The organism is Variovorax sp. GW821-FHT10B04 (genome assembly GCF_059415645.1).
The window spans coordinates 1-55,721 of record NZ_JBWKNQ010000015.1; the positions used below are offsets into that span (position 1 = coordinate 1).

Consider the following 55,721-nt stretch of genomic DNA (forward strand, 5'->3'; position numbering starts at 1 on the left):
TTGAAAATTTCTTTTCAAACAACTTCCAGAATCTCCAATCAATTCGACTACCGAATCAACCAGCAACCCCTTCCGCTTAGCCTCGAATTATGACACAGTTTTTAAACCGCAGTCAAACTATTTTCTCGACCCCCACACCCAACAAATCTACCCAGCTCTCTCAGCACAACACCAGTTCCACCAGCATCGCACCAACACCAAGCAACCCGTTCAGCGCAGCCTTCGATTATGACACGGAAATCTCAAACGAACAGCCAAGCGGCTAACTTCTTCATGCAATACCTTGCATATCCCCCGCCGCAAGCGTCCCGTGACCATCTGCGGTGATTCACCGCTCCTTTGGACCGCTCGGAGCTGCAAGCAATCTCAATCCGTTCGCCACCACGAGCAGGCTTGCCCCCATGTCTGCAAACACAGCCATCCACATGGTCGCGCTGCCGAACACAGCGAGCAGCAGAAAGACCGCCTTGATGCCGAGTGCCAACACGATGTTCTCCCAGAGAACGGCGTATGTTTTCCTGGACAGGCGAATCGTGCTGGCGATCCGGCCCAAGTCGTCGTTCATGATCACCACATCCGCAGCCTCCATCGCCACGTCGGTGCCGGCTGCACCCATGGCGATACCGATGTCCGCCTGCGCAAGGGCCGGCGCGTCGTTGATGCCGTCCCCAGCCATGGCCGTCATACCGTGAGTGTTGCGCAGCGCTTCAATCTCCACGCGCTTGTCTTCAGGCAGCAGGTCACCCTTGGCTTCGTCGAACGACGACTCGGCAGCGATGGCACGCACCGTGCGGGCGTTGTCACCAGAAAGCATGACCGTGACCAGGCCCAGCGCCTTGAGATCGGCCATGGCCGCCCGAGCGCCTGGCTTGACCGTGTCGGCCACAGCAAAGAGCGCCAATGCCTCACCGCCTGCGACAAGCAGCGTGACCGTCTGGCCCGCTTCCTCATGCAGGCAAACTTTCTTGGTCAGTGCATCAGACATGCCAGCCCCCAGAAGGCGCGGACTTCCCAACATGTAGCGTTGGCCATCGATATGACCTTCCGTCCCCAATCCTGGAATGGCCTTGAAATCATCAACGCCCAGTTCGCCCGCTCCCAGACTTTCGGCGATGGCGCGTGAAACAGGATGGTCCGAACGCCCGGCAAGGCTGCCTGCCACTTGCCGCAAACCATCGGCATCCAACGATGTTCCCAGCCATGCGGCTTCGACCAGCTTCGGTTTGCCGCTGGTCACGGTGCCCGTCTTGTCGAACGCGATCGCCTTGAGCTTGCGTGCATCCTCCAGATAGCTGCCGCCCTTGATCAGGATGCCTTGCCGCGCGGCGCTCGCCAGCGCGCTCACCACAGTCACGGGCGTCGAGATCACCAGCGCACACGGACAGGCGATCACCAACAGGACCAACGCCTTGTAGATGGCGTCCAGCCAAGTCCACCCCATGACCAACGGCATCAGCAACACCATGGCGACCGCAATAGCAAAGACAGCAGGCGTGTACACGGCCGCAAAGCGATCCACCAGACGCTGCGTGTGCGCGCGAGTCCCCTGCGCCCGTTCGACGGACTGGACGATGCGCGCCAGGGTCGTGTCCGACGCCGCGGCTGACACACGGAATTCAAGCGAGCCGTTCTCGTTGATCGTTCCGGCAAAAACCCTGTCACCGACGACCTTGTCGATGGGAAGGCTCTCACCTGTGACGGGCGCCTGATTGATGGCGCTCTGTCCAGCGGTGACGACGCCGTCCATTGGCACGCGTTCGCCCGGTCTGATCCGGACGGTGGCGCCAACCGATATGTCGTCGCATGGCACCACGCGCCAGCCGCCATCGGGCTGTTTCACCTCGGCGCTGTCCGGCGCCAATGCCATGAGCTTCTGGATCGCGTTGCGGGCCCGATCGACCGATCGAGCCTCGATCAGTTCCGCAATGGCATACAGCGTCATCACCATCGCCGCCTCGGGCCACTGACCGATCAGAAAAGCCCCCGTCACCGCAACGCTCATCAAGGCATTGATGTTCAGCTGGCCACGACTGAGCGCACCGACGCCCTTCCGATAGGTATCGATGCCTGCCAATGCGATCGCCGCAAGAGCCAGAACCATTTCAGCGCCTTGTGCGAACGTGCCGCTGCCACCATAAAAACCCAGAAGCTCGGCCAGGATCGCGAGAACCAACGCGCCGCCCAGTTTCCACATGCCGACAGCCATACCGTCGTGCGCATGCGTGTCATGCGTGCCGCTCGCTTCGGCCGAAGCGTCGACAGGCTTCGGATCGAATCCGATCTTGCGCATCGCCGAAAGCGCTTCGGCCAGAACCGGCGCGGGTGCATCGATGGCGAGCGTACGAGCGCCAAGTTGAAAGCCCAGACTGCGAATTCCCGGCAGGGGCTCCAGCGCACGCCGGATCTGCGACTCCTCGGCGGCGCAATCCATGTCGGCGATGCGAAACAGCGACGCCGTCGCAGGGATCGCGGTTCGCGGACGCGCGATGGGTGCTGCCGGTGCGGCACAGCAATCATCGCCATGGTGGTGGGTGTGCTTCATTCGGCTTCCTTTGCGAACGTCCATTGGAAACCCTGTAGCAGGTTTAGAGTCAAGACGTTTACGCCTGTCCACATCCAAGGAGCGCCAATGAAGATTGGAGAACTTGCCGCAGCAACCCAGACGCCGATTGAAACCATCCGGTTCTACGAGCGGGAATTGCTGCTGCCCACACCAGAACGCAGCGCGGCAAACTACCGCGTCTATACAGATGCACACATCGAGCGACTGGCGTTCGTGCGCCATTGCCGCTCTCTCGACATGACGCTCGATGAGATCCGCGTGTTACTTCGATTCAAGGACCATCCGACGGACAACTGCGCGGAGGTGAACGACTTGCTGGATGCCCACATAGGTCATGTCGCGCATCGGATCCAGGAGCTCAAGTTGCTCGAAAGGCATCTCAAGGCGCTCCGGCAGCAATGCCAGAACGGGAGCGATGCAGCGCATTGCGGCATCCTGGCAGAGCTTGCTCATGCATCGTCCAGCCCTGCGGCGGTCCCGCAGGCCCAGATCGGACATGTGCACGGCACACACGCACGCGGCATGCGACGGCCGGCCTGAGGTTCAGGATGCCCCGGCGCCAGACGTCGGGCGGCTACCCGCCAGATCGTCGGTCTGCACGACCGCACCGACGGCTCGCGCGATCAGTGGGCGTGGTCGTGATCGTGTTGATGCGTATGTGCATGCGGATGCTCGTGCACATGCCCCGCACCATGCGGCTCCGCATGCGCGTGCCGATGCCCCCACATCATGAAAACGTCGCGCCCGTCCGCGGCCATTTCGACCTTGGCCCCGACCGGCAGAAGAACCTTGGTCGGAACGTGACCAAACGGAAGCCCCGTGAGCACCGGCACCTTGAGTGACGCACGCAGCCGCTCGATCACCGTCTTCAGGCTGAAGCCACGATCGTGCGGCACCTTCTTGAAGCTGGTGAACTGACCTAGCACGATGGCGCGCTGCCGCGCCAGCACACCGGCGTGGCGCAGTTGATCCAGCATGCGTTCGAGCCGGTACGGATGCTCATGCACGTCCTCGAGGAACAGCACGCCCTTCTCGATGGCGGGGAAATAAGGTGTGCCGAGCAGCCCCGTCAGCACCGACAGGTTGCCGCCCCAGAGCACGGCTTCACGCACGCTGCGCAGAACGGGCATGTCGCCGTCGCGCGCCGGCACGCGCCAACCGGTGCCCTCGCCCTGGCCGCACACCAGATCGTCGAAGCAGGCTTCCATGATGTCGTCCGGACCGGCCTCCGCGCCGAAGTCCTCGCCCACGGAAGGCCCCGCCCACGTCACCGCACCGGTCTTGGCGAGCAACGCCTGCTGGAAGGCCGTGAAATCGCTCAGCCCGACGAATTCCGTTCCCCGAGCGATCGACTTGGCGATCGCCTTGTAGGGCAACGCGTCCAGGATGCGTGTCAGGCCGTAGCCGCCACGGGAAATCAGCGCGATATCCGCCTGGCTCGCCGCAGCACGGCCGATGGCGGCGATGCGCGTTGCATCGTCGCCCGCAAAACGTTGATGGCTGCGCAGCGCATCGGGGTCGATCTCGACCTCGTAGCCGAGCGTCTTGAGGCGCGCGACACCGCGCCGGAATGCCGCCTTGTCGCGCACGGCACCGGCGGGGGAATAGATATAGATGTGTTTGGTCACAGGCCGAAGTATCCCATTGCCTCTTGCGCCAGCCGGGCCGCTCCCGCACGGTCTGGCCCGGACGCGCAGGGCCGCACATGCCCCAATGCGCGCAGCGCCGCCTCGTGGCCTCGGTCAGGAAAAGGTGCGCGCCACGCATCCGCGGCGTCCTCATCGCCATCGGGCGACACGAGCATGCCGAGAACGCAACTGCCGACCAACGCGCGCACCAGCGTCGCCAACTCGGCAGCCGATGCGCTGTGGATCAGGACAAACGGCTCCGGTTGCAACGCGGCGATCCAGTCGGCCACGACGCGCGCGTGCCACTCGAGCTGGTGGATGGTTTCGCGCTTGGGTTTGTCGCTCTTGCCGAATCCAATGAGGTCTGGCGCCAGCACGCGCCAGGCCGCGGCCCCGGGCAGATGACGGAAGGCGTAGCTCCATTCGCCCGGACCATGGAGACAGACACAGGTCAGGTGCGCATCGGGCGGCGACTCGTCGATGTGATGCAGGCGCCAGCCCTGAAGCACAGGCAGATCCTGCACGTAGTGCGGTGCAAAGTCGTAGTCGGCCAGCGCACGGAAACGCTTGTCCGGCGTCCTCAGCGCATCGTCGCGCAGGGGCTCGGCGAGCACACGCGCAAGGTCGCGTCGTTGCGCGAAGAAACCTTGCAGAACGGCGCGGCATTCATCCGCCAGGACGCCGCCTTCCACGACCGTGCGATGGTTGAGCTGCGGCTGCGCAAACAGGTCAACCACCGAACCCGCCGCGCCAGTCTTCGGGTCGGTCGCGCCGAAAACCACCCGAGCCAACCGGGCGTGCAGCATCGCCCCCGCACACATGGCGCATGGCTCGAGCGTGACGAAGAGCTCGCAGCCATCGAGCCGGTAGTTGCCGAGCGCTGCCGCGCCGGCCCGCAGCGCGTTGATCTCGGCGTGCGCGCTCGGGTCATGCGTCGCGACCGGCGTGTTGCGCCCTGTCGCGATGCGCTGCCCATCCTTCACCAGGACGGCGCCGACAGGCACTTCACCCGCCTCGGCAGCCAGCCGCGCCTCGGCAAGCGCGAGGGCCATCCACTCCGCATCGCGCCCGGAGGAAAGGCCCGCGCCGACGACGTTCCGAAGCAGGTCAGTCATGTGGCGCTGCGACTGCCGACTCGCCGGTCAGGATCAGGCTGGCAAGCGGATGCCCGCGCCCCGGCACAAGAGCGAGCGCCCGATCTTTGGCATTGAACTGAGGCGGCATGTGCATGGGGGTGGCGGCCTTGGAAAGTCGAATGTCCGATTGTCCCCGAGTCATGGCGGGTCGCAGACAATGCAGGCAGACAGGCGATACCGGATGGCGACACAAGACTCACTTTTCGACGACCCCGAGGCGCCGGAGCCGCCTGAAGATGCGCCCGCCGACGGGACGAACGCCGCGCCGGCCAGGCCGCCACGGCCAGCCCGGGTGGCCAAGGTGACACGGGTTCAACCGCTGGCCCCGAACCCTGCGCATCGTGCGCTGATCGAGGAGCTGCCGCGGCAACTGCGGCTTGGCACGTCGTCCTGGTACTTCCCGGGCTGGGCGGGGCTGGTCTGGGAGGGCGACTACGAGCAGTCAGTGCTCTCGAAGCACGGCTTGCCGGCATACGTGCAGCACCCGCTGTTTCGCACCGTGAGCATCGACCGCACCTTTTATCGTCCTCTCACGGCCAGCCAGTTCGCGGCTTACGCGGCACAGGTGCCCGATGACTTCCGCTTCGTCGTGAAGGCGCCCAGCCTGATCGCCGATGCGATGGTCCGGGGCGACGATGGCCGCGGCATGCAGCCGAACCCCGCCTTTCTCGATCCGCGACTGGCCATCGAGCAGTTCGTGCAGCCAGCGCTCGATGGGCTGGGCCACAAGATCGGCGCGCTGGTCTTCCAACTCAGTCCCTTGCCCGGCACGCGACTCGCCCGGATACCGCAGGTTCTGGATCAACTGCGGACGATGCTCGCCGCCCTGCCCTCGCTCGCGCCCGTCGCGCCGGATGGCGTGGTCGCCGTGGAAGTCCGCAATCCCGAATTCCTGATCTCGGCCTTCACGGACGTCCTCCGGGAAACGGGTTCGACCTACTGCCTGGGCTTGCATCCCAAGTTGCCGCCGATCAAGGAGCAGCTCCCGCTGCTGCGCGCACTCTGGCCCGGACCGCTGGTGTGCCGATGGAGCCTGAACCGCTTGCACGGCGCTTACGGCTACGAGGAAGCCCGCGAGCTGTATCTGCCTTTCGACACGATCGTCGACCCGGATCCAGAGACCCACGCGGCGCTGGCGCGCGTGATCGCCGGAACGACCGGCGCGGGGTACCCGGCGTATGTGACGATCAGCAACAAGGCCGAAGGATCGGCGCCGCTGACGGTGCTGGCGTTGGCGGAAGAGGTGCGGCGGCAGACGAGGTGAGCATCGAGATGTCGATCATGGGCAAACCGCCGGAACCGGTATGGTCGGGGCACCTGGCTGCGATCGACCTCAGTTCCTGGACATGCGTTGCTCTGGGAGAGTCGCCTGCGGCGGGTGATCGGTCCGGTCTTTTCTTCACGTTGAACTCATGCATGCCGTAGAAACCGTCCTCCTGGTCCTGATGCTGGGAGCGTTGACCGGCATCGCCGCCCGCTATGTCCGTGCCATTCCCCTCCCCTTGATACAGATCGGCCTTGGCGCCGTGCTCTCCTGGCCGCAGCAGGGGCTGCACATCACCTTCGATCCCGAGTTGTTCCTTCTGCTGTTCATTCCGCCGCTGCTCTTTGCCGATGGCTGGCGTATACCGAAGCGGGAATTCTTCGCGCTGTATCGGCCGATCCTGAAGCTCGCGCTCGGGCTGGTGCTGTTCACGGTGATCGGCCTGGGCTACCTCATCCACTGGATGATTCCCGAGATGCCGCTGACCGTCGCCTTTGCATTGGCCGCAGTGATTTCGCCCACCGACGCCGTGGCCGTTTCGGCCATCACGCGCAAGCTCGGCATGCCTGCCCAGACCATGCACGTGCTGGAGGGCGAATCGCTCCTGAATGACGCATCGGGCCTGGTGGCACTGAAGTTCGCCGTGGCGGCCACGCTCACGGGCCTGTTCTCGTGGACCGACGTGGTGAAGGACTTCATGTGGATGGCACTGGGCGGGCTCGGCGTCGGTGCACTCATCGGCTGGGGCTTCGCGGTTGCGCGCGACACCGTGACGCGGCGCGTGGGCGATGTCGCCGCCACCCAGATGGTGGTTCTGCTCGTCCTCATGCCCTTTGCCGCCTACATCCTGGGCGAACGCATCGGTGTCTCGGGAATCCTGGCGGCGGTGGCCGCTGGCATCACGACGAACTTCGCCGATCTCAGCCGCAGCGAATTCATCGCCGAGCGCATGCAGACGGAAGGCACCTGGGCATTGGTGGAGTCGGCTTTCAACGGCGCGATCTTTCTTCTGCTCGGCCTGCAGCTGCCATCGATCATCGGCGTGACGCTGCATGAAGCCGGGCACCGCTGGTGGATCCTTGCCGGCTACGCCGTGGCCATTTCGTCGGCGCTGCTCGTTCTCCGCTGGATCTGGCTCACGCTGGGGGTGCGAGGCAGCCTGCGGAAGGCGCACCGGGAAGGCAAGATGACGGAGACGCCCTCCCGACTTCTCACGCTGGCGAGCACGCTCGCCGGCATTCGAGGGGCGGTCACTCTGGCCGGCGCCCTGTCGGTCCCCTTGACGCTCAACAACGGCGATCCGTTTCCGGGTCGCGACCTGCTGGTCTTCCTGGCGACCGGCACCATCCTGTTCACGCTGATCGTCGGCAGCATCGGCTTGCCGCTGGTGCTCCGCCGCATCCCGCCGAGCGGCGAACCCGCGTCGGTACGTGAGGAACGCCGAGCCCGTCTGGCAGCGTGCCAGGCAGCGATCGCGAGCATGGTGCTGAGCAAGGACCAGGCTGAATCGGCCGATCCGCAATGGGTCGCGCAATACCAGGAGTCCGCGGGCCGCCTGACGCAGGAATACCGGATGCGCATCGATCTCCTCGAAGACCCGGCCACGCCCCCGACGCCGGAAGCGCAAGCCGAGGCACCCGATGCGATCCAGCAGCGCCGCCGGCGCTATGTGGTCGAACTGGAGTTGCGCCTGAAGTCCCTGCACGTGGAACGCGATGCGCTGTACGCGGAGCGCCACGTTCACCACATCAACGACGAATCGCTGCGCAGCCTGGTCGCCGAACTCGACCTGGCGGAAGTCTCGCTGCGCAAGCGGCTTGACGTCGCCCGGCATGCGGCAGGCGTGGGCAGCCAGCCAAACGGTCCCGGGGATTGACGGTATTTCATGTCCACGGCGACCACTGTGAACAACCGAGAAGTGCCCCCGGATCAAGCAGTTCGACCCGGTCGATCAACGTCACGGTCGTGCTGACCGAGGCCGGCTTCTCATCCACATCGGTTGCGTCCATCAATCGTTCATCCGACGCAGAGGCCATGGAACCGTGTTTCACGGTGAGTCAGTGCAACGCGCACACTCGCGTCGCCCCTGCACGGCACTTCACGGTCTCACGCGGCGCTGACGTGCTCATTTCTTCCGGCCAGGACCCCGATGATCGCCGCGGTAAACGCAAGCCCCGCGCAGAGCATGAGCACGACGCTCCAGCCGCCCAGTACATCGTGCAGCAAGCCCATCGCCATCGGACCTGCGGCAGCAAGCACATAACCCACGCCCTGCGCCATGCCGGACAGCGACGCCGTCTCCTGAGCGTGCCGTGTGCGCAAGCCGATGAACGCGAGGCCCAGGATGAAATGCGCGCCGGCACCCAGGCCGAACAGCGTGGCCCAGGCGAACGCATATTGCGGCGCAGTCAGGATGCCGATCAGCGCCACACCGGAGAGCCCTGCAACGGTGGCCGCCGCGAGACGCTGATCGCGCAACTGGCGCAGAACCGGCCCCAGCAGAAGCCCCGGAACTGCACTTGCCAGCTGCATCACACCGTGCAGCGAGCCCGCTTGCTCGGGAGATACACCGGCATCGGCGAGGATGGTGGGTAACCAGCCGATGACCACGTAGTAGATCGTCGAGTTGAGCCCCAGGTACAGCGTGACCTGCCAAGCCAGCGCAGAACGCCATACCGCGCCGCCGTGAGGTGGCGTCGCGGTGCCCGACGCTGGCCGGGTGCGGCTCGCAAGCTGTGGCAACCAGACTGCCAGCGCCGCCAGCGGCAGCGTGAGGAAGACGAGCAATGCCGACTTCCAGCCCCATGCAACCGCAAGCGGCGTGACCACCGCAGATGCCATCGCCGCGACCACGCCCATGGCCATTGCGAATGCGCCAGTGACAGCGGCAATGCTGTGCGGGAAATCGCGTTTGACCAGGCTGGGCAACAGGACGTTGCCGACGGCAATGCCCATGCCGATGACCCACGTCCCGACATAGAGGGTCCAAACCGCCCCGCCGGATCTGATGGCAATGCCGATGGCGACGACGGCCATGGCGCCGAACAGGGCGCGCTCCAGGCCGTATTCCCGCGCGAACCATGCGCTCAAGGGAGACAGCAAGGCGAAGGCCAGCAGAGGCAGCGTGGTCAAAGCGCCGGCGGCGGCAGTGCTCAGGCCGTAGTCGGTGCGGATGAAGCTCAGGATCGGCGGCAGGCCGGTCACCGGCGCCCGCAAGTTCGCGGCGATCAGCAGAATGCCCATCAGGAGCGCGGCCCGCGTCGCTGTACGGCGGTTGGTCAGGGTAGTCATGGAGTTCCTCAGGTGTGACCAAGGAATCTACGGTCTGCCATCAAAGACCTGATAGAGAAGGAAGGACAATAGATCGCTCAAACATGCCACACATAAGCCCTCTCTCGGAAGCGCTGTACAGCCGCGACCCGGACGCCGACACGCGGCCCGCCACCGCACTGCACATCGCGCTCGATCAGCGCGACACGGAGCAGCCCGTGCACTTCCACCGCAAGGGTCAACTGGTGCTGGCTTTGCACGGCAGCGTGACCTGTGAAGTTCCCAAGACGATGTGGATGGTTCCACCCCACCACGCGGTATGGATCCCGGGTGGCGTACCGCACAGCAACCAGGCTACGCAGAACGCGGAGATCTATTTCCTTTTCGTGGAACCCGGCGCTGCGCAGATGCCGCCGGCGTGCTGCACGCTGGCGATCAGCCCGCTGGTGCGGGAGCTCATCAAGCACCTGGCGGCGCAAGGACTGGACTACCCGGAAAGTGGTCCTACCGGCCGCCTGGTGGCGGTTCTGCTGGAACACCTGGCAGTCGCCCCCATCGAGCAGCTTCACCTGCCCGTATCAGGACACCCGAAGCTGCGCCGCATGGCTGACGCATTGGCAGAAGACCCGTCCGACAGAAGCACCCTGGCCGAGTGGGCGAGCCGCCTGGCGATGAGCGACAGAACGCTCGCCCGCCTGGTGCCGCGCGAAACGGGACTGAGCTTCGGTCGATGGCGGCAGCAGCTGCACCTCATCGTGGCCCTGCGGCAGCTCTCGGAGGGGGCGAGCGTGCAGAACGTGGCCGGAAACCTCGGCTACGAGTCGGTGACGGCGTTCATCACCATGTTCAGAAAAGCGTTGGGCAAACCGCCGGCTCAGTATTTCTCCGGCCTTCGCTAGCTGGCCGATCGATCTCGTTGATTCCACTTCATACATCAATATCTAGTCATTTATTGACAATCAACTAGATATTGCAACAGACTCGGGGCATGACGTTGCGCCCTGGCTCCACGCTGGAACAAGCCGTTCTGACGCTCGCCGAGCAGCAGCCCTTGCTGCGTGCGCGTGAACTGGCTGCGCGCGGCCTGCCGACAGCGGTACTCAGCCGGCTGGTTTCAGCAGGCAAGCTCGAGCGCGTCGCTCGCGGCATCTACAGCCTGCCGGAACGAGCGCTCAGCGAGCACAGATCCCTGGCCGAGGCAGCTCTTCGTATTCCCCGGGGCGTGGTATGCCTGCTGTCAGCGATGCGCATTCACGGCATCGGAACGCAAGCCCCCTTTGAGGTCTGGATGGCCATTCCTCCGAACACGCCAACGCCACGCCTGGATCAACCTCCTGTGCGCGTGGTACGGATGTCAGGGGCAGCCCTGACGGAGGGCGTCGATCTCGTGGAAATCGATGGCAGGCAGGTGCCGGTATTCAATCCCGCCAAGACGGTGGCGGACTGCTTCAAGTACCGCAACAAGATCGGCCTGGACGTAGCGCTGGAAGCACTGCGTGACGGATGGTCGCAGCGCAAACTGACCATGGATGCACTCTGGCATTACGCCACGGTGGATCGCGTGGCCAATGTCATGCGCCCTTATCTGGAAAGCGTCACGGCATGAGCCGCAATCTCGCCGCATCCATCCGCGCCCGCTTGAAGCAACATGCCGATGCCGCGAAGCAGGATTTCAACCTGACGCTCACCCATTACGGCTTGGAGCGGCTGCTTTACCGGCTGTCTGTCTCGCCGCATGCCGCCAACTATTTGCTCAAGGGCGCGCTGCTGTTTTCGCTGTGGTACGACCAGCCGCATCGACCGACGCGCGATGCGGACCTGCTGGGGTTTGGGCCGGACGACATCGACACCGCGGTGTCGGCGTTCCGCGAGATTTGCCGGATCGCGGTGGAAGATGGCATCGCGTTTGATCCCGCCTCGGTCAAGGGCTCGGTGATCCGCAGGGAGGCGGGCTATGGCGGTGTACGGATCGATCTACAAGCGAAGCTGGATGGTGCACGCATCGTGCTGCAGGTGGACATCGGCTTTGGCGATGCCGTCACACCGGCGCCAGAATCAGTGAGCTACCCGATCCTGCTCGAGGACCTTCCCGCTCCGCAATTGCGCACCTATCCGAAATACACGGTGGTGGCCGAGAAGCTCCATGCGGTGTGTCTACTGGGCATGGCCAATACCCGCATGAAAGATTATTTCGACCTCTGGATGTTGCTCACTGAGGGCACCCTGGAATCAGCGGAACTGCGTCGCGCGGTCGAGGCCACTTTCGTGCGGCGGCAACTGGCGGTACCCAGTACCCTCCCCTCAGGTTTAAGCGACGCATTCGCGAAGGATGCTGCGAAACAAAGGCAGTGGGCGGCTTTCCTGAAAAAGAACCAGCTGGAGGCCCTGGACCTGGCTCAGGTCGTCGCCCTGTTGCGCAGAGAGTTTCAAAAACTAAAGGCCACCTGAAGCGCATTGGTTGATACCGAATGAGGACATGCCCTGCGGTTCGTTGACAAATGCTCCTTAAAAATGTTGCAAAATGTTTTTTTGGCTGCTGATCAGCGATTTCGGAGGGAATCAATGGCGAGACGGCGCAAGTCCAGCGCGGCGGAAGATCTCATCGACCTGGTGGCCTTGCTGCCCTGGTGGGCGGGCGTGGCGTTGGCGCTCGCCAGCTACTGGGTGCTGCATGCCGTTGCCACGCAGCCACTGCCTGAGGCGAAATCCGCGCATCAGATCGGCCAATTGGCCACGAAGGCCATCTGGCAGGGCCTCGCCACGGGAGGCCAGTATCTGCTGCCAATGATCTGTCTCTTTGCCGCCGTCATCTCGGCGGTGCGCAGGCGGCAGCGATGCGCCTTGTTCGAAACGGCCTCCACAAGCAGCAGTGCCGATGCGCTGCAGGACATGTCCTGGCCACAGTTCGAACTGCTGGTCGGCGAAGGATTCCGGCGACGCGGGTATGCGGTCAAGGAGGTTGGCGGTGGCGGTGCCGATGGCGGTGTGGACTTGGTGCTCGCCAAGGCCGGCGAGAAGACCTTTGTGCAATGCAAGCAGTGGAAGGCCTTCAAGGTCGGTGTCTCCACCGTGCGAGAACTGTATGGCGTGATGGCTGCGCATGGTGCTGCGGTCGGCTTCGTCGTGACCTCCGGGCGCTTCACGCAGGATGCCGCCGCGTTCGCCAGCGGCCGCAACATCCAGCTGATCGATGGTCCGGCGCTCATGCAGTTGCTACGCGAAGCGCGCGGTAAGCGCGAGGCAGGTCCATCATTTTCCAATACGGCTGTGTCGCCTGGCACGGCAACGTCCGCGAGGTCCTCCGAATCGGCTGGCATTGTGCAGACCATGGAGCCAACGGTGTCCGCCGACCCATCGTGTCCCAAGTGTGGCAACTCGATGGTGCGGCGAGTGGCGAAGCGGGGCACCGCGGCCGGCAAGGCATTCTGGGGGTGCTCGGAGTTTTCCGCGGGATGCCGGGGCACGCGCGAGATCCAGGGCACCTGATCGCAACGCCAATTACAAGAAGGGAAAGAAATGGGGCGAAGAAGCGGATTTGAGGGATTCCTGCGCGCCACGGCGCGGGCAGTGGCCGCCGCGGAGCGTGAGCGTCAGCGCGGCGTCCGTGCGCAACTGACCCAGGCGCGGCAGATCGAGCGTCATCAGCGCATGACGTTGATCCAGCAGAACCGCGACGACCGTGCCGCGCAGAAACTCGCCAAGGCGCAGTACCTGGCTGACCGGCAAGGCGAAACCGATGACCTGAACGCCGAACTGCAGGATCGGCTGGAAGAACTGCAAGGCATCCTGGCGCATACCCTGTCGCTGGATGACCGGATCGACTTTGATGCACTGCGGCCAGCCGCGGATTTCGAGGCCTTCAAGCCACCACCGGAACTCGCGCCGGGCCGCGCTCCATGCCCGCCGCAGATCTCGCCCCCCTCTGGCATACGCAAATTGATTCCAGGAGCAGCCAAGAAGCATGCTGCCGCGCTGGCCAGAGCAGCCAGCGACCATCAATCGGACGTCGCGCGCTTCAACCAGACCGAGGCTACCAAGCGCGAGCAGTTTGCCAAGCTCAAGGCGGACTACGATCAGCGCAAGAGCCAGTTCGAGATGGAGGTCAAGCGCCGCAACGCCGAGGTTGATGAGTTCCAGACCGCCTACCGCGCGAAGGAACCAGATGGTGTGGTGGCATACAACGAGATGGTGCTGGCCCGATCGGAGTACCCCACGGAAGGGTTTCCGCAGAAATTCCGTATCGCCTACACCCCGGACTCGTCGGAACTGATCGTGGAATACGACCTGCCGGAAGTACAGGCGATCCCCAAGGAAGCAGAGTACCGCTACCAAGGACGCCGTGGAGTCCAAGGCCAGGAAGCCGGCAGAGATCAAGCAGCTCTACAAAGACATCGCCGCCTCGATCGCGCTGCGTACCCTTCACGAGCTTTTTGAAGCCGATCAGGCCGATGCGCTGGCGCTGGTGACGTTCAATGGCATGGTGGACACTCATGATCCGGCCAGTGGGCGCGAAGTGCGCGTGCCGGTCGTGTCGGTGCGAGCGCCGAAAATGGAATTCTTGGGTCTGCGACTGGAGAAAGTCGACAAGGTGGCCTGCCTGCGAAATCTCGGAGCCCAGGTGTCCAACCGCCCGGACGAGTTGCAGGCGGTCAAGCCGATCGTCGAATTCGACATGGTCGACAAGCGCTTCATCGAGCAGGGAGACGCCCTGTCAGGGCTCGAAACACGCCCGAACCTGATGGACCTGACGCCGGCGGACTTCGAAGTACTCGTCTCCAATCTCTTCAGCAAGATGGGGCTGGACACCAAGCTCACGCGCAGTTCACGGGATGGTGGCGTGGATGCGGTTGCCTTCGACACCCGCCCGGTGCTCGGCGGAAAAGTGGTGATCCAAGCCAAGCGCTATCGCGACACGGTGGGCGTGAGCGCCGTTCGCGATCTGTACGGGACCATGCTCAACGAAGGAGCAAACAAGGGCATCCTGGTGTGTACCAGTGGCTATGGGCTCGATGCGTATAACTTTTCCAAAGACAAGCCGATTGAACTGATTGATGGCGGCGGACTGCTGTATCTCTTGCGCGAGCATGCGGGGACTGCGGCTCGGATTGTCGTTTGAGTGTTTCAATCGGACTGGTCGCCCAGATCAAATCGATTCTCAGAATGTCTGTCCCGTCCTATGCATGCTGTTGCAACAACGAGGCATTGACGTTGCAGACATCCCGACCTTAGAGAAGGAAGAATACGACTTCCTCGTGACTGTCGGGGACTGATTCGAGACTACCGACTCTCCGAACTAGTAGCGAAGGCCGCGAGCCAACCGCACAATTTTCAACTCGTGTGGTTCACAGCCATTGGCCCCAGGCCGAAGCGAAGTACTACCAGTTCGTCGCGACGCCGTACGGAACGACGAAGATTCTGGAAATGAGTGCTTCCAACTACCGCTACTGCTACTTCTTTGACACAGCGATTTCTGTTGCCACGCGCAGATTCTGGACTGCGTAGTCGTGGCATATGGTTCGAGGCCTTCGATCACAGTGAGGCTCTGCCTCAACCCCTGTCGTCCAGCTATGCTGCACTCAAGGCCCTTGAGGTTGTTGCAGCACTTGGTGCCGGCATCGAAGCAAAGAGAAAAACTAAATCCCTACTCCCACTCGATCGTCGCCGGCGGCTTGCTGCTCACGTCGTACGTCACCCGATTGATGCCACGCACCTCATTGATGATCCGCCCCGACACCTTCTTCAACAGCGCATACGGCAGTTCGGCCCAGTCGGCCGTCATGAAGTCGCTCGTCTGCACGGCACGCAGCGCCACGACGTAGTCGTAGGTGCGGCCGTCGCCCATCACGCCCACACTCTTCACCGGCAGAAACACGGTGAAGGCCTGGCTGGTCAGGTCGTACCAGGTCTTGCCGCTTTCCGGGTCGACGAAATTGCGCAGTTCCTCGATGAAGATCGCATCGGCACGGCGCAGCAGGTCGGCGTATTCCTTCTTCACCTCGCCCAGGATGCGCACGCCCAGGCCTGGGCCGGGGAACGGATGGCGGTACACCATCTCCGGCGGCAGTCCCAGCGCGACGCCGAGCTCGCGGACTTCGTCCTTGAACAGATCGCGCAACGGCTCGAGCAGCTTCAGGCCGAGTTGCTCAGGCAGGCCGCCGACGTTGTGGTGGCTCTTGATCGTGACTGCCTTCTTGCTCTTGGCGCCGCCCGACTCGATCACGTCGGGGTAGATGGTGCCCTGTGCGAGGAAGGTCGCGCCCTTGTGTCCGCCATCACCGGCCTTGAGCTTGGCGGCCTCCTGCTTGAACACGGTGACGAACTCGCCGCCGATGATCTTGCGTTTGGCTTCGGGGTCGCTCACGCCGGCCAGCTTGCCGAGAAACAGGTCGCTCGCGTCCACGCGGATCACCTTCGCGTTCAGCTTGCCCTCGAACATCTCCATGACCATGTCGCCCTCGTTCAGGCGCAGCAGGCCGTGGTCGACGAACACGCACGTCAATTGATCGCCGATCGCGCGGTGGATCAGCGCGGCCGCCACCGACGAATCCACGCCACCGGACAGGCCGAGGATCACTTCCTCGTCGCCGACCTGCTCGCGAATCTTCGCGACGGCTTCATCAATGTGATTGCCCATCACCCAGTCGGGCTTCGCGCCGCAGATGCCGTGCACGAAGCGCTCGAGGATCGCCTTGCCCTGCACGGTGTGCGTGACTTCCGGGTGGAACTGAACGGCGTAGAACCCGCGCGCTTCATCCGCCATGCCGGCGATCGGGCAGCTGTCGGTGCTGGCCATCAGCTTGAAGCCGGGCGGCAGCGCGGTCACCTTGTCGCCGTGGCTCATCCACACGTTGAGCATGCCGTAGCCCTCGGGCGTCGTGAAGTCCGCGATGTCCTTCAGCAGCGCCGTGTGGCCATGCGCGCGCACCGGCGCAAAGCCGAATTCGCGCTTGTGGCCGCCTTCGACCTTGCCGCCCAGCTGGTGCGCCATGGTCTGCATGCCGTAGCAGATGCCCAGCACGGGCACGCCGAGCTCGAAGACGGCCTGCGGCGCCTTGTCGGTCGTGTCCTCATAGACGCTGGCATGGCTGCCGGACAGGATCACGCCCTTGAGCGACCCGTCCTTGGCGTAGTCGCGCACCCACTCGTCGGTGACGTCGCAGGGATGGACTTCGCTCAGCACATGCGCCTCGCGCACGCGGCGCGCGATCAGCTGGGTGACTTGCGAACCGAAATCGAGGATGAGGATCTTGTCGTGTTGCATGAGAAGGTCTCAGAGCGTGGAAATGTCGAACAGCTTGACGCCCGCCTTGGGCGCCGCCTGGATGAGTTGGGCGTCGAAGGTCGCCAGAGGGAGATTGAGCGAGCGCGCGAGCCAGAGGTAGCCGGCGCCGTATTGCGAGACACCTGCGTCGATCGCGACCGCGAGCACCGCCTTGTGCTGTGCCGGCGCCAGCTCATGCAGCTCGACGCGATGGCGAATGGCATCGAGCACGCTCCAGAGCCCTTCGACCGCCGTCTGCGGAATGCGCCCGCTGCGCACGCCATTGGCCAGGATATTGGCGCATTCCCATTGCCAGCCATTCGGCGCCTGCGGCTCGACTTCGTCGCGGCGGATGGCTGCGTAGAGCTTGCGGGTGTGTGGGCTCGCCTGCTCCGGCAGCAGCCATGCGGCGGTGACGGTCGCGTCCATCACGAAAGCGCTCATGACGCGAGCCCTCCGCTGCGCAGCACGTCGACGGCAACGCCGGGCCGGATGGCAGCATGCAACGCATCGATCTGGCCGAGCTCGCGCTCGATCTGCTCATCGGTGATCACAGGCTTGCGCCGAACCGGCAGCATGCGCACCACTTCCTTGCCGTGGCGGGTGATGCGAACCTCCTCCCCGTTCTCGACCGATTCGATCAAGGCGGAGAAGTTGTTCTTGGCTTCAGCGATACCGATGGATTGCATTGGGGCCAGATATTGATAATCTGGCCCGAATTCTAAAGCAATCTGGCCCGACCTTCAAGATCAGGCCAGATTGCCTGCGCCTGGCCTTACTCGGCGCGGTAGTTCGGCGCTTCCTTCGTGATCTGCACGTCGTGGACGTGGCTCTCACGAATGCCCGCGGAGGTGATCTCGACGAACTCGGCCTGGTCCTGCATGTCCTGGATGGTCGCGCAGCCGCAGTAGCCCATGCTGGCGCGCACGCCGCCAGCCATCTGGTAGACGATCGAGACGATCGAGCCCTTGTAAGGCACCCGGCCTTCGATGCCCTCGGGCACCAGCTTGTCGGTGTTCGGGTTGCCGGTGGTCGATTCCTGGAAGTAGCGGTCGGCGCTGCCCTGCTGCATCGCGCCGATGCTGCCCATGCCGCGGTAGCTCTTGTAGCTGCGGCCCTGGTACAGAACGATCTCGCCCGGCGCCTCTTCGGTACCGGCGAACATGCTGCCCATCATCACGGTGCTCGCGCCGGCGGCGATCGCCTTGGCGATGTCACCGGAATAGCGCACGCCGCCGTCCGAGATCAGCGGCACGCCCGTGCCCTTGAGTGCGGTGGCCACGCTGTCGACCGCCATGATCTGCGGCACGCCAACACCCGCGACGATCCGCGTGGTGCAGATCGAGCCCGGGCCGATACCGACCTTCACGGCGTCCGCGCCGGCTTCGACCAGCGCGAGCGCTGCGGCACCGGTGGCGATGTTGCCGCCGATCACGTCGATCTGCGGGTAGTTCTGCTTGACCCAGCGCACGCGCTCGATCACGCCCTTGCTGTGGCCATGCGCCGTGTCGACCACGATCGCATCAACGCCGGCCTTGACCAGCGCCTCGACGCGCTCTTCGGTGCCCTCGCCCACACCGACCGCTGCGCCCACACGCAGACGACCATTGGCGTCGCGTGCTGCATTCGGGAAGCTCGTCTGCTTGGTGATGTCCTTGACGGTGATCAAGCCCTTGAGCTCCCAGTCGCCGTTGATGACGAGCAGGCGTTCGAGCTTGTACTTGTTCAGCAGCGCCTTGGCCTCTGCCAGCGTCGTGCCGTCCGGCACGGTGATCAGCTTGTCGCGCGGCGTCATGATCTCGCTCACGGGCACGTCGTAACGGCTCTCGAAGCGCAGGTCACGCCCGGTCACGATGCCGACGACCTTGCCGGCATCGACGACCGGAAAACCGGAAATGCCGAGTTGGTCCGACAGCGCCATCACCTGCCGCACCGAATGCGTCGGGGTGATGACCACGGGGTCTCGCAGCACACCGGATTCGTACCGTTTCACCCGGGCGACCTGGGCGGCCTGCTCCTGGGCGGTGAGGTTCTTGTGCACGATGCCGATGCCGCCTTCCTGTGCGATCGCGATCGCCAGACGTGCTTCGGTGACCGTGTCCATCGCGGCCGAAACCAGGGGAAGGTTCAGCGTGATGTTGCGGGAGAACTTGGTCGCAAGAGAAGTGTCCTTGGGAAGGACCTGGGAGAACGCAGGCACCAGCAACACGTCGTCGAAGGTGAGCGCTTTGCCAAGAAGGCGCATGGGTGAAGCTCCAAAAGACGGATTGTAACGAGGCCGCCATTCTTGGCGCGTGACAACGGGATTGCAGGGCCGCCAATCCGCTCGACGGCTGCAGCGTGTGCTCAGTAGCCGGCTTTGGCGCCGGCGCGTTGCCGCGCGAAGAGCCCGGTCGTGCGTGCGCCCTGCCGCTGGAAGCGCTCGCGCCGCGCGACCTTGGGGTCGACTGCGAGCGCCCGGCACAACTCGACGCGATCGAGGTGCTTCAGCGGGCGATCCCACTCCGCAGCGCGCCCCCAGATGCCGGGCGTGAGCGCTGCGACGTCCAGATCCGGAAATCGGTCGAGCAGATCGCTGGCATCGACCGCGCGTCGCAAGGTCGCACCATCGGCCAGCACGAGCGTCTGCTCGAACACGTCGCGCGCCGCTGGAGCGCAGACGAGCGTGATCTCGATCATCAGGTCTTGCCGTACACCTGCTCGGCGCGCTTGACGAACGCCTCGACGAGCGTGGAAGCGATCTTGTCGAATACCGGACCGACCAGCGCCTGCAGTGCGAAGTTGCTGAAGCCGTAGCTCAGGTCGAGCTCGACACGGCAGGCACGCTCGCCGTCCTCGCCGACCGGGTTGAACTTCCAGGTGCCGTCGAGATTGGAGAACGGCCCGTCGACCAGCTTGAGCTGGACCTCACGGCCCGGCACATGGGTGTTGCGGGTGGTGAAGCTTTGCCGCAAACCGCCGAAGGAAAGGCCGACTTCGGCGGTCATCCCGGTGTCGTCCTGCGCGATGACGCGCGCCTTGTCGCACCACGGCAGGAACTCGGGATAACGGGCAACGTCGGTGACCAGCGCATACATCTCTTCGGCGCTGTACCAGATCAGAACGGACTTGTGAACAGTTTTCATAGAATCGGCACAGCGTGCGCGACCGATTGTATTGAAGCCATGCAGCCTCAACTGAGAATCCATGGCCACCAAAAAACAAGACACCTCTACCCAGCAGAAGCGAATCGCCGACAACAAGAAGGCTGCGTTCAACTATTTCTTCGAAGAACGCTTCGAAGCCGGCCTCGTCCTGGAGGGCTGGGAAGTCAAATCGCTGCGCGAAGGCAAGGTGCAGTTGACCGATGGCTACGTCATCATTCGTGATGGCGAAGTGTTCATCGTCGGCCTGCAGATCAACCCGCTGCGCAGTGCCTCCACGCACATCAGCCCGGATTCGATCCGCACGAAGAAACTGCTGCTGCACAAGGAGCAGATCCGCCGCCTGACCGGCAAGATCGAGCAGAAGGGCTACACGCTCGTGCCGCTCAACCTGCACTGGAAGGCCGGAAAGGTGAAGTGCGAGATCGCCTTGGCCAAGGGCAAGGCCGAGCACGACAAGCGCGACACCATCAAGGACCGCGAAGGCAAGCGCGAGGTCGAACGCGCGATGAAGAGCCGCAACCGCTGAACGTGCATCTTTTTCCGGGTCAATGGAATAAGGCCGCCACAACCGGTGTTCATGCGGCATGGACACGCATCTCCTGATCGACCAGATTCCGGGCTTGCGCCGTTATGCGCGCGTCCTGACAGGCGATGCGTGGGCCGCAGACGACCTCGTGCAGGACACGCTCGAACGCGCCTGCAGCAAATGGCGCCTCTGGGCGGCCGACACCGACTTGCGTGCCTGGCTGTTCACATTGATGCACAACGTGTTTGCCAACCAGGCACGGCGCGCGCCTCCGCGTGCGACCGTCGACGTGGAGGACGTGGCGCACGAGTTGCGTGGCTCGGACGGCGGCCGCGATCAGCACATCGACCTGCAGCGCTGCGTACTGCTGCTGCCGGACGAACAGCGCGAGGTCCTGCTGCTGATCGCGCTGGAAGATCTGTCCTATGCGCAGGTGGCGAAGATTCTCGACATCCCGATCGGCACGGTGATGTCGCGCCTCTCGCGGGCGCGCAGCAGATTGCACGAATTGATGGAAGGCACGACGCCGATGGTGAACCGAAGTGGGCTACGCCGACTCAAATGACACCCGCCGCATGTCCATGAACACTCCGCCCGCCAATCCCCCCGCGCCGCTCGACGACGGCGACGATGCCCGCACCTGGCATGCGCAACGTGAAGCGCTGCGCGCGCTGCACCAGAACGTGCTCGACGAACCCGTGCCCGAATCGCTGCTCGCCGCCGCGGGTCTGGTCGCGCGGCAGCAAGCGCAAAAAGCGCGCTGGATGCGTTGGGGCGGCATGGCTGCCGGCGTGCTGATCGCCTTTGGTGCCGGCTGGCTCGCAAACGGCCAATGGGCTGCGCAGCGTTCGGGCGGACGGCTCGCACGGGCACCACAGGCTGGCGAGTTCGTGCATGCCGCGTCGGTGGCGCATGCGGTGTACGCGCCCGAAAAGCGCCACCCGGTGGAAGTCGCCGCCGCGGAGCAGCAACACCTCGTCCAGTGGCTTTCTCGCCGGCTCGACAAGCCGCTCAAGGTTCCGGATCTGAGTGCCGATGGCTACACGCTCGTCGGAGGCCGGCTGCTGCCCGGCGACGCGGGCGCGCGCGCTCAATTCATGTTCGAAGACGGCGCGGGTCAGCGCGTCACGCTATACATCGGCAGCATCGCTGGCACTGCCGGTTCGGCACGTGCAACCGAATCCGCATTCCGCTTTTCGACGGATGGCCCGGTCCCGAGCTTCTACTGGGTCGACCAGGGATTCGGCTATGCCATCGCCGGCAAATTGCCTCGGGAAACCCTGATGAATCTAGCGATGCTGACCTACCGCCAACTGCCCTGAACGCACCCTACACTGCCGCGCGATGCCCGACTTCCACCACCTGCATCTGCGCATCCGCCCCAACCACCGGGACACCGATCCCACCGTTTTTTAACCCGAAGGAGAAACTTCATGAAATTGCTCAGCGCCTCGATCCTTGCCGCTGCCGTTCTGGCCGGCTGCGGTGGCATGCAAACCGCTCAGGCACCCGACACGCCGACCCGCACGGTCGACGGCGTGCTGATCGGCCCGAGCGGCATGACGCTGTACACCTTCACGCGCGACACCGCGAACAGCGGCAAGTCGGTCTGCAACGCACAGTGCGCCACCAACTGGCCCGCACTGGTCGCGCCGGACGCAGCCAAGCCGATGGGCGGCTACACCGTCGTGGTGCGCGATGACGGCAAGAAGCAATGGGCCTACAACGGCTGGCCGCTCTACTACTGGTCGAAGGACGCGAAACCGGGCGACAAGACCGGTGACGGCTTCGCCAACGGCGCATGGAAGATCGCCCGGCCCTGATCTGGACTTTCAGACCTGAAGAAAACCGGCCCTGTGCCGGTTTTTTCTTGGGCGCTCGCTACGCCGCTGGAGCGAGCCGCGCGACCAGATGGTCGATCAGCACACGCACCTTGGGTGGCAGAAAGCGATTGGGCGGATACAGGAGCCAGATCGTGCCGATATAGGCCCGTGCGTCCAGCGTCCATTCGGGCAGCACGCGCACGACGTCTCCGCGCTGCAGTGCGGCCAAGGCGGCGAATTCGGGCAAGTTCGCAATGCCGAGACCGGCGACGGCCGCCTCGAGCCGGGCGCCCGCATGATTGACGACGTAGCGTCCGTGCACGCCCACCGAAACAGACTCGGCACCCCGGCGAAAACGCCAGCGACTGTCGTCGGGGTTCTCGCCCAAATACAAACAGTCGTGCTCAGCCAGGTCTCGCGGGGTGTCTGGCATCCCGCGGGCCGCCAGGTATCCGGGAGACGCGCACAGAACCCATCGAACGACACCCAGGGGCCGCCCTGCGAGTCCTGCGGGCGGGTCGTCGGTCAGCCGTATCACCAGGTCGACGTCATCGGCCACGGGATCCACATCCCGGTCCGTGAACACCAGCTGCAAATCCACGTCCGGGTGCATATCGAGAAAACCGTGCACCAGCGGATGCAGTACCGCCTTGGCAAACGCAGTCGGCGCGCTCAGGCTGACACGGCCACGTGCACGGCTTGCCGATTCGCCTGCGGCGTCGGCCGCACCGGATGCCGCGTCCATCATGTCGCGGCAATGCCGGTGCACCTGCGCCCCCGAATCCGTCACCCGCAGCCGACGCGTCGACCGCTCCAGCAGGCGCACGCCGAGCCGTTCTTCGAGCCGCTTGATTTGCCGGCTCACCGTGGACGGGGTACTGCCGAGTTGCTGGGCTGCCGCCGAGAAGCTGCCCGCGTCGACGACGCGAGCGAATACGGCGAGGTCGGGCAGCAAGCCAAGCAGTTCGGCTGGATTCATCGAGCTGCCTCGCCTGCCTTCAATGATCTGTGCACTTGGGACATGAATGTTGTTCCGATGCGAGGCATTATCTTTCCGGCTGCATGAACGAACAATGCGTGCTCCCTTCGGAGCCATTGATGACCTTACGCACCGCACTCCCCGACCTGATGTTGCTCGCCGTGGCAGCCGTCTGGGGCAGCAGCTATGGAATCGCCAAATCCGCGCTCGTCGTGTATCCGGTGCTCGGCCTGCTCGCGCTCCGGTTCAGTGTCACATTCGCTTTGCTGCTACCTGCGCTACGGCCTTTATGCCAAGCGGGTTGGCGAACGTGGTGGCGACTGACCGGCACCGGAGCGCTGCTGCTCGGCGTCTTCATCTGCGAAACCTTCGGACTGCTGCTCACGCAGGCGACCCATGCTGCATTGCTGATCAGCCTGTGCGTGGTGTTCACGCCCTGCGTCGAATGGCTGCTCCTCGGCCGCCGTCCGGCAGGTGCCGAATGGACGGCAGTACTGCTGTCGCTCGTCGGTGCCTTGCTGCTTTCAGGCGCGCAAGGATTCATGCCGAATCGAGGTGACGCGCTCATCGTGGCTGCCGCACTGCTGCGGGCACTGAACGTCTGTGCCACGAAACGTGCCGTGCGCAAGACACCCAGTCTGCCCGCGCTGTCGGTCACGGCCGTGCAATCGGGTGTGGTGGCCATTGGCAGCCTGATCATTGCCATGGCATTCGCGCCGAGCCAATGGCAACCGCTGCCGTCGCTCGAAGGCCAACCCGGATTCTGGGCCTGCGTGCTCTATCTCGTGCTGGCCTGCACCTTGTTCGCCTTCTTCGCGCAGAACCATGCGATCCAACGCCGCAGCCCGACCCGGGTCGCCCTGTTGATGGGCAGCGAACCGATCTTCGGTGCGCTGTTCGCGATGGTGTGGCTGGGTGAATCGATGTCCATGGCCGGATGGGCTGGCGGCGGCCTGATCGTCGCGTCTGCATGGATCGCCTCGGTGGCCTCCGGCCGCGAAGCGTTGGGTCTCAACCGGCCGAAGGGGCCAGACGCCGCGCTCGCATGTTCAGAGCCTCGTTGACCGACAACGCACCGATGACGAGCGCGCCGCCCAGCAGCACCGCGGGTGCGGGCTCTTCGCCTGCGCCCAGCCAAGCGAAGGCGATGCCGAAAATCACCTCGAGCAGCGCCAGCAGTGCGACTTCCGGCGCCGCAAGCACACGGGCGCAGACCACCGCCATCAAGCAAGGGATTGCGAGCTGAAAGACGCCGAGAAAGGCCAGCAGGCCGAGGTCGTGCGCGTTGGCCTGGAACGGCCGTGCAAAAGGCAGGCTCGCAAGCGCTGAAAGCGCAGCGCCGATCAGCACGGCCGGCAGCAGATCGACATCGCGCCCCAGGTGTCGGGCATGCTGGGAAACCGTCCAATTGCAGGCGAGCGCCATGGGAATGCAAAGCGCGACGGCGGTACCGAGCACGGAACCCTCGGCGAACTGGCGTCCGTACATCCAGCCGATACCCGCGCCGGCGACCGCGATCGCCCCCCACGTGCGTCCGGACAAGCGATGGCCGATGAAAAGGCGCGCGGCCAATGCAGTGAAAAGCGGGCCGACCGCCATCGTGACCAGCACATTGGCTGTGGAAGTCAGCGTCAACGCCACCATGAACGCGGTGAACATCACGGCCCAGCACAGGCCGGACACCCAGAGCGTCACGCCGCCGGTACGCAACGACGTGAATACCGCCCGGCCGCGCCAGAGCGGCAACACAACCAGCAGCGCCAGCGCCGTGAACAGGCTGCGCCAGAAGGTCACCTCGAAGCTGCGGGCAACCTCGAGATGGCGGGTGATCATGCCGGCCGTGCCCCACATCAGGGTCACGGCCACCATGAGCCCGACCGCGCGGCCATGCGTCATGGCACTCACTCGGTCAGCCCGGCGACAACCGCTTATTCGCGGCTGGCGCGCTTGCGGTCGCTTTCCTTGAGGTGGCGCTTGCGCAGGCGCACGCTCTTCGGCGTGATCTCGACCAGTTCGTCGTCTTCGATGAACTCGACGCCGTATTCCAGCGTGAGGTCGATCGGCGGCGTGATCTTGATCGCGTCTTCCTTGCCGCTCACGCGGAAGTTGGTCAGCTGCTTGGTGCGGGTGGCGTTGACCACCAGGTCGTTGTCGCGGCTGTGGATGCCGACGATCATGCCTTCGTACACCGGATCGTTCGCCTTCACGAACATGCGGCCGCGGTCGTCCAGCTTGCCCAGCGCGTAGGTGAAGATTTCACCGTCGTCCATCGAGATCAGCACGCCGTTCTTGCGGCCACCGATGTCGCCCTTGTGCGGCTCGTAGCTGTCGAAGATGTTGCTGATCAGGCCCGAACCGCGCGTCAGGTTCAGGAATTCGTTGGTGAAACCGATCAAGCCGCGTGCCGGAATGCGGTATTCCAGGCGGACGCGGCCACGGCCGTCCGATTCCATGTTGATCAGCTCGCCCTTGCGCTCACCCATGGCTTGCATCACGCCGCCCTGATGGGTTTCCTCGATGTCGGCCGTGACCATTTCGATCGGCTCGTTCTTGACGCCGTCGATGTCGCGGAACACTACGCGCGGCTTCGAAACCGCCATCTCGAAACCTTCGCGACGCATGTTTTCCAGCAGGATGGTCAGGTGCAGTTCGCCGCGGCCCATGACTTCGAAGATGCCTTCTTCGTCGGTCTCGTTCACGCGCAGTGCCACGTTGTGCTGCAGTTCCTTCTGCAGGCGGTCCCAGATCTGGCGGCTGGTGACGAACTTGCCTTCGCGACCGGCCAGCGGGCTGGTGTTCACGCAGAAGTTCATGGTCAGCGTCGGCTCGTCGACCTTCAGCATCGGCAGCGGTGCCGGGTTGGCCGTCTCGGTGATCGTGACGCCGATGCCGATGTCGGCAATGCCGTTGATCAGCACGATCTCACCCGGGCCGGCCTCGGTCGACTGCACGCGGTCCAGGCCCTGGAACGTCAGCACCTGGTTGACGCGGCCCTTGAAGGACTTGCCGTCCGGACCTTCCATGACCAGCACGTCGGTCATGGGCTTGAGCGTGCCCTGGCTGATGCGGCCCACGCCGATACGGCCGACGAAGGTCGAGAAATCGAGCGCGGAAATCTGCAGTTGCAGCGGCGCAGCGGGATCACCCTTCTGCGACGGCACGTGCTTCAGGATCGTGTTGAAGAGCGCCGACATGTCGGGGCCCCACTGCTCGCCAGGAGCACCTTCTTCCAGCGACGACCAGCCGTTGATGCCGGAGGCGTAGACGACCGGGAAGTCGAGTTGTTCGTCGGTCGCGCCGAGCTTGTCGAACAGGTCGAATGCGGCGTTGACCACCTTGTCCGGGTTCGCACCCGGCTTGTCGACCTTGTTCACGACCAGGATCGGCTTCAGGCCAAGGGCCAGGGCCTTCTTGGTCACGAAGCGCGTCTGCGGCATCGGGCCTTCCTGCGCGTCGATCAACAGAACCACACCGTCGACCATCGACAGCGCACGTTCGACTTCACCGCCGAAGTCCGCGTGGCCGGGGGTGTCGACGATGTTGATGTGCGTGCCTTCCCAGGTCACGGCACAGTTCTTCGCCAGGATCGTGATGCCGCGTTCCTTTTCGATGGCGTTGTTGTCCATCACCGTGTCCACCACTTTTTCGTGCTCGGCGAAGGTGCCGGACTGGCGCAGCAGCTGGTCAACCATCGTGGTCTTGCCATGGTCCACGTGGGCAATGATGGCGATATTGCGAATTTGCTTGGTACTCATGGTGTGGTCTCGCAAGAAGATGCGTTCAGGGATGCATTCAAAAGGATTTGCTGGATTTCGATGGGGTTCAGCAAACGCCCCGGTATCAGTTCGTTGGCGGTCACATGGGCCGTGCCCAGGAAAGCCGCCGGCTCCTGGCCGAACACGGCGACCGCCTCGGCGTCGGCCCACTGGCCCCGACGGCGCAGGCCGGACAGGAAACGCGCCGCATCTTCCGTGCCCAGCGTGACGCGGCCGTGGCCGGCCACCAGGGACTCAGCCGGCAGGAGTTGCGCCAGCCGCTCGTCCTCGCTCATCGCCTCCAGGGCCTCCAGCGTCACGCACTGCGCTTCGCCGAAGCCACCGGTCGCCACACGGCGCAACGAAGTCAGGTGTGCGCCGCAACCGAGCGCTTCGCCGATGTCCTCGCCGAGCGTGCGGATGTAGGTGCCCTTGCTGACCATCGCAACGATGCGGATGTTCTCGGCATCGATCGCGCGAACGGACAGCTGGTGGATCACGACGTCGCGCGCGGCACGCTCGACTTCGATGCCTTCGCGAGCATATTCATACAACGCCTTGCCGTCCTTCTTGAGCGCACTGTGCATGGGCGGCACTTGTCGGATCGGACCGGTGAAGCGCGCCTCGGCACGCGCCAGATCATCTGGCGTGACCTGCACGGCGCGTTCGGCGATCACCTCGCCCTCGGCATCGCCCGTGGATGTCTTCACACCCAGGCGCGCCGTGGCTTCGTACGTCTTGTCGGCGTCCAGGTGCAATTGGCTGAACTTGGTTGCAGCACCGAAGCACAACGGCAGTACACCGGTCGCGAGCGGATCGAGCGTGCCCGTATGACCCGCTTTTTCGGCGCGCAGCAACCACTTGGCCTTTTGCAAGGCCTGATTGCTGGAAAGACCCAGCGGCTTGTCGAGCAACAACACCCCATGCACAGGGCGCCGCTGCACCCTTGTGCGTGGCGCGTTCATGCCTACTCTTCTTTCGAGCGGGAGGCGACGGCCTGTGCGATGAGCGCGTTCATGTCGGCCGCACGCTCGGTGGTGCGGTCGAACAGGAAATGCAGCGTCGGCACGGTGTGGATCTGCAGGCGCTTGAACAGGCCGTTGCGCAGAAAACCTGCAGCCTGGTTCAGCGCCTCGGTCGTCTCGACCGGGTCGCCGACCAGCAGACTGAAGAAGATCTTGGCGTGCGCATAGTCGGGGGTGACCTCGACCGCCTGGATCGTGACCATGCCCACGCGCGGGTCCTTCAACTCGCGCGCGATCAGCTCCGTCAGATCCCGCTGGATCTGATCGGCAACCTTGAACGCGCGATTGGGGGCAGCAGCTTTTCTTTTGGGCATGGGCAGCGTTGCAGTCGACGCTTACAGCGTCCGTGCGATTTCCTTGATCTCGAAGAATTCGAGCTGATCGCCTTCTTTGATGTCGTTGTAGTTCTTGAGCTTGATACCGCACTCGAAGCCTTCGCGCACTTCTCGGACATCGTCCTTGAGGCGCTTCAGCGAGTCGATTTCGCCCGTGTAGACCACCACGTTGTCGCGCAGCAGGCGGAAATGCGCACTGCGGTTGACAGACCCCGAGGTGATGTACGAACCCGCGACCGTACCGATCTTGGAAGCCACGAACACCGTGCGGATCTCGGCCGAACCGATGATCTCTTCACGCCGCTCGGGTGCCAGCATGCCGGACATCGCCACCTTCACTTCATCCACGGCGTCGTAGATGATGCTGTAGTAGTTCAGCTGAACGCCATTGCTCTCGGCCAGCTTGCGCGCACCCGCATCGGCACGGACATTGAAGCCGATCACGATGGCCTTGGAGGCGATCGCGAGGTTGATGTCGCTTTCGCTGATGCCGCCGACACCGGCGTACACCATCTGCACCTTGACTTCTTCGGTCGCCAGCTTGAGCAGCGACTGCGCCAGTGCTTCCTGCGAACCCTGCACGTCGGCCTTGATGATGAGCCGCAGCGTCTGCACTTCGCCCGCCGACAGGTCGGTGAACATGTTCTGCAGGTTGGCTGCCTGTTGCTTGGCCAGCTTGGTGTTGCGGAACTTGCCGGCACGGTAAGTCGCGATTTCGCGCGCCCGACGTTCGTCGGCCATCACCATGAACTCGTCGCCCGCTTGCGGCACTTCGGTCAGACCCTGGATTTCCACCGGAATCGACGGACCGGCCGACTTGATCGCCTTGCCGTTCTCGTCGAGCATGGCGCGCACGCGGCCATAGGTCGAACCAGCCAGGACCACGTCGCCGGTCTTGAGCGTACCGGACTGAACGAGCACGGTTGCGACAGGACCACGGCCCTTGTCGAGCTGCGCTTCGATGACCAGACCCTTGGCAGCGGCATCGACCGGCGCCTTGAGTTCCAGCACTTCGGCTTGCAGCAGCACCTGTTCGAGCAGTTCATCGATGCCCTGGCCGGTCTTGGCCGACACCGGAACGAACGGCACGTCGCCGCCGTACTCTTCAGGCACGACTTCTTCGGCCACCAGTTCCTGCTTCACGCGGTCCAGGTTGGCATCGGGCTTGTCGACTTTGTTGATCGCAACCACGATCGGCACACCTGCCGCCTTCGCGTGCTTGATGGCTTCCTTGGTCTGCGGCATCACGCCGTCGTCGGCCGCCACCACGAGGATGACGATGTCGGTAGCCTGCGCACCGCGGGCACGCATGGCGGTGAACGCCTCGTGACCCGGGGTGTCGAGGAAGGACACCATGCCGCGTTCGGTTTGCACGTGGTACGCACCGATGTGCTGGGTGATGCCCCCTGCTTCGCCCGCAGCCACTTTGGCACGGCGGATGTAGTCCAGCAGCGAGGTCTTGCCGTGGTCGACGTGGCCCATCACGGTCACGACCGGCGCACGCGGCAGGGCTTCAGCCACCTGGGCGCTGACGTCCTCGTCCGTGAAGGCTTCCGGATCGTCGAGCGCCGCAACCACCGCGTTGTGGCCCATTTCTTCCACGATGATCATCGCGGTGTCCTGGTCGAGCGACTGGTTGATGGTCGCCATCATGCCCAGCTTCATGAGCTGCTTGATGACTTCCTGCGCCTTGACGGCCATCTTGTGGGCCAGTTCGGCCACGGTGATGGTTTCAGGCACATGCACTTCGAGCACGCGGGCTTCGACCGGCGCTGCCTGGACATGCTCCTCCGGACCTCCGCGGTCGTTGCCGCGGCGACCGCGCGGGCCTCCGCGCCAGTTGCCGCGCCCGACGCCACCGCTGGCGTCACCGCGCGTCTTGATTTCCTTCTTCTTGGCCGGATCACCCGCCCAGCTGGACGAAAGCTTGGCAGACTTGACTTCCTTGCCTGCACCGGGCGCCGCGGCAGCAGCTGCCGCAGGAGCGGCAGGCGCCCCTGGACGTGCAGCCGGCGTGGCTGGCTTGTGCAGCGTGCCCTTGACACTGGCCGTCTTGGCCGCGGGCGCCGGCTTCTCGGGCGCCTTGTGCGGCACCAGCACGCGTGCCGGCGCATTCATCATCGCGCGGATGGCTTCGGCTTCCGCCAAGGCTTTGCGACGACGCTCGTCCAGATCCTTGGCGCGCGCAGCTTCTTCGTCGGCACGCGCCTTCGATTCGGCTTCGACCTTGGCCCGTGCATCTTCCTTGGCCTGCGCAACAGCAGCTGCCTTGCTTTCGGCCGCAGCGGTCGCGGCGACGGCAGACGCCGTCGGGGCCGCCGGAGGGGCTGCATTGCGCTTTTGTGCAGCAGCCGCTTCGGCCGCTGCTGCAGCGGCGCGCCGTTCGGCTTCGGCCTTGGCCTGCTGTTCCGCGCGCTCGACACGCTCGCGCTCACGCGCCTCGGCCTCTTCGCGCTGGCGGCGCTTTTCGTTCAGCTCTTCTTCCTGGCGCCGGATGAGCTCCGCCTGGCGGCGCGCCTCTTCCTCGCGACGCGTCAGTTCCGCCGTGTCGACCTTGGGCTCGGCCGGCGGCGCAGCGGGCGCTTCGGCTTCCGCGCTCTCAGGCACGCCGGGGCTGTCGTCGCGCTGGATGAAGGTGCGCTTCTTGCGCACTTCCACCTGGATCGTGCGGGCACGGCCAGTGGCGTCGGCCTGCTTGATTTCGCTGGTCGACTTCTTGACGAGCGTGATCTTCTTGCGCTCGGGCTCGGCGGTGCCGTGGCTGGCCTTCAGGAAACCGAGCAGGCGCTGCTTGTCGGACTCCGTGAGCGCATCAGTCGGCGCGGCCTTGGGCACGCCCGCGCTCTTGAGCTGGTCAAGCAGGGTTTCGGGGGTCTTCTTGAGCTCGTTAGCGAACTCGGCGACAGTGGTGCTGGACATATGTGGTTCGTGCCTCCATGACCATCACGCTTGGCCAGCGAACCAATGTTCGCGGGCTTTCAAGATGAGGGCTTTGGCGTCATCGGCACTGTGGCCGGTGATCTCGGTGAGTTCATCGACCGCGAGGTCGGCCAGGTCGTCACGGGTGTGGACACCCGCCTCGGCCAATTTCGGAATGAGTTCGGGATCGAGTCCTTCGAGGTCGCGCAGATTCTGCGAAACGCCCTCCGCGCTCTCTTCCTTGGCGATTTCCATCGTGAGCAACGCGTCCTTTGCACGCGAGCGCAGCTCATTGATCGTGTCCTCATCGAAGCTTTCGATCTCGAGCAGCTCGGAGATGGGCACATAGGCCACTTCCTCGAGGCTGGTGAAACCTTCGTTGATCAGGATGTCGGCGATTTCCTCGTCCACATCGAGCTTTTCCATGAAGAGCTTGCGGCTGGAGTCGGTCTCAGCGGCCTGCTTCTGCGCCGATTCGCTGGCGTCCATGATGTTGATCTTCCAACCGGTCAGGTCGGAGGCCAGGCGAACGTTCTGCCCGCCACGGCCGATCGCGATCGCGAGGTTTTCCTCGTCGACCACCACGTCCATGGCATGCTTTTCTTCGTCGACCACGATCGAAGACACATTGGCAGGCGCCAAGGCGCCGATCACGAACTGCGCAGGGTCCTCGGACCACAGCACGATATCGACGCGCTCGCCAGCAAGTTCGTTGGTCACGGCATTGACACGCGTACCGCGCACGCCGACGCAGGTGCCGATCGGGTCGACCCGCTTGTCGTGCGAGAGCACGGCGATCTTGGCGCGCGAACCCGGGTCACGGGCGCAGCTCTTGATCTCGAGCAGGCCCTGCTCGATCTCAGGCACTTCCTGGCGGAACAGCTCGATCATGAATTCCGGCGCCGAGCGCGAGAGGATGATCGGCGCACCGCGCAGCGTCAGATCCACTTCCATGATCATGGCGCGAACCCGGTCGCCGTTGCGCAGGTTTTCCTTGGCGATCATCTCGCTGCGGCGCAGGCGTCCTTCGACGCGGCCGGCTTCGACGATGATGTCGCCCTTGTCCAGGCGCTTGACGGTGCCGACAAAGATCTTGTCACCACGCGACATGAAGTCGTTGAGCAGCATTTCGCGCTCGGCGTCACGGATCTTCTGCAGGATGACCTGCTTGGCAGCCATCGCGCCGATACGGCCGATCGGCACCGAGTCCACCGCTTCTTCGATGTACTCGCCGACCTCGATGTCCGACATCTCTTCCTTGGCTTCGAACAGAAGGATTTCCTGCTCGGGCAACTGCAGGCCCGCTTCATCGGGAACGACGTGCCAACGGCGGAAGGTTTCGTAGTCGCCGCTGTCGCGATCGACGGCGACGCGAATGTCCACATCGCCCGGATAGAGCTTCTTGGTCGCTTGCGCCAGCGCTGATTCGACCGCGCCAAAGACCACGTCGCGCTCGACGTTCTTTTCGCGCGAGATCGCATCCACCAACATCAACATTTCGCGATTCATGCCACTACGCTCCTCTTTCAGTCCGACACTTCCGTGCCGCCAATATCCGAAAAACCCGTTGGGGTTTTGTCTGCAGAACCCTCGGGGGCTCTAGCCTTGCGGCCCTTGAAATCCACGATCGGGGCGAGCCGGGCCTCGCGCAATTCGCCCAATACAAAACCAAGCGCCTGCAACGGTGCAGGCGCGCGCTTCTTGCTGACTTTTTGCCCGGGCTTCGGCGCCGGCTTGCCTTCGGGCTCCTGGCTCCAGACGATCTGCCAGCCACTCCCGCCTTCGGCACGCTCCAGCGTGCCGCGAAACTTCTTGCGGGAGGCCGACACCAGCCCCCCTGCTGCGGCACCCATCGGCGCCTTGAGCGTGATATCGATCACCTCGCCGACAAAACGCTCGAAATCCTGCTCGTTGCGCAGCGGCCGATCGATGCCCGGCGAGGAAACCTCGAGCCGCTTGTATTCGGCACCATCCACCTCCAGCGCGAACTGGAGCTGGCGCGTGACCTTTTCGCAGTCCTCGACCGTCACGAACGGCTCGGGCAAACCAGCCGCTGCAGCCTCCGAAGTGGGGGCATGCCAGGGCAAATCAATCGTGACACGCAGCAATCCGCCCGCCGAGCGTTCGATCTCGACCAGGTCGTAACCGAGACCGGCCACGGTTTGTTCCACTGTCTGCTGCAATGCCACGTGTATTTGTTCGCCTTTGGTGTTGCCCGATATCCGCCCGCCTGCGTCATCGAGAATGCGTCGACCCATAAAAAAACGGGCGGTAAGTACCCGCCCGTTTGGTCGTGAGCCTCGAATTATATGCCAATTGCGTTTAAATACGGCGGCCTCTAAATGGAAGCCACTTTGAGCGCGTTCGCGGAACGGCGCCAGACCCAGATGAACAGCAGGGCGCCGACCGCCAACGCACCCGCCGCGGCGAGCAACGGAACATTGAACGAGCCCGTGCGGTGCACCAGCGGCGCAGCGAACAAGGGGCCGACGATCTGCCCGACCCCGTACGACGCCGTGGCATAGCCGATCAGCCCGGCAGCGGCATTGCCGTGCAGTCGACGCGCTTCCCGCACTGCGAACAGGGTGATCGCGGTGAAAGGCAGGCCCAGGAGCAGGCTACCGACCGCGAACCCCGCGATCGTAGGCCACACGACCGACAACACCACGCCGACCGCCTGCATCAGGAAACCGGCGGCCAGCAAGAGGCGGTTGTCCCAATGCAGGGGCGCACGCGCACCGATGAGCACGCCCGGCACCACCGCCACGCCGAACAGCGGCCAGAACAGATCGGGCCAGCTCGAGCCGGGCAGCGCCTGCCGGGCGATCACCGGCAGAAAAGTCGCGGTGATGATGTAGCCGAAGCCGGCCAGACCGTAGAGCCCGACCAGCCAACGCGCGTCCGACCGCGCCGCGGCTGCATTGCCGACGGCAACAGGAGCGGCCGAGGCTCCAGCCGTCGATTTTCCAGTGGTGGTCGTTGCGCCGTCGTTGAACACGCGCCAGATCACGGCGGTCAGTGCCACGGCGACCAGGCCAAAACCGATCCAGGCCGCATCCGAGCCCCAGCGTCCGATCACGCCGCCAAGCAGCCCGGTCGCCGCGATGCCGATGCCGGGGCCGGTGAAGATCACGCCGCCAAGCGCCGGCGCGCCGCTCTCGGCCAAGCGGCGGGAGCCCCAGCCCGAAGCGAAGACAAAGGCCCAGGCACTCACGGCGCCGGCAGCGGTCCTCAGCACGCTCCAGACGGTAAAGCCGTGGAACAACCCCATGCCGAGCAGCAACGCCGCCGTCGCCAGGAGCGCCATCCGCACCATGAAAACGGGCCGGAGGCGGATCGATGCGCACGACAACGCCCCGACGAAGTAGCCCAGGTAGTTGAGCGACGCCAGCAGGCCGCCCTCCTGCAGATCCAGCTTTCCCTCGTGCAGCATGATGGGCAGCATCGGCGTGAAGGCGAAACGCCCAAGCCCCATCGCCACCGCAAGCGTCACCATGCACGCCAGCGCGGCGCGCCAGGCACCGCGGCGGTCATATCCGATATTCGACATTCAGTGTTCTTCTGCTTTCAATCAGCCAGTGCCGCAGCCACCAGCGTCCGGGTGTAGGGATGTTCGGGCGCATCGATCACGCGATCGACCGGGCCGGATTCCAGGATGGCGCCGTCCTTCATGACGATGACTTGGTGCGCCATCGCGCGGATCACCTCGACGTCATGGGTGATGAGCAGATAACTCAGCCCGCGCTCGCGCTGCAGGCGTTGCAGCAGGCCCAGCACCTGCTTCTGGATGGTCACGTCGAGCGCGCTGGTCGGCTCGTCGAGCACCAGCAGCTGCGGGTCGACGATCAGCGCCCGTGCAATCGCCAGCCGTTGGCGCTGCCCGCCCGAGAACTCGTGCGGATAGCGCGACAGCAGCGCAGGAAATTGCGCTTCCGTCAGCCCGACGTCGGCCAACGCAGCAAGGACGCGGCCGCGTCGCGCCTCGGCGCCGATTCCGGGCTCGTGCACGGTCAGCCCCTCGCCGACGATCTCCTCGACCGTCATGCGTGGCGACAGCGACGAAAATGGATCCTGGAAGACCACCTGCATCGTGCGGCGCAGCGCACGGTCGGACGCGCGCCCCATGCCCCAGGTCTTGCCCGTGACATTCAATTCACCGCCGTGCGGCAGCAGGCCGAGCGCTGCCAACGCCAGCGTCGACTTGCCCGAGCCGGATTCGCCGACCACGCCAAGCGTCTCGCCGGGCGCGATACGGAAATCGGCGCCCTGGACCGCCACGAACGCACCCTTGCGAAACCAGCCGGCGATGCCGGGTCGCGGAACCGGATAGCTCACACGCAATGCGTCGGCCGACAGCACCGGCGCGGCCTGCGCGTCCGGCAGCGCAGCAACCTCGCGCACGGGCCGGCTGTCGATCAGCTTGCGTGTGTAGGGATGCCTCGGCGCGTCGAACACGCTCGCCACCTCGCCCTGCTCGACGATGTGCCCGCTCTCCATCACCGCCACGCGGTCGGCGAAGCGGCGGACCAGGTTCAGGTCGTGTGTGATGAGCAGCACGGCCATGCCGTAGCGGCGCTGCAAGCCGGCCAGCAGCTCGAGGATCTGCGCGCGCACCGTCACGTCGAGTGCGGTGGTCGGCTCGTCTGCGAGCAGCAGGCGCGGCTTGCAGGCGAGCGCCATCGCGATCATCGCGCGCTGCCGCTGCCCGCCGGACAGCTGGTGCGGCAGCGCCCTCGCCCGCCGCGCCGGCTCGGGAATGCCCGTATCGGCCAGCAGTTGCACGGCGGCGGCCTGCGCATCGCGCTTCGACAGCGCTTCGTGCAGTTCGAGCACTTCCGCGATCTGGTCGCCCACGCTGTAGAGCGCGTTCAGCGCAGTCATCGGCTCCTGGAAGATCATCGCGATCTCTTTGCCGCGGACACCGCGCAGCGCTCGCTCGGGCAGCGCCAGCAGATCGCGCGCCTGGCCACCCTCGAGGCCGCCGAACGTCGCGCGCCCCGAGAGATCGGCGTTCTGCACCAGCCGAAGCAGGCTCAGCGCCGTCACGCTCTTGCCAGAGCCGGATTCGCCGACGAGTGCCAGCTTCTCGCCCGGCGCGATATGGAAGTCGATGCCATGCACGACCTCTTTTCCGCCAAAGGCGACGCGGAGGCCGCGAACATCGAGCAACGGCGACGAGATCGGCGCGTTCATTTCTCGGCCTTTCGCGGGTCCAGGGCATCGCGCAACGCATCGCCCATGAAGGTCAACAGCATCAGCGTGACGACCAGCACGCCGAAGGTCGACAGCGAGATCCACCAGGCGTCGATGTTGGCCTTGCCCTGGCTCAACAGCTCGCCGAGCGACGGCGTGCCCGGCGGCACGCCCAACCCGAGAAAATCGAGTGAAGTCAGCGCAAGGATGGCGGCGCTCATGCGAAACGGAAGGAAGGTCACGACCGGCGTCATGCTGTTCGGCAGGATGTGGCGCCACATGATCTGCAGGTTGCCCACGCCCAGCGCACGCGCGGCACGCACGTAGTCCATCTGCCGGTTGCGCAGGAACTCGGCCCGCACGTAATCCGACAGGCCCATCCAGCCGAACAGGCTCAGCAGCACCAGCAGCAAAGCCACGCTGGGCGCGAAGATCGCGCTGAAGATGATCAGCAAGTAGAGCTCCGGCATCGAGCCCCAGATCTCGATGAAGCGCTGGAAGGCCAGGTCGGTCTTGCCGCCGAAGAAGCCCTGGATCGCACCGGTGATCACGCCCAGCACCACGCCGATGAAGGTCAGCGCCAGCGCGAACAGCACGCTCACGCGGAAGCCGTAGATCAGTTGCGCCAGCAGGTCACGGCCGCGATCGTCGCTACCGAAGAAGTTTTCGCGCGACGGCGCCGCGGGATTGGGCGAGGTCGCGAAGTAATTGAGCGTCTTCGGCCCGTACGGGTTGGGCGCATAGATTGCCCAGTTGCCGCCCTGCGTGATGCGCTGGCGGATGAACGGGTCGAGGTAATCGGCCGGTGTCTCGAAGTCGCCGCCGAAAGTCTTCTCCGAATATTCGCGCAGCACCGGGAAATAGGTTTGCCCCTCGTAGCGCACGACCAGGGGCCGGTCGGTCGACAGCACTTCGGCGAACAGGCTCAGCACGACCAGCACCGAGAAGATCACCAGACTCCAGAAGCCGAGCCGGTTGCGCTTGAAGCGCAGCCACGCACGGCGCCCCGGCGACAAGGCCGCCGGCAATGCATTGCTGCCCAGACCAGAGCCGCCGAGGATCCGGCTCCGCCGGTCCTCCAGCGGCGTCCCCCCGGGGGGGAGGCGACCAGCGGCCGCTTCGGGGGGGTCAGTCAAATTTGACACGCGGATCCACCCAGACGTAGCAGAGATCGCTGATCAGCTTGGTCACCAGGCCGATCAACGTGAAAAGATAGAGCGTGCCCAGCACGACCGGATAGTCGCGCCGGATCACGCTCTCATAACTGAGCAGCCCAAGTCCGTCGAGCGAGAACAGCGTCTCGATCAGCAGCGAGCCCGTGAAGAAGGCGCCGATGAAGGCCGCCGGGAAGCCCGTGATGATCGGGATCAGCGCGTTGCGGAACACGTGCTTCCACAGCACCTGCCGCTCGCTCAGCCCCTTGGCGCGCGCCGTCAGCACGTACTGCTTGCGGATCTCCTCGAGAAATGAGTTCTTGGTCAGCATGGCCGTCACCGCAAAGCTGCCGAGCACCATCGCCGTGATCGGCAATGCGATGTGCCAGAGGTAGTCGACCACCTTGCCGCCCCAGCTCAGCGACTCCCAGTTGGACGAGGTCAGCCCCCGCAGCGGAAACCACTGGAGCTGGCCGCCGAAGATCACCAGCAGCGCGACGCCGAGCACGAAGCCCGGAATCGCATAGCCGACGAGCACAACCAGCGTCGTCAGGAAGTCGAAGCGCGAGCCGGCGCGGACGGCCTTGGCAACACCCAGCGGCACCGCGATCAGGTAGCTGATGAAGAAGGTCCAGAGGCCGAGGCTGATCGACACCGGCATCTTCTCCTTGACCAGTTCCCATACCGCCTTGCGCTGGTAGAAGCTCTGGCCCAGGTCGAAGCGCGCAAAGGACTTCAGCATCTGCCAGAAACGCTCGACCGGCGGTTTGTTGAAGCCGTAGAGCTGCTTGATCTCCTCGATGCGCTTCTCGTCCAGCCCTTGCCGGCCTCGATAGCCGGCGCCGGAACTGGCGGCGCGTTCGCCACCCGAATCCCGGCCCTGCAACTGCGCGACCATCTGCTCGACCGGGCCGCCCGGCACGAACTGGATCACGACGAAGGTCAGCAGCAGCACGCCGAACAGCGTCGGCACCATCAACAGCAGGCGTTTGAGGATGTAGCTCGCCATCGATACCGATCTATTTGTTGGCGGGCGACGCCCACCATGTGCTGATCGCCCAGGTGTCGGGCTGGTAATAAGGCGGAATGGTCGGCGGCAGCACGAAGGGCCGCGGCCGATAGCCGATCAGGAAGGCGTCGCCGTAGTACTGCGGCACGGAGTAGTAGCCGTGCGACAGCACCCGGTCGAGCGCCCGCAGCGCGGCCCCGAGTTCAGGCCGCGTGGTGGCACCGACCACCTTCTGGAGCAGCGCATCGACGGCCGGATCGGCGATGCCCCAGATGTTCGACGAGCCGTGGGTCGCAGCGGCCTTGGAACCGTACAACTCCAGCAGTTCACCCCCCGGCGCGGTGCTGCCGGGCAAGCGAACGGTGGTCATCTCGAAGTCGAAGTTGTCCATCCGCTGCTGCGACAAGGAGAAGTCGACCGTCCGGAAATTCATCTGGATACCGAGTTTCTGGAGCGCTGTCTGGAATGGCGTGGCGACACGGATCAGCGAAGGTTGGTCGTTCAGGAACTCGATGGTGAAGGCTTCGCCCTTTGCGTCGCGCAGCGCGCCGTCGCGGTAGGTCCAGCCCGCCTCCTCCAGCAAGCCGCGTGCCTTGCGCAGGTTGTCGCGCAGGCTGCCGGGTGGTGCGGTGCTCGGCGACAGCGCCGCCGGACCGAACACCTCCGGTCGCAACCGGGCGCGCAGCGGCTCCAGCAACGCGAGCTCGTCCGGCTTCGGCAAGCCTTGCGCATGGAATTCGCTGTTGGGGAAATAACCGTCGACCCGTTTGTAGATGCCGTAGAACAGCTGCTTGTTGAGCCACTCGAAGTCCATCGCCAGGCCGATCGCCTGCCGCACCCGGATGTCCTTGAACTTCGGATTGCGCACGTTGAAGACGTAGCCCTGGAAATCGCCGGGATTGCGGTTCTCGAAGGCCTGCTTCTTCAATTCGCCCGAGGCGAACTGCTTGCCGGTGTACTGGCGCGCCCAGTTGCGCGAGGTGAATTCGCGCATGAAGTCGTATTCGCCGGCCTTCAGGCCCTCGAAGCGGGAGGTGTCGTCCAGGTAGATCTTGAAGGTGACCCGATCGAAATTGAACATGCCCTTGCGCACCGGCAGCTCCGCGCCCCAGTAGGCCGGATCCCGTACGTAGGTGATGTCGCGGCCCATGCGCGGATTCGCGATCTTGTACGGGCCGGAGGCGATCGGTACGTCGGTCGTGATCTGGTCGAAGGGCTTGCCCTGTCCCCAGGCGCGGCTGAAGACCGCCATGCCGCCCACCACCAGCGGCAGCTCGGGGTTCGGGCTCGAAAAATCGAAGCGCACCGTGCGCTCGTCGATGGCGGTGGCGTCCTTCACCTCGGCATAGATGGTGCGGAATTGCGGTGCCGCCAGCTTGCCCGTCAGCGTCTTGAAGGAATGCACCACGTCGGCCGCCAGCACCGGCGTCCCGTCATTGAATCGCGCTCGCGGGTTGATGCGGAAGGTGGCCGATCGCTTGTCCGCCGCGACCTCCACGTCCTCGGCCAGCAGGCCGTAGGCGGTGGTCGGCTCCTCGGCATTGCCTGTCAGCAGGCTCTCTATCATCAGCGAGCCGATGCCATACGGCGCGGTGCCCTTGAGCGTGAACGGGTTGAACTTGTCGAAGTTGGTCGGGCGTGTCGGCGGCACCAGGCGGATCTCGCCGCCCTTGGGCGCCTGTGGATTCACGTAGCTGAAGTTGGTGAAGCCCGGTGGGTACTTCACATCGCCGAACTGTGCGTAGGCAAGGGCGGCCCACGAAGGGGCTGCCGAGAACGCCAACAGAAAAAGCAGCCAGGCTCGCATGCGAGAATTCTGCCCAAGATTTTCACAAGGCAACTTCATGGGCTTTCTTTCCGGCAAAAAACTGTTGATCACCGGCGTGCTGAGCAACCGCTCCATCGCCTACGGCATCGCCAAGGCCTGCCATGCGCAAGGCGCCGAGCTCGCCTTCAGTTATGTCGGCGAGCGCTTCAAGGACCGTATCACCGAATTCGCTGCCGACTTCGATTCGAAGCTGATATTCGATTGCGACGTGGGTGACGATGCCCAGATCGAAAAACTCTTCGCCGATCTCGCGCAGACCTGGCCGACCTTCGACGGCTTCGTGCACAGCATCGGCTACGCGCCGCGCGAGGCCATTGCCGGCGACTTCCTCGAAGGCTTGTCGCGCGAGGCTTTCAAGATCGCGCACGACATCAGCGCCTACAGCTTCCCCGCGATGGCCAAGGCCGCGCTGCCCTACCTGAACCCCAAGTCGGCACTGCTCACGCTGACCTACCTCGGCGCCATCCGCTCGGTGCCGAACTACAACACGATGGGCCTGGCCAAGGCGTCGCTCGAAGCTTCCGTGCGCTACCTGGCCGAATCGCTCGGCCCCAAGGGCATGCGCGTCAACGGCATCAGCGCCGGCCCGATCAAGACGCTGGCCGCCAGCGGCATCAAGGGCTTCGGCAAGCTGCTGCCGGCCGTGGCCGCGGCCTCGCCGATCCGCCGCAACGTGACGATCGACGACGTAGGCAATGTCGCCGCCTTCCTGCTGAGCGACCTCGCAGGCGGCGTGACGGCGGAAATCACCTATGTCGACGGCGGCTTCAGCCAGGTGGTCGGCGGGTTGGCGGAGGCCGCCGCCGACTGAGTTCAGGCATAGAAAGACAGGCGCCGACCCGCAACAGCGGGCGGCAGGACGCAGCCCAGCATGCGTCCATGCCTTTTCAGGGAGGAAAAAGATGACACCGTATCCGCGGGCCGACAGAGGCCCCTCGTCCGCCGTTCGCCGGCGCTTTCTCGCGGCGCTGGGCACCGCACTGGTTCTGCCTTTCGCCGTGCGTGCGCGAGCGGCGGCATCGGCGTCCAAGGCGCCGCCGCAGCTGATGCTGGCCGAGGTCTATCGGCAGGGCATGTCGCTCGACGACTACTGGGTCAGCGAAAAATACGATGGCGTGCGCGGCTACTGGGACGGCACCCGGCTGTGGACCCGCGGCGGCGAACCGGTGATCACGCCAGCCTGGTTCACGGCCAATCTGCCGCGCATTCCGATGGACGGCGAACTCTGGGCCGGTCGCGGTCGTTTCGACGAAGCCGTCTCCACCGTGCGCAGCCAGTCGCCCAACGACGCGGCGTGGCGCGAAATCCGTTTCATGGTGTTCGACCTGCCCGCACAGCCGGGCGACTTCACCGCGCGCCTTGCCGCGCTGCGGCAATTGCTGCCGATCCCAGCCGCGTCCTGGGTCGTGCCCGTTCCGCAGCAGCGGGCCACCACGCATGCGGCGCTGCAGGCGCTGCTCGACAAGGCGGTGAAGGGCGGCGCTGAAGGCCTGATGCTGCATCGCGGTGCCTCGCCGTACCGCGGCGAGCGCACCGGCGACCTGCTCAAGTTCAAGCCCTATGACGATGCGGAAGCCCGCGTCGTCGCACACATTCCCGGCAAGGGACGGCATTCGGCACGGCTGGGTGCGATGCTGGTCGAGATGCCCAACGGCCAGCGTTTCAAGCTGGGCGGCGGACTCACCGACGCGCAGCGTGACCAGCCGCCACCCATCGGCAGCTGGGTCACCTACCGCTACAACGGCAGCAACCCGAGCGGCCTGCCGCGCTTCGCACGCTTCCTGCGCATCCGCGAAGACGCACCGCGCTAGAGGCTGCACCCGCTCCGCCAGGTCACTTGGGCAGCAGCACCTTGTCGACCACGTGGATCACGCCGTTCGACTGGTAGACGTTGGCCGTGGTCACGGTCGCGGTGCCGCCCTTTTCGTCGGTGATCATCACCTTGCCGCCCTTGGTCTTGGCAACCAGCGTGCCGCCAGCGACGGTGGTCAGCGTGGCGCTGCCCTTGCCTTCCTTGATCTGCTTCTTCAGCGCGGCCGTGTCGAGCTTCCCGGCCACCACGTGGTAGGTGAGGATCGACGTCAGCGTGCCCTTGTTCTCGGGCTTGAGCAGCGTGTCGACCGTGCCGGCCGGCAGCGCGTCGAAGGCCTTGTTGGTTGGCGCGAACACGGTGAACGGCCCCGGTCCCTTGAGCGTATCGACCAGGCCGGCAGCTTTCACGGCGGCGACCAGCGTCGTGTGGTCCTTGGAGTTCACCGCGTTGTCGATGATGTCCTTCGTCGGATACATCGGCGCACCGCCCACCATCACCGTGGCAGCCATGGCGGAATAGGCCCCTGCGCTGAGCGCCACGGCGAGGGTGGCGGCGGCAAGGCGATGGAATCTGATGTTCATTGAAAAGCTCCGGATGATTGCTGGATGGACCACCGCGAAAAGCGGCGGCTGCAACCAATACGGTGCCCCCGGAACGACAGATTCGTGCGCCGAACGCAACGCTGTATTTCAGCGCCGAAGGCGTCTCACAGGCTCAGGGCTTCATGCCCTGCGCCAGTCTGGCTTCGATGTCGTCGAGCACAGGCAGCAGATCGGCCACGCTGTCGATCACGTAGTGCGCACCCGCGGCCTTGAGCTTGGCCGTGGCGGTCGCGCGCAGCGCCGCTTGCGTGGCGGCGTCGAGCGCCTGCCAGTCGGCGAGCGGCAGTCCCACCGCATTGCCGCTGACCGCGAGGCCGACCGTCCAGGTGCCCGCGTTCAGCCCTTCCTCGACGCCGACGCCGGTGTCGTCGACCTTCACCACGGTCGACGGCGGCCAGACGCCGATATCGGCGAAGGTGCGGTACATCATCAGCGGTGACGGCCGGCCCGCGGCCAGGTCGCCGGCACAGACCAGGTTGTCGGGCACGTAGCCGCCGGCTGCGGCGATCGGCGTCACGATGTCCATGATCGGCCGGTTGTAGCCGGTGGTCGACCCGATCTTCAGGCCGCGCGCACGCAGCGTGTCGACCATCTCGACGGCACCGGGAATGAAGTCGGCGAAGTCCGCGACCACGGCGGCATTCATCGGCGTGAAGACTTCATAGAGATGGTCCACGTCGGCATTGCCGAAGGGCTTGCCGTAGCGCTTCTCCCACTGCGCCGCGATGCCGGGCAGGCGGCCCAGCGCCTGGATGTGGTCCCACTTGGCCATGCCCATCGGGCCGCGTGCCTCGTCGATGGTCAGCGTGATGTCGAACTTCTCGAACAGGCGCACGAAGGCGCCCATCGGCGCGCAGGAGCCGAAGTCGAGGATGGTGCCGGCCCAGTCGAAGACGACGGCGCTCAGGCGGGGTGTGCTGGATGTCATGTGTTGTTTCCCTTGAGGATGGCCGCTGGCCGTATCACCAGGCGTTGAAGACTTCTTCCGCGATGCCAAAGGCCGTGCTAGCGCCGGTGCCGCTGGTGACCAGCACCAGCCGCGTGGCGTCGTCCGGCTGATCGATCAGGCAATCGGTGCTTGGCGACGAAGGATAGGTACCGACCCAGCGCTCCGTCACCCGCGCTTCCTGCAGCTTCAGCGTCTCGTGCAGATGCCGCAGGATCAGGTCGTCGACATGCTGGTCGGCGAAGGGTTCGAGCACCGGGCCGTAGTGGTGCGAATCGCCGACCACCAGCGAACCGTCGGCGCTCTGGACCACGATCAGGTGGATGCCATGGTCGAGCGACTCGCCCTCTTCCCGCTTCATCTGCTCGAGCAGTCTGGCGGCGGCCGGCAGCTTGCTGTAGCCGTGATAGCGCACCAGGCTCAGGTCGGCCATGACCGAACCCGGCAGCTTGAAGCCCTGTTCGGGCTGGACCCGAAGCATGTGGAGCTGGCACAGGCGCAGCCCATGCGGTGTGATCCGCTCGGCGAACAGTCCATTCAGGTCGGTGTTGGTGCAAACCGCAACGCGCTCGGCGTGCAGCGTGGCGCGCGATGTGCGAACCCTCGGGGTCGCGACCTCGAGCACCGCTTCGCCGAAGCGGAAGGTCACGCCCATCGATTCGGCCAGCCAGCGGGCCAGCAGGCCGATCGCGGTGCGCGACTCGACGCGCATCTCGTGCGGGCTGTAGAGCACGCCCTGCGCGCCATCGAGCTGCAGCACCGGCGCGCGCCGGGCGGCCTCCGCCACGTCGAGCAGTTCGCAGCCGTCGGCCATCGGCGTGGCCATGAACTCCTCGAGCACGTCGAGCGCCATCGGCCGGAACGCGGTCAGGAACAGCCCGTGGTGCAGCGCCGCGATGCCGGCCTGCGGTGCGACCTCGCCCCAGACTTCGCGCGCGCGCCGGGCGCGGCGCCAGGTGTCGCCCGCGCCCTGGCCGGTGACGGTGACGAAGCCGAAGTTGCGGATCGATGCACCGACGCAGGCCGCGTCGCGCTCGACCACGCAGACCTCGAGGCCCCGTTTGGCCGCGGTATAGGCGTGCGCCAGGCCGACGATGCCGGCGCCGACGACGATGAGATCGAAGTTCGTTTTCATTGGATGTCTCAGGGGCGAAAGATGTCGCTGCGCGGAAGCCGCAGCACCGGCCAGTGACGCCGCAACGCTTCCTGTGCCAGTTGGGGATCGGGGTCGACCGCCACCGGCTGGCCGACCGCCAGCAGCAATGGCAGGTCGTTGATGGAGTCGCTGTAGAAGGTCGCCTGCCGCAGCGCCTCGTCGGCTGGCATGGCGTGATCGGCAAGCCAGCTGCGCAGACGCGTCACCTTGCCTTCGCGCATGTTGAGCGTTCCCTCGGTCGTGCCGGCAAAGCAGCCATCAGGCTGAACCTGCAGCTCGGTCGAAATCAGGTGATCGAAGCCGAGCTCCGCGGCCGTGAGCTCGATCAGGAAGCGGCTGGTGGCGCTGGTCAGTACCAGTTGGTCGCCCTGCGCACGATGCTGGCCGACCAGCGCAAACGCGGCCGTCGGCAATCTAGGGCGGATGACCTGGGCCATGAACGCTTGCCGCAGGGGCTCCCATTGCGCGGCGCTGCGCCCCGCCAAGGTGCTCGCGAAGAATTCGCAGAAATCGGCGGGCGCGGCCTCGCCGGCGAAGTAGCGCCGGTCCATCTCGGCGTTGCGCTCGGCGAAATCGCGACCGAGCACGCCCTGCGCCACCAGGAACTCGCCCCACAACACCTCGCTGTCTCCGTTGAGCAGCGTGTTGTCGAGGTCGAACAGCGCAAGCCGGCTCATCGGGCGGGCGCCCTCCAGCGCTGCGTGCGCCGGTCGACCAGCTTGCCGAACGCCAGGTACAGCAGCGTGACGACGGTGGAAGTCGCCGCGATCAGCACCGCCATGGCCGCGGCCGGGCCGCTCTCGCCGGCCTCGTCGAGGTTCAGGATCGCCACGGCAGCCACCTTGGTGTCGGGCGAATACAGGAAGACCACCGCCGAGATCGTCGTCATCGCGTTGATGAAGAAATAGCGCGACACGTCCAGCAGCGTCGGCAGGCAGATCGGCAGCGTGACGCGCCAGAAGGTCTTGTAGAACGGCACCTTGAGCGAAGCCGACACCGCCTCGAATTCGGGATCGATCGACTTCAGCGCGGTCACCATCGTCAAGTGGCCGGTCGTGTAGAAATGGATGATCGTGCAGAGCACCAGCAAGGCGGTGCTCTGGTAGAGAAAGTTCAGCGGATTGGCCGGCGCATTGAAGAAGAAGATATAGCCCAGGCCGAGCACCAGGCCTGGCACGGCCATCGGCAGCATCGCCATCAGGCGGATCATCGGCCGCGCCCAGTCGAGGCCGCGCGTCTTCTCGAGCATGTACGCGCCGACGAACACGACGATGGTGCCGAACACCGCCGTGCAGGCCGCGAGCTTCAGGCTGTTGATCATCGCGTCGCCGAGTTCCGCATCGACCAGGCCCGACACGTAGTGCACCAGGCTCGGCGTGAGGTTGTAGGGCCAGAGCGTCGCGAAAGAGGCGAACACCGCCATGCAGAACATCGCGAGCATCAGCGCCGCAATGAGCATGCAGTACGCGGTCATCGCCAGGTCGAAGCGGCGCGCCGGCTTCGGCGTGAGCGGCACCGCGCGCGCGCTCAGCGTCGAGGTTTGCTTGCGCTGCACGAAATAGTCGATCGCGAAGGTGAATGCGGCCGGCGTCAGCAGCAGCAAGGCGACCACCGCGCCACGCTGGAAGTCCTGCTGGCCAATCACCAACTTGAACACGTCGGTCGCCAGCACGTTGAAGTTGCCGCCGACGACCTTGGGCACGCCGAAGTCGGTGATGACCAGCGTGAAGGTGACCAGCGCGGCGGAAATCAGCCCGTACTTGGCGCCCGGCAGTGTGATGGTGAAGAACTTGCGCAGCGTGCTGGTGCCCAGCGCGTCGGCCGCTTCATACAGCCGCGCGTCCGCCAGCGTGAGCGCGGTCACCAGGATCATCAACGTGTGCGGGAACGCGGCGAAGCACTCCGCCAGCACGATGCCCGGCGCACCGTAGATGCTGTCGAAACCGAGCGCGAGCCAGAAGTCCTTGGCGACGCCCTGGTTGCCGAACCAGTAGATCAGCGAAATGGCCGACAGCAGCGACGGCGCGAGCAGCGGCAGCAGCGTGATCGTGCGGAACAGGCCCTTGAACGGCATGCAGCTGCGCGTGAGCGCATAGGCGAAGGTGAAGGCCAGCGGCACCACGATCAGCGTGACCATCACCGAGACCCAGACGCTGTGCCACAGGCTCTGGAGCAATGCCGGCGACGCCAGATAGGCGGTGAAGGCACCGAAGCCGGCCGACGCGCCGCCGTCCTGCCCTTCGATCGCCTTGGACAGGATCAGCAACAGCGGCATGACCAGCCCGACGACCAGCAACAGCACCATGCCGACGAGCGCGACATGCGCGATGCGGTCGCTCCAGTGAACGCGCTGCTTGAGCGCAGGCGCCTTCAGGATGGCCGGCATGGCGACGCGGTCCGCAGGAAATTGGGGCGCTGGAACATGGCTCATCCAGCCGCCACGGGAAACACGCGCAAACGATCGGCACGCAACGCGAAGCGCAGCGTGTTGCCCTCGCGCACGTCGAACTCGTCCATCTGGTTGAGCGAGAACTGCAACTGCAGCGGCTGGCCGGGAATACCGTCGACGGCGACCTCGGCCAGGCAGTTGCTGCCCAGGAATTCAACGTGCCGCACGGTGCCCGTGCAGCGCATCGGATCGTCGTCGCGCACGCCGTCGACGACCCGGTCTTCGGGGCGCAGGTACAGCGACACTTCGCGTCCGGGCCGGAAATCCGCGCCGGCCTCGGGCTTGCAATGCAGGCGCATGTCGCCGCAGCGGAACCAGTGATCGCCTTCGGCCACCGCGGCCAGCCGGTTCACCTTGCCGACGAAATCGGCCACGAAGGGCGACGCCGGCTCGCGGTAGACCTGCATCGGCGTGCCGACCTGCTCGATCACGCCGTGGTTCATCACGACGATGCGGTCGGCCACCGACAGCGCTTCTTCCTGGTCGTGCGTCACCATGATCGTCGTCACACCCAGCTTGCGTTGCAGCGCGCGGATCTCGTTGCGCAGATGCACGCGGACGATCGCGTCGAGCGCAGACAACGGCTCGTCGAGCAGCAGCAGCCCCGGCGACGTCGCCAGTGCACGTGCCAGCGCGATGCGCTGCTGCTGGCCACCCGACATCTGCGACGGATACTTGGCGCCGCTGCCAGGCAGGCCGACCAGCTGCAGCAATTCGTCCACCCGCGGCGCCACCTGCGCGCGCGACTGCTTGCGATTGACCAGCCCGTAGGCCACGTTGTCCGCGATGCTCAGGTTGGGAAACAGCGCGTACGACTGGAACATGATCCCGTAGTCGCGCCCGGCCGGCGGTTCGACGGAGATGTCACGGCCGGCCTGCAGGATGGTGCCGGCGGTCTGCGTTTCCAGCCCGGCAATGATCCGCAGCAGCGTGGTCTTGCCGCAACCCGAAGGCCCGAGGAAACACACGAACTCGCCCCGACGGATCGTCAGATCGATGTCGTCCAGCGCGGTGAAACTGCCGAAGCTCTTCCGGATGCGCCGGAGCTCGAGGTAGGTGGCGTCGTTCATGTGTTCAGGGCGGTCTCGGGTTGGGCGCGGGCAATGGCGAGTTACTTCTTCTCGCTCTTCGCGTCGTAGCGCTTCGACCATTCGGCCAGCGTGCGTTCGCGACCGGCAGCGGCCTTGTCGAAATCGACCTTGATCAGGCGCGACTCGTAGTCGTCCGGAATGTTCGCCAGCTTCGGTGCCACGCCAGGCTGTGCGGTGATCGCGAAGTTCTTGCCGTACAGCAGCATCGCGTCCTTCGACGAAGCCCAGTCGGCCAGCTTCTTGGCGGCGTCGAGTTTCTTGGTGCCCTTGTAGATCGCGAAGCCTTCGAGGTCCCAGCCCAGGCCTTCCTTCGGGAACACCAGTTCGATCGGCGCGCCCTTGGCCTTGTTGGTATGGCCGCGGTACTCGAACGAGATCCCGGCGACGTACTCGCCCGCGGCGGCCATGTTGCAGGGCTTGGAGCCCGAATGGGTGTACTGGCCGATGTTCTCGTGCAGCGCGTCCATGTACTTCCAGCCACCGCCTTTGCCGTTGTCGTCGCCCCAGAGTTGCAGCCAGGCGACCACGTCGAAGTAACCGGTGCCGGACGATGCCGGGTTGGGCATCACGACCTGGCCCTTGAACTCGGGCTTGGTCAGGTCCTTCCAGGTGGTCGGGATCGGAATGTTCTTCTTCTTCGCCTCGACCGTGTTCACGCACACCACGGCGCCGAACACGTCCATGCCCCACCAGGCGGGCGGCGTCTTCTTGTCGCGGTACTGCGACATGATCGCGTCGAGGTTCAGCGGCGCGTAGGGCTCGAGCATGCCGTTGCGCTCGAACAGCGCGAGGCTGGAAGCGGCCACGCCCCAGATCACGTCGGCCTGCGGATTGGCCTTCTCGGCGAGCAGCTTGGCCGTGACCACGCCGGTCGAATCGCGCACCCACTTGATCTCGATGTTGGGGTTGACCTTGTTGAAGGACTCCTGGTAAGCCTTGAGCTGGTCGGTTTCAAGCGCTGTGTAGACCGTCAGCTGCGTCTTCTGCGCCAGTGCGCCAGCGGCGAAGGCCAGGCCGAGAACGGCGGCCACCAGAGATTTCGCGTATTTCATGAACGGAGACTCCTCATTTTGAAAAAGGGGGACTGTGGCGGCACGAGACGACATCCTCGTGACACACCGCCAAAGCAAAATCGGGGCCTGCATCTCTGGATTGCTTACTGTCTTTTGTAGATCGTAGACAATCTGCAATGAACGACCTACGATTCCGCCATGGCCAAGAAGATCTCCACCCACCCCGCCATCGCACAGCTTCAGTGCAATTCCCTCGCGAACCTGGTGCAGGCCGAGATCGAACGCATGATCCTGGACGGTGAGCTGGACTCCGGCGCCAAGCTCACCGAATCCACGCTGGCCGAGCAGCTCGGCGTGTCGCGCGGCCCGGTGCGCGAAGCCTTTCGCATGCTCGAAGAAGCCGGCCTCGTCCAGACCGAGAAGAACCGCGGCGTGTTCGTGCGCCATGTGCCGATCGAAGAAGCCCTCGAGATCTTCGAGCTGCGCGCCGTGATGGACCTGTACGTCGGCCGCAAGCTGGCCGCCGGTCTCGGCGCCACCGAAGTGCGCGAACTGCGCCAACTGGCCGACGCCATGGACCAGGCCGTGAAGGCCGACAACGCGCACGACTACCACCGCTTCAACCTGAAATTCCACGACCGGCTGCTGGAGCTCGCGGGCAACGCCAAGCTCACGGCCACCTATCGCAAGCTGGTCAACGAGCTGTCGCTGTTCCGCCGGCAGAACCTCACCAACGAATCGATGACGGTCTATTCGCGCGAGCACCGCCAGATCGTCAAGGCCATCGCGGCGGGCGACCCCGAAGCGGCCGGCCAGGCGATGTACCAGCACGTGATGAACAGCCGGGAGCGCACGCAGCGCAACTATCAGCAGAAGCAGGCAGCGGCTGCGGCCGAAGCCGCTGGCGGCGCGAGCAGGCTGTCGGCCGGCGCGGAGGCCTGAGCGATGGCACTCTCGCTGGACGACATCGAGACCCTGTTCGCGCGCCACGGCGCCGCGCAGTACAGCGGCGAACCCGTGACGCAGCTGGAGCACGCGCTGCAGACGGCCTGGCTGGCCGAGCAGGCCGATGCCGACGACGAACTCGTGACGGCGGCCCTGCTGCACGATCTCGGCCATCTGCTGAACGACCAGGGTGAATCGCCCACGCTGCGTGGCATCGACGACCTGCACCAGTACTTCGCCCTGCCCTTCCTGCGTGGCGTCTTCAGCGAGCGCGTGCTGCGCGCCATCCAGTGGCATGTCGACGCCAAGCGCTATCTGTGCGCGACGCGACCCGACTACCACCCCGCGCTGTCCGACGACTCCAGGCGCAGCCTGCTGCTGCAGGGCGGCATCTTCTCGACGGATGAAGCTGCCCGCTTCATCGCACAGGAGAACGCCGAAGACGCGGTGAAGCTGCGTCTCTGGGACGACCTGGCCAAGGCGCCGCAGTTGCAGACGCCGCCACTGGCGCACTATCTCGGCCGCGCCCGCCGATGCCTTCTCTCGTGATCGCGGCGACCCGGTGGCGCTGACGGGCCCGATCGTCCTGGCCGTGCTGTGCGGTGCGCTGCTGCACGCCAGCTGGAACGCGCTCATCAAGTCCGGCCGCGACAAGCAGCTCGACACCGCGCTGATCCACAGCCTGGGTTTCTTCGTCGCGCTGCCGCTGCTGTGGCATGCCGGGCTGCCGAATGCCGTGGCGTGGCCTTACATCGCGGCGTCCACCGTGATCCACCTCGGCTACTACATCGCGCTGGCCGGCGCCTACCGGCATGGCGATCTCGGCCTGACCTATCCCGTGATGCGCGGCTGCGCACCGCTGCTGGTTGCGCTGGGGAGCGTGGCTTTCATCGGTGAGCGGCTGTCGGTCTCGGCATGGATCGGCGTGGCCGTGATCTGCACGGGCGTTGTCGTGCTGGGACTGTCGCGCTCCGCGTTGCACGCTGGCGACGAGGCGCAGCGGCGCAAGGCCCTGCGCTTCGCGTTCAGCAACGCCGCGATCATCGCGCTCTACACGGTGATCGACGGACTGGGCGTGCGCGCGTCGGGCGACGCCTCGGCGTACGTGGCGGCGCTGTTCCTGTTCGACGGCATTCCCTACCTGCTGCTGGTCCTGTGGCAGCGCGGACCGCAGCGTGGCGCTGCGCTGCGCTACATGGCCGGCCGCTGGAAGATCGCTGCGATCGGCACGCTGGCATCGCTCGGGAGCTACGGTATCGCGTTGTGGGCGATGACGCGCGCACCCGTTGCAGTCGTCGCGGCACTGCGCGAGACCTCGGTGCTTTTCGCCGCCGTGATCGGCACGCTGCTGCTGCGCGAACCCTTCGGATGGCAGCGCGCCATCGGCACGCTGGTCATCGTCTGCGGCGTGATGGCGTTGCGCTTCGGCTGAGCCGTCTTACGCGGCGCGCACGCAGTCTGCGTAGTAACGCTTCTTGCCGGTCTCATCGACGCGCGCCACGAGGCCGTGGATGTCGGTCTCGAAGCCCGGACACTGGGTGTTGAATTCGCGCGCGAACTTCAGGTAGTCGACGATCTTCTTGTTGAAGACCTCGCCCGGAATCAGCAGCGGAATGCCCGGCGGATACGGCGTAATCAGGCTGGTGGTGATGCGGCCTTCGAGCTCGTCGATTTCCACGCGTTCGGTCTTGCGGTGCGCGATGTGGGCAAAGGCATCGCTCGGCTTCATGGCGGGCGTCAGGTCCGACAGGTACATCTCGGTGGTGAGGCGCGCCACGTCGTACTTGGCATACAGCTCATGGACGCGCTGGCACAGGTCGCGCAGGCCCATGCGCTCGTAGCCCGGATGCTGCTGGCAGAACTCCGGCAGGATGCGCCACATCGGCTGGTTGCGCGCGTAGTCGTCCTTGAACTGCTGCAGCGCCGTCAGGAGCGTATTCCAGCGGCCCTTGGTGATGCCGATCGTGAACATGATGAAGAAGCTGTAGAGACCGGTCTTCTCCACGATCACGCCGTGCTCCGCGAGGAACTTGGTCACGATGCTGGCCGGGATGCCGCTGTCGGCGAACTTGCCCTGCAGGTCCAGGCCCGGCGTGACGATGGTCGACTTGATCGGGTCCAGCATGTTGAAGCCATCGGCCAGCTTGCCGAAGCCATGCCAGTTGCGCTTGGCACTGCGCGACTTGCTGTCGGTGCTGCCTTCGCCCTTCATGATCCAGTCTTCGGCGCGGCCGATGCCTTCGTCGACCAGCTTCTCGGGGCCCCAGACCTTGAACCACCATTCGTCCTTGCCGAACTCGGCCTCGACCTTGCGCATGGCACGGCGGAAGTCGAGCGCCTCCAGAATGCTCTCTTCCACCAGCGCGGTACCGCCGGGCGGCTCCATCATGGCAGCAGCCACGTCGCAGCTCGCGATGATCGCGTACTGCGGGCTGGTTGACGAATGCATCAGGTAAGCCTCGTTGAAGAGGTCACGGTCGAGCGCCCGGTTCTGCGAATCCTGCACCAGCACATGGCTGGCCTGGCTGATGCCGGCCAGCAGCTTGTGCGTGGACTGCGTCGCGAACACCAGCGACTCCTTCGGCCGCACGCGGCGCTTGCCCATCGCGTGGTAGGCGCCGTAGAACGGATGGAAGGCCGCATGCGGCAGCCAGGCCTCGTCGAAATGCAGCGTGTCGACGTAGCCGTCGAGCATGTTCTTGATGGTCTCGGTGTTGTAGATCACGCCGTCGTAGGTCGACTGCGTCAGCGTCATCACACGCGGCTTGACCTTGTTCGGATCGCGATCCTTCAGCAGCGGGTTGGCCTTGATCTTGGCCTTGATCGCGCTCTGCTCGAATTCGCTCTTGGGGATCGGGCCGATGATGCCGAAGTGATTGCGCGTGGGCTTCATGAAGACCGGAATCGCGCCGGTCATGATGATCGCGTGCAGGATCGACTTGTGGCAGTTGCGGTCGACCACCACCACGTCGTCGGGCGCCACAGTGTGGTGCCACACCATCTTGTTGCTGGTGCTGGTGCCGTTGGTCACGAAGAAGCAGTGGTCGGCATTGAAGATGCGTGCCGCATTGCGTTCGCTGGCCGCCACCGGGCCCGTGTGGTCGAGCAACTGGCCGAGTTCTTCCACCGCGTTGCAGACGTCGGCGCGCAGCATGTTCTCGCCGAAGAACTGGTGGAACATCTGGCCGACCGGGCTCTTCAGGAACGCCACGCCACCCGAATGGCCAGGGCAGTGCCACGAGTACGAACCATCTTCCGCGTAGTCGATCAGCGCCTTGAAGAACGGCGGCTGCACGCCTTCGAGGTAGCTCTTGGCTTCACGGATGATGTGGCGCGCCACGAACTCCGGCGTGTCCTCGAACATGTGGATGAAGCCGTGCAGCTCGCGCAGGATGTCGTTCGGAATGTGCCGCGACGTCTTGGTCTCGCCGTAGATGTAGATCGGCACGTCGGCATTCTTGCGCCGGACTTCGCCGATGAAGTTGCGCAGATTCAGCACCGCCGGGTCGAGGTCGGGGCCGACCGTGAACTCTTCGTCGTCGATCGACAGGATGAAGGCGCTGGCCCGGCTTTGCTGCTGCGCGAACTGGCTCAGGTCGCCGTAGCTGGTCACGCCCAGCACCTCGAAGCCCTCGCTCTCGAAGGCTTGCGCGAGCGCGCGGATACCGAGCCCCGAGGTGTTCTCGGAGCGGAAGTCCTCGTCGATGATGACGATCGGAAAGCGGAATTTCATTCAGGGGGCTCCGGACAGGCAAAGAGGCGCGAAGTGTACGGAATTTGCATGAAAGTCTCTCGGCGCTTTTGAATGAGAATGCAAGGCCTTCCACAACGGGGAACCGTCATGGCCAACTCCACCGTCTGGTGGCTCATCGCAGGGGCGGCCATCGTGCTCGAACTGCTTTCCGGCACCGTCTATCTGCTACTGCTCGGCGTGGGGTTTGCGGCCGCGGCAGTGGCTGCGCACCTGGGCTTCTCACCGACGGTGCAGATGGTGGTCGCCGCCGTCATCGGTGTCGGCGCGGTGCTGGCCTGGTATGCGATCCGCCGCGGGCGGCCGGCCGAAGCACCCAGCCCCGCCAACCGCGACGTGAACCTCGACATCGGCGAGCGTGTCCATGTGCCGCGCTGGGCATCCGATGGGACTGCAGCGGTCCGCTACCGCGGCGCCCAATGGACGGTGGTGCCGCGGCCCGGCACGATACCGATCGCAGGCGAGCACCAGGTCGTCGAGATGCATGGCAACCGGCTGGTCGTCGAACCCGTCTGATACCGCTGATACCCCTGATACAGACAAGATACAAGGAGCAACCATGGATTTCGCAGTTCCCTTGGTCATTCTCGCCATTGCGGTGATCGTGATCAGCCAATCCGTCAAGTTCGTGCCCCAACAGAACGCCTGGGTGCGCGAGCGGCTGGGCAAGTACCACAGCACGATGACGCCCGGCCCCAACTTCCTCATTCCGTTCATCGACAAGGTCGCCTACAAGCACAGCCTGAAGGAAATTCCGCTCGATGTGCCGAGCCAGATCTGCATCACGCGCGACAACACGCAATTGCAGGTCGACGGCATCCTGTATTTCCAGGTGACCGACCCGATGCGCGCGAGTTACGGCTCGTCGAACTACATCGTCGCCGTCACGCAGCTCGCGCAGACCTCGCTGCGCAGCGTCATCGGCAAGCTCGAGCTCGACAAGACCTTCGAGGAGCGCGACATCATCAACGCGCAGGTCGTCGCCGCGATCGACGAAGCCGCGCTGAACTGGGGCGTCAAGGTGCTCCGCTATGAGATCAAGGACCTGACGCCGCCGAAGGAAATCCTGCAGGCGATGCAGCGCCAGATCACAGCCGAGCGCGAAAAGCGTGCCCTGATCGCGGCCTCGGAAGGCCGACGC

The 55,721-nt window shown here is 64.8% G+C and carries 53 protein-coding genes (1 of these 53 running past the window's edge); 21 read left to right on the plus strand and 32 right to left on the minus strand.

The genetic code is table 11. The features are described from left to right. Positions 1–328: 328 nt before the first annotated feature. A complete protein-coding gene (locus tag AC07PZ_RS27560) occupies positions 329–2,542 on the minus strand; it encodes a heavy metal translocating P-type ATPase (RefSeq protein WP_495298359.1) in 2,214 nt (737 codons plus the stop codon). 87 nt (positions 2,543–2,629) lie between these two features. Between AC07PZ_RS27560 and cadR the strand changes: the two genes are divergently transcribed. Next, a complete protein-coding gene (gene cadR, locus AC07PZ_RS27565; protein ID WP_495298360.1) occupies positions 2,630–3,103 on the plus strand; it encodes a Cd(II)/Pb(II)-responsive transcriptional regulator in 474 nt (157 codons plus the stop codon). Between the two features lie 83 nt (positions 3,104–3,186). Here the strand turns inward: cadR and AC07PZ_RS27570 are convergent, their stop codons facing one another. Both AC07PZ_RS27570 and tadA read right to left on the minus strand, forming a co-directional pair. Continuing rightward, entirely contained in the window at positions 3,187–4,191 is a 1,005-nt protein-coding gene (locus AC07PZ_RS27570; protein ID WP_495298361.1) for an LD-carboxypeptidase, read from the minus strand. Then, positions 4,188–5,306: a tRNA adenosine(34) deaminase TadA gene (tadA, locus tag AC07PZ_RS27575; protein WP_495298362.1), complete on the minus strand. Its 1,119-nt coding sequence runs from the start codon at positions 5,304–5,306 to the stop codon at positions 4,188–4,190. Before tadA ends, AC07PZ_RS27570 begins: the two co-directional genes overlap by 4 nt. A 202-nt stretch (positions 5,307–5,508) precedes the next feature. Here tadA and AC07PZ_RS27580 point away from each other — a divergent pair, with 202 nt between their 5' ends. Together AC07PZ_RS27580 and AC07PZ_RS27585 are read left to right on the plus strand one after the other, a co-directional pair. Continuing rightward, on the plus strand, positions 5,509–6,591 hold the full coding sequence (locus tag AC07PZ_RS27580; protein ID WP_495298517.1) for a DUF72 domain-containing protein: 1,083 nt from the start codon (positions 5,509–5,511) through the stop codon (positions 6,589–6,591). Positions 6,592–6,739: 148 nt separating this feature from the next. Continuing rightward, positions 6,740–8,467: a Na+/H+ antiporter gene (locus AC07PZ_RS27585; protein ID WP_495298363.1), complete on the plus strand. Its 1,728-nt coding sequence runs from the start codon at positions 6,740–6,742 to the stop codon at positions 8,465–8,467. Between the two features lie 7 nt (positions 8,468–8,474). Here the strand turns inward: AC07PZ_RS27585 and AC07PZ_RS27590 are convergent, their stop codons facing one another. Next, positions 8,475–8,600, minus strand: coding sequence for a hypothetical protein (locus tag AC07PZ_RS27590; protein ID WP_495298364.1), 126 nt, complete (start codon positions 8,598–8,600; stop codon positions 8,475–8,477). A gap of 97 nt (positions 8,601–8,697) precedes the next feature. Further along, positions 8,698–9,882 (minus strand): MFS transporter, encoded by a 1,185-nt coding sequence (locus AC07PZ_RS27595; RefSeq protein ID WP_495298365.1) that lies wholly within the window; start codon positions 9,880–9,882, stop codon positions 8,698–8,700. 83 nt (positions 9,883–9,965) lie between these two features. Between AC07PZ_RS27595 and AC07PZ_RS27600 the strand changes: the two genes are divergently transcribed. The 6 genes from AC07PZ_RS27600 (at position 9,966) to AC07PZ_RS27625 (ending at position 14,977) form a co-directional block, all read left to right on the plus strand. Further along, positions 9,966–10,760, plus strand: coding sequence for an AraC family transcriptional regulator (locus tag AC07PZ_RS27600; RefSeq protein WP_495298366.1), 795 nt, complete (start codon positions 9,966–9,968; stop codon positions 10,758–10,760). Positions 10,761–10,849: 89 nt separating this feature from the next. Further along, complete coding sequence (locus AC07PZ_RS27605) at positions 10,850–11,467, plus strand: type IV toxin-antitoxin system AbiEi family antitoxin domain-containing protein (RefSeq protein WP_495298367.1); 618 nt, start codon at positions 10,850–10,852, stop codon at positions 11,465–11,467. Next, complete coding sequence (locus tag AC07PZ_RS27610) at positions 11,464–12,309, plus strand: nucleotidyl transferase AbiEii/AbiGii toxin family protein (protein ID WP_495298368.1); 846 nt, start codon at positions 11,464–11,466, stop codon at positions 12,307–12,309. The genes AC07PZ_RS27605 and AC07PZ_RS27610 overlap by 4 nt, the downstream gene beginning before the upstream one ends. A gap of 114 nt (positions 12,310–12,423) precedes the next feature. Beyond that, the gene (locus AC07PZ_RS27615) at positions 12,424–13,347 is read left to right on the plus strand and encodes a restriction endonuclease (RefSeq protein ID WP_495298369.1); all 924 of its coding nucleotides are present in this window, start codon (positions 12,424–12,426) and stop codon (positions 13,345–13,347) included. A gap of 30 nt (positions 13,348–13,377) precedes the next feature. Then, entirely contained in the window at positions 13,378–14,295 is a 918-nt protein-coding gene (locus tag AC07PZ_RS27620; protein ID WP_495298370.1) for a hypothetical protein, read from the plus strand. Further along, complete coding sequence (locus AC07PZ_RS27625; RefSeq protein WP_495298371.1) at positions 14,201–14,977, plus strand: restriction endonuclease; 777 nt, start codon at positions 14,201–14,203, stop codon at positions 14,975–14,977. Before AC07PZ_RS27620 ends, AC07PZ_RS27625 begins: the two co-directional genes overlap by 95 nt. A 525-nt stretch (positions 14,978–15,502) precedes the next feature. On the opposite strand, the gene guaA is transcribed toward AC07PZ_RS27625, so the two are convergent. The 6 genes from guaA to AC07PZ_RS27655 form a co-directional block, all read right to left on the minus strand. After that, the gene (gene guaA / locus AC07PZ_RS27630; protein WP_495298372.1) at positions 15,503–17,122 is read right to left on the minus strand and encodes a glutamine-hydrolyzing GMP synthase; all 1,620 of its coding nucleotides are present in this window, start codon (positions 17,120–17,122) and stop codon (positions 15,503–15,505) included. Positions 17,123–17,131: 9 nt separating this feature from the next. Continuing rightward, positions 17,132–17,566 carry a type II toxin-antitoxin system VapC family toxin gene (locus AC07PZ_RS27635; protein WP_495298373.1) on the minus strand — a complete coding sequence of 145 codons (435 nt, stop codon included), beginning with the start codon at positions 17,564–17,566 and terminating at the stop codon, positions 17,132–17,134. Beyond that, positions 17,563–17,811: a type II toxin-antitoxin system Phd/YefM family antitoxin gene (locus tag AC07PZ_RS27640; RefSeq protein WP_495298374.1), complete on the minus strand. Its 249-nt coding sequence runs from the start codon at positions 17,809–17,811 to the stop codon at positions 17,563–17,565. Before AC07PZ_RS27640 ends, AC07PZ_RS27635 begins: the two co-directional genes overlap by 4 nt. Before the next feature lie 86 nt (positions 17,812–17,897). Beyond that, positions 17,898–19,367, minus strand: coding sequence for an IMP dehydrogenase (guaB, locus tag AC07PZ_RS27645; RefSeq protein ID WP_495298375.1), 1,470 nt, complete (start codon positions 19,365–19,367; stop codon positions 17,898–17,900). A gap of 101 nt (positions 19,368–19,468) precedes the next feature. Then, the gene (locus AC07PZ_RS27650; RefSeq protein ID WP_495298376.1) at positions 19,469–19,801 is read right to left on the minus strand and encodes an RnfH family protein; all 333 of its coding nucleotides are present in this window, start codon (positions 19,799–19,801) and stop codon (positions 19,469–19,471) included. Beyond that, complete coding sequence (locus tag AC07PZ_RS27655; RefSeq protein WP_495298377.1) at positions 19,801–20,247, minus strand: type II toxin-antitoxin system RatA family toxin; 447 nt, start codon at positions 20,245–20,247, stop codon at positions 19,801–19,803. The genes AC07PZ_RS27650 and AC07PZ_RS27655 overlap by 1 nt, the downstream gene beginning before the upstream one ends. Before the next feature lie 61 nt (positions 20,248–20,308). Between AC07PZ_RS27655 and smpB the strand changes: the two genes are divergently transcribed. From smpB to AC07PZ_RS27675, 4 genes are all read left to right on the plus strand, one after another. Then, positions 20,309–20,794: an SsrA-binding protein SmpB gene (gene smpB / locus AC07PZ_RS27660; protein WP_495298378.1), complete on the plus strand. Its 486-nt coding sequence runs from the start codon at positions 20,309–20,311 to the stop codon at positions 20,792–20,794. Positions 20,795–20,852: 58 nt separating this feature from the next. Then, positions 20,853–21,359, plus strand: coding sequence for a sigma-70 family RNA polymerase sigma factor (locus tag AC07PZ_RS27665; protein WP_495298379.1), 507 nt, complete (start codon positions 20,853–20,855; stop codon positions 21,357–21,359). Beyond that, positions 21,337–22,116 (plus strand): anti-sigma factor family protein, encoded by a 780-nt coding sequence (locus tag AC07PZ_RS27670; protein ID WP_495298380.1) that lies wholly within the window; start codon positions 21,337–21,339, stop codon positions 22,114–22,116. Before AC07PZ_RS27665 ends, AC07PZ_RS27670 begins: the two co-directional genes overlap by 23 nt. A gap of 111 nt (positions 22,117–22,227) precedes the next feature. After that, a complete protein-coding gene (locus AC07PZ_RS27675) occupies positions 22,228–22,617 on the plus strand; it encodes a COG4315 family predicted lipoprotein (RefSeq protein ID WP_495298381.1) in 390 nt (129 codons plus the stop codon). A gap of 58 nt (positions 22,618–22,675) precedes the next feature. Here the strand turns inward: AC07PZ_RS27675 and AC07PZ_RS27680 are convergent, their stop codons facing one another. Beyond that, positions 22,676–23,596 carry a LysR family transcriptional regulator gene (locus AC07PZ_RS27680; RefSeq protein WP_495298382.1) on the minus strand — a complete coding sequence of 307 codons (921 nt, stop codon included), beginning with the start codon at positions 23,594–23,596 and terminating at the stop codon, positions 22,676–22,678. A 119-nt stretch (positions 23,597–23,715) separates the two neighbouring features. Here AC07PZ_RS27680 and AC07PZ_RS27685 point away from each other — a divergent pair, with 119 nt between their 5' ends. Continuing rightward, entirely contained in the window at positions 23,716–24,660 is a 945-nt protein-coding gene (locus AC07PZ_RS27685; protein WP_495298383.1) for a DMT family transporter, read from the plus strand. Here the strand turns inward: AC07PZ_RS27685 and AC07PZ_RS27690 are convergent. The 12 genes from AC07PZ_RS27690 to AC07PZ_RS27745 form a co-directional block, all read right to left on the minus strand. Continuing rightward, the gene (locus tag AC07PZ_RS27690; protein ID WP_495298384.1) at positions 24,608–25,492 is read right to left on the minus strand and encodes a DMT family transporter; all 885 of its coding nucleotides are present in this window, start codon (positions 25,490–25,492) and stop codon (positions 24,608–24,610) included. The two genes, AC07PZ_RS27685 and AC07PZ_RS27690, sit on opposite strands and share 53 nt — an antisense overlap. Positions 25,493–25,524: 32 nt before the next feature. Further along, positions 25,525–27,351, minus strand: a complete 1,827-nt coding sequence (gene typA, locus AC07PZ_RS27695) for a translational GTPase TypA (protein WP_495298385.1) — start codon at positions 27,349–27,351, stop codon at positions 25,525–25,527. Beyond that, on the minus strand, positions 27,348–28,316 hold the full coding sequence (gene truB / locus AC07PZ_RS27700) for a tRNA pseudouridine(55) synthase TruB (RefSeq protein ID WP_495298386.1): 969 nt from the start codon (positions 28,314–28,316) through the stop codon (positions 27,348–27,350). The genes typA and truB overlap by 4 nt, the downstream gene beginning before the upstream one ends. 2 nt (positions 28,317–28,318) lie before the next feature. Continuing rightward, entirely contained in the window at positions 28,319–28,690 is a 372-nt protein-coding gene (gene rbfA / locus AC07PZ_RS27705) for a 30S ribosome-binding factor RbfA (protein WP_495298387.1), read from the minus strand. 21 nt (positions 28,691–28,711) lie between these two features. After that, positions 28,712–31,630, minus strand: coding sequence for a translation initiation factor IF-2 (infB, locus tag AC07PZ_RS27710; protein ID WP_495298388.1), 2,919 nt, complete (start codon positions 31,628–31,630; stop codon positions 28,712–28,714). Between the two features lie 24 nt (positions 31,631–31,654). Continuing rightward, positions 31,655–33,139 carry a transcription termination factor NusA gene (gene nusA, locus AC07PZ_RS27715; RefSeq protein WP_495298389.1) on the minus strand — a complete coding sequence of 495 codons (1,485 nt, stop codon included), beginning with the start codon at positions 33,137–33,139 and terminating at the stop codon, positions 31,655–31,657. Between the two features lie 17 nt (positions 33,140–33,156). Continuing rightward, complete coding sequence (rimP, locus tag AC07PZ_RS27720; RefSeq protein WP_495298390.1) at positions 33,157–33,819, minus strand: ribosome maturation factor RimP; 663 nt, start codon at positions 33,817–33,819, stop codon at positions 33,157–33,159. 149 nt (positions 33,820–33,968) lie between these two features. After that, positions 33,969–35,180 (minus strand): YbfB/YjiJ family MFS transporter, encoded by a 1,212-nt coding sequence (locus tag AC07PZ_RS27725; RefSeq protein ID WP_495298391.1) that lies wholly within the window; start codon positions 35,178–35,180, stop codon positions 33,969–33,971. A gap of 17 nt (positions 35,181–35,197) precedes the next feature. After that, positions 35,198–36,823, minus strand: a complete 1,626-nt coding sequence (locus tag AC07PZ_RS27730) for an ABC transporter ATP-binding protein (RefSeq protein WP_495298392.1) — start codon at positions 36,821–36,823, stop codon at positions 35,198–35,200. Continuing rightward, positions 36,820–37,851, minus strand: a complete 1,032-nt coding sequence (locus AC07PZ_RS27735; protein WP_495298518.1) for an ABC transporter permease — start codon at positions 37,849–37,851, stop codon at positions 36,820–36,822. The genes AC07PZ_RS27730 and AC07PZ_RS27735 overlap by 4 nt, the downstream gene beginning before the upstream one ends. Before the next feature lie 100 nt (positions 37,852–37,951). Next, on the minus strand, positions 37,952–38,986 hold the full coding sequence (locus AC07PZ_RS27740; RefSeq protein WP_495298393.1) for a microcin C ABC transporter permease YejB: 1,035 nt from the start codon (positions 38,984–38,986) through the stop codon (positions 37,952–37,954). Between the two features lie 10 nt (positions 38,987–38,996). After that, a complete protein-coding gene (locus tag AC07PZ_RS27745; RefSeq protein ID WP_495298394.1) occupies positions 38,997–40,793 on the minus strand; it encodes an extracellular solute-binding protein in 1,797 nt (598 codons plus the stop codon). A gap of 37 nt (positions 40,794–40,830) precedes the next feature. Here AC07PZ_RS27745 and fabI point away from each other — a divergent pair, with 37 nt between their 5' ends. Both fabI and AC07PZ_RS27755 read left to right on the plus strand, forming a co-directional pair. After that, a complete protein-coding gene (gene fabI, locus AC07PZ_RS27750) occupies positions 40,831–41,625 on the plus strand; it encodes an enoyl-ACP reductase FabI (RefSeq protein ID WP_495298395.1) in 795 nt (264 codons plus the stop codon). A gap of 91 nt (positions 41,626–41,716) precedes the next feature. After that, the gene (locus tag AC07PZ_RS27755; protein ID WP_495298396.1) at positions 41,717–42,625 is read left to right on the plus strand and encodes a DNA ligase; all 909 of its coding nucleotides are present in this window, start codon (positions 41,717–41,719) and stop codon (positions 42,623–42,625) included. A 22-nt stretch (positions 42,626–42,647) separates the two neighbouring features. Here AC07PZ_RS27755 and AC07PZ_RS27760 read toward each other — a convergent pair whose 3' ends face one another. The 7 genes from AC07PZ_RS27760 to AC07PZ_RS27790 form a co-directional block, all read right to left on the minus strand. After that, a complete protein-coding gene (locus AC07PZ_RS27760; protein ID WP_495298397.1) occupies positions 42,648–43,208 on the minus strand; it encodes a fasciclin domain-containing protein in 561 nt (186 codons plus the stop codon). Between the two features lie 133 nt (positions 43,209–43,341). Further along, on the minus strand, positions 43,342–44,157 hold the full coding sequence (phnX, locus tag AC07PZ_RS27765; RefSeq protein ID WP_495298398.1) for a phosphonoacetaldehyde hydrolase: 816 nt from the start codon (positions 44,155–44,157) through the stop codon (positions 43,342–43,344). 34 nt (positions 44,158–44,191) lie between these two features. Beyond that, positions 44,192–45,310, minus strand: a complete 1,119-nt coding sequence (locus AC07PZ_RS27770) for a TIGR03364 family FAD-dependent oxidoreductase (protein ID WP_495298399.1) — start codon at positions 45,308–45,310, stop codon at positions 44,192–44,194. Between the two features lie 8 nt (positions 45,311–45,318). Further along, entirely contained in the window at positions 45,319–46,008 is a 690-nt protein-coding gene (locus tag AC07PZ_RS27775; protein ID WP_495298400.1) for an HAD family hydrolase, read from the minus strand. Continuing rightward, the gene (locus AC07PZ_RS27780) at positions 46,005–47,717 is read right to left on the minus strand and encodes a putative 2-aminoethylphosphonate ABC transporter permease subunit (protein ID WP_495298401.1); all 1,713 of its coding nucleotides are present in this window, start codon (positions 47,715–47,717) and stop codon (positions 46,005–46,007) included. The genes AC07PZ_RS27775 and AC07PZ_RS27780 overlap by 4 nt, the downstream gene beginning before the upstream one ends. Before the next feature lie 41 nt (positions 47,718–47,758). Next, positions 47,759–48,850 (minus strand): putative 2-aminoethylphosphonate ABC transporter ATP-binding protein, encoded by a 1,092-nt coding sequence (locus tag AC07PZ_RS27785; RefSeq protein ID WP_495298402.1) that lies wholly within the window; start codon positions 48,848–48,850, stop codon positions 47,759–47,761. Between the two features lie 41 nt (positions 48,851–48,891). Next, the gene (locus AC07PZ_RS27790; RefSeq protein ID WP_495298403.1) at positions 48,892–49,923 is read right to left on the minus strand and encodes a putative 2-aminoethylphosphonate ABC transporter substrate-binding protein; all 1,032 of its coding nucleotides are present in this window, start codon (positions 49,921–49,923) and stop codon (positions 48,892–48,894) included. A 159-nt stretch (positions 49,924–50,082) separates the two neighbouring features. Between AC07PZ_RS27790 and AC07PZ_RS27795 the strand changes: the two genes are divergently transcribed. From AC07PZ_RS27795 to AC07PZ_RS27805, 3 genes are read left to right on the plus strand one after another with little or no spacing between them, the layout of a single operon-like run. Further along, on the plus strand, positions 50,083–50,826 hold the full coding sequence (locus tag AC07PZ_RS27795; protein WP_495298404.1) for a phosphonate utilization associated transcriptional regulator: 744 nt from the start codon (positions 50,083–50,085) through the stop codon (positions 50,824–50,826). A 3-nt stretch (positions 50,827–50,829) separates the two neighbouring features. Further along, entirely contained in the window at positions 50,830–51,378 is a 549-nt protein-coding gene (locus tag AC07PZ_RS27800) for a phosphonate degradation HD-domain oxygenase (protein WP_495298405.1), read from the plus strand. A gap of 13 nt (positions 51,379–51,391) precedes the next feature. After that, positions 51,392–52,261 (plus strand): DMT family transporter, encoded by an 870-nt coding sequence (locus AC07PZ_RS27805; RefSeq protein ID WP_495298406.1) that lies wholly within the window; start codon positions 51,392–51,394, stop codon positions 52,259–52,261. Positions 52,262–52,267: 6 nt separating this feature from the next. Here AC07PZ_RS27805 and AC07PZ_RS27810 read toward each other — a convergent pair whose 3' ends face one another. Further along, complete coding sequence (locus tag AC07PZ_RS27810; protein ID WP_495298407.1) at positions 52,268–54,562, minus strand: Orn/Lys/Arg family decarboxylase; 2,295 nt, start codon at positions 54,560–54,562, stop codon at positions 52,268–52,270. Positions 54,563–54,670: 108 nt separating this feature from the next. Between AC07PZ_RS27810 and AC07PZ_RS27815 the strand changes: the two genes are divergently transcribed. Further along, on the plus strand, positions 54,671–55,096 hold the full coding sequence (locus tag AC07PZ_RS27815) for an NfeD family protein (protein WP_495298408.1): 426 nt from the start codon (positions 54,671–54,673) through the stop codon (positions 55,094–55,096). Positions 55,097–55,139: 43 nt separating this feature from the next. Next, positions 55,140–55,721 carry the 5' portion of an SPFH domain-containing protein gene (locus tag AC07PZ_RS27820; protein ID WP_495298519.1) on the plus strand. The gene runs 348 nt beyond the window's last position, so 582 of the gene's 930 nt are visible here — the first part of the coding sequence; it begins with the start codon at positions 55,140–55,142; its stop codon lies off the right edge, out of view.

What these genes read in the sequence shown, in the direction of transcription:
- infB (WP_495298388.1), bottom strand. Translation starts at nt 31,630, where the DNA reads ATGTCCAGCACCACTGTCGCCGAGTTCGCTAACGAGCTCAAGAAGACC.
- AC07PZ_RS27775 (WP_495298400.1), bottom strand. Translation starts at nt 46,008, where the DNA reads ATGAGCCGGCTTGCGCTGTTCGACCTCGACAACACGCTGCTCAACGGA.
- AC07PZ_RS27780 (WP_495298401.1), bottom strand. Translation starts at nt 47,717, where the DNA reads ATGCCGGCCATCCTGAAGGCGCCTGCGCTCAAGCAGCGCGTTCACTGG.
- AC07PZ_RS27590 (WP_495298364.1), bottom strand. Translation starts at nt 8,600, where the DNA reads ATGGACGCAACCGATGTGGATGAGAAGCCGGCCTCGGTCAGCACGACC.
- AC07PZ_RS27600 (WP_495298366.1), top strand. Translation starts at nt 9,966, where the DNA reads ATGCCACACATAAGCCCTCTCTCGGAAGCGCTGTACAGCCGCGACCCG.
- AC07PZ_RS27615 (WP_495298369.1), top strand. Translation starts at nt 12,424, where the DNA reads ATGGCGAGACGGCGCAAGTCCAGCGCGGCGGAAGATCTCATCGACCTG.
- AC07PZ_RS27665 (WP_495298379.1), top strand. Translation starts at nt 20,853, where the DNA reads ATGGACACGCATCTCCTGATCGACCAGATTCCGGGCTTGCGCCGTTAT.
- rbfA (WP_495298387.1), bottom strand. Translation starts at nt 28,690, where the DNA reads ATGCCCAAAAGAAAAGCTGCTGCCCCCAATCGCGCGTTCAAGGTTGCC.
- AC07PZ_RS27685 (WP_495298383.1), top strand. Translation starts at nt 23,716, where the DNA reads ATGACCTTACGCACCGCACTCCCCGACCTGATGTTGCTCGCCGTGGCA.
- cadR (WP_495298360.1), top strand. Translation starts at nt 2,630, where the DNA reads ATGAAGATTGGAGAACTTGCCGCAGCAACCCAGACGCCGATTGAAACC.
- AC07PZ_RS27740 (WP_495298393.1), bottom strand. Translation starts at nt 38,986, where the DNA reads ATGGCGAGCTACATCCTCAAACGCCTGCTGTTGATGGTGCCGACGCTG.
- AC07PZ_RS27760 (WP_495298397.1), bottom strand. Translation starts at nt 43,208, where the DNA reads ATGAACATCAGATTCCATCGCCTTGCCGCCGCCACCCTCGCCGTGGCG.
- AC07PZ_RS27640 (WP_495298374.1), bottom strand. Translation starts at nt 17,811, where the DNA reads ATGCAATCCATCGGTATCGCTGAAGCCAAGAACAACTTCTCCGCCTTG.
- AC07PZ_RS27690 (WP_495298384.1), bottom strand. Translation starts at nt 25,492, where the DNA reads ATGACGCATGGCCGCGCGGTCGGGCTCATGGTGGCCGTGACCCTGATG.
- typA (WP_495298385.1), bottom strand. Translation starts at nt 27,351, where the DNA reads ATGAGTACCAAGCAAATTCGCAATATCGCCATCATTGCCCACGTGGAC.
- AC07PZ_RS27790 (WP_495298403.1), bottom strand. Translation starts at nt 49,923, where the DNA reads ATGAAATACGCGAAATCTCTGGTGGCCGCCGTTCTCGGCCTGGCCTTC.
- AC07PZ_RS27810 (WP_495298407.1), bottom strand. Translation starts at nt 54,562, where the DNA reads ATGAAATTCCGCTTTCCGATCGTCATCATCGACGAGGACTTCCGCTCC.
- AC07PZ_RS27605 (WP_495298367.1), top strand. Translation starts at nt 10,850, where the DNA reads ATGACGTTGCGCCCTGGCTCCACGCTGGAACAAGCCGTTCTGACGCTC.
- smpB (WP_495298378.1), top strand. Translation starts at nt 20,309, where the DNA reads ATGGCCACCAAAAAACAAGACACCTCTACCCAGCAGAAGCGAATCGCC.
- AC07PZ_RS27650 (WP_495298376.1), bottom strand. Translation starts at nt 19,801, where the DNA reads ATGATCGAGATCACGCTCGTCTGCGCTCCAGCGGCGCGCGACGTGTTC.
- guaB (WP_495298375.1), bottom strand. Translation starts at nt 19,367, where the DNA reads ATGCGCCTTCTTGGCAAAGCGCTCACCTTCGACGACGTGTTGCTGGTG.
- AC07PZ_RS27770 (WP_495298399.1), bottom strand. Translation starts at nt 45,310, where the DNA reads ATGAAAACGAACTTCGATCTCATCGTCGTCGGCGCCGGCATCGTCGGC.
- AC07PZ_RS27800 (WP_495298405.1), top strand. Translation starts at nt 50,830, where the DNA reads ATGGCACTCTCGCTGGACGACATCGAGACCCTGTTCGCGCGCCACGGC.
- AC07PZ_RS27725 (WP_495298391.1), bottom strand. Translation starts at nt 35,180, where the DNA reads ATGTCGAATATCGGATATGACCGCCGCGGTGCCTGGCGCGCCGCGCTG.
- AC07PZ_RS27795 (WP_495298404.1), top strand. Translation starts at nt 50,083, where the DNA reads ATGGCCAAGAAGATCTCCACCCACCCCGCCATCGCACAGCTTCAGTGC.
- AC07PZ_RS27585 (WP_495298363.1), top strand. Translation starts at nt 6,740, where the DNA reads ATGCATGCCGTAGAAACCGTCCTCCTGGTCCTGATGCTGGGAGCGTTG.
- AC07PZ_RS27675 (WP_495298381.1), top strand. Translation starts at nt 22,228, where the DNA reads ATGAAATTGCTCAGCGCCTCGATCCTTGCCGCTGCCGTTCTGGCCGGC.
- AC07PZ_RS27785 (WP_495298402.1), bottom strand. Translation starts at nt 48,850, where the DNA reads ATGAACGACGCCACCTACCTCGAGCTCCGGCGCATCCGGAAGAGCTTC.
- AC07PZ_RS27680 (WP_495298382.1), bottom strand. Translation starts at nt 23,596, where the DNA reads ATGAATCCAGCCGAACTGCTTGGCTTGCTGCCCGACCTCGCCGTATTC.
- AC07PZ_RS27560 (WP_495298359.1), bottom strand. Translation starts at nt 2,542, where the DNA reads ATGAAGCACACCCACCACCATGGCGATGATTGCTGTGCCGCACCGGCA.
- AC07PZ_RS27620 (WP_495298370.1), top strand. Translation starts at nt 13,378, where the DNA reads ATGGGGCGAAGAAGCGGATTTGAGGGATTCCTGCGCGCCACGGCGCGG.
- AC07PZ_RS27745 (WP_495298394.1), bottom strand. Translation starts at nt 40,793, where the DNA reads ATGCGAGCCTGGCTGCTTTTTCTGTTGGCGTTCTCGGCAGCCCCTTCG.
- AC07PZ_RS27610 (WP_495298368.1), top strand. Translation starts at nt 11,464, where the DNA reads ATGAGCCGCAATCTCGCCGCATCCATCCGCGCCCGCTTGAAGCAACAT.
- tadA (WP_495298362.1), bottom strand. Translation starts at nt 5,306, where the DNA reads ATGACTGACCTGCTTCGGAACGTCGTCGGCGCGGGCCTTTCCTCCGGG.
- nusA (WP_495298389.1), bottom strand. Translation starts at nt 33,139, where the DNA reads ATGAATCGCGAAATGTTGATGTTGGTGGATGCGATCTCGCGCGAAAAG.
- AC07PZ_RS27730 (WP_495298392.1), bottom strand. Translation starts at nt 36,823, where the DNA reads ATGAACGCGCCGATCTCGTCGCCGTTGCTCGATGTTCGCGGCCTCCGC.
- AC07PZ_RS27815 (WP_495298408.1), top strand. Translation starts at nt 54,671, where the DNA reads ATGGCCAACTCCACCGTCTGGTGGCTCATCGCAGGGGCGGCCATCGTG.
- truB (WP_495298386.1), bottom strand. Translation starts at nt 28,316, where the DNA reads ATGAACGCGCCACGCACAAGGGTGCAGCGGCGCCCTGTGCATGGGGTG.
- AC07PZ_RS27580 (WP_495298517.1), top strand. Translation starts at nt 5,509, where the DNA reads ATGGCGACACAAGACTCACTTTTCGACGACCCCGAGGCGCCGGAGCCG.
- AC07PZ_RS27635 (WP_495298373.1), bottom strand. Translation starts at nt 17,566, where the DNA reads ATGAGCGCTTTCGTGATGGACGCGACCGTCACCGCCGCATGGCTGCTG.
- guaA (WP_495298372.1), bottom strand. Translation starts at nt 17,122, where the DNA reads ATGCAACACGACAAGATCCTCATCCTCGATTTCGGTTCGCAAGTCACC.
- phnX (WP_495298398.1), bottom strand. Translation starts at nt 44,157, where the DNA reads ATGACATCCAGCACACCCCGCCTGAGCGCCGTCGTCTTCGACTGGGCC.
- AC07PZ_RS27655 (WP_495298377.1), bottom strand. Translation starts at nt 20,247, where the DNA reads ATGAAAACTGTTCACAAGTCCGTTCTGATCTGGTACAGCGCCGAAGAG.
- AC07PZ_RS27755 (WP_495298396.1), top strand. Translation starts at nt 41,717, where the DNA reads ATGACACCGTATCCGCGGGCCGACAGAGGCCCCTCGTCCGCCGTTCGC.
- fabI (WP_495298395.1), top strand. Translation starts at nt 40,831, where the DNA reads ATGGGCTTTCTTTCCGGCAAAAAACTGTTGATCACCGGCGTGCTGAGC.
- AC07PZ_RS27595 (WP_495298365.1), bottom strand. Translation starts at nt 9,882, where the DNA reads ATGACTACCCTGACCAACCGCCGTACAGCGACGCGGGCCGCGCTCCTG.